35 protein-coding genes and 1 pseudogene are annotated in these 43,837 nt (G+C 71.5%); 10 read left to right on the top strand and 26 right to left on the bottom strand.

From position 1 onward, the window contains the following. Positions 1-215 precede the first annotated feature (215 nt). The 16 genes from ABZV94_RS21160 to ABZV94_RS21085 form a co-directional block, all read right to left on the bottom strand. Positions 216-485: an acyl carrier protein gene (locus tag ABZV94_RS21160; protein WP_356342312.1), complete on the bottom strand. Its 270-nt coding sequence runs from the start codon at positions 483-485 to the stop codon at positions 216-218. A 69-nt stretch (positions 486-554) separates the two neighbouring features. Further along, positions 555-1,769, bottom strand: a complete 1,215-nt coding sequence (locus tag ABZV94_RS21155) for a ketosynthase chain-length factor (protein ID WP_356342311.1) — start codon at positions 1,767-1,769, stop codon at positions 555-557. After that, positions 1,766-3,037 (bottom strand): beta-ketoacyl-[acyl-carrier-protein] synthase family protein, encoded by a 1,272-nt coding sequence (locus ABZV94_RS21150; RefSeq protein WP_356342309.1) that lies wholly within the window; start codon positions 3,035-3,037, stop codon positions 1,766-1,768. The genes ABZV94_RS21155 and ABZV94_RS21150 overlap by 4 nt, the downstream gene beginning before the upstream one ends. Next, positions 3,034-3,363 carry a TcmI family type II polyketide cyclase gene (locus ABZV94_RS21145; protein WP_356342306.1) on the bottom strand — a complete coding sequence of 110 codons (330 nt, stop codon included), beginning with the start codon at positions 3,361-3,363 and terminating at the stop codon, positions 3,034-3,036. The genes ABZV94_RS21150 and ABZV94_RS21145 overlap by 4 nt, the downstream gene beginning before the upstream one ends. A 45-nt stretch (positions 3,364-3,408) precedes the next feature. Beyond that, positions 3,409-4,899 carry an FAD-dependent monooxygenase gene (locus tag ABZV94_RS21140; protein ID WP_356342304.1) on the bottom strand — a complete coding sequence of 497 codons (1,491 nt, stop codon included), beginning with the start codon at positions 4,897-4,899 and terminating at the stop codon, positions 3,409-3,411. 375 nt (positions 4,900-5,274) lie between these two features. After that, positions 5,275-5,979 carry a class I SAM-dependent methyltransferase gene (locus tag ABZV94_RS21135; protein WP_356342302.1) on the bottom strand — a complete coding sequence of 235 codons (705 nt, stop codon included), beginning with the start codon at positions 5,977-5,979 and terminating at the stop codon, positions 5,275-5,277. Beyond that, positions 5,976-7,871 carry a hypothetical protein gene (locus ABZV94_RS21130; RefSeq protein WP_356342300.1) on the bottom strand — a complete coding sequence of 632 codons (1,896 nt, stop codon included), beginning with the start codon at positions 7,869-7,871 and terminating at the stop codon, positions 5,976-5,978. Before ABZV94_RS21130 ends, ABZV94_RS21135 begins: the two co-directional genes overlap by 4 nt. A gap of 339 nt (positions 7,872-8,210) precedes the next feature. Then, on the bottom strand, positions 8,211-8,870 hold the full coding sequence (locus tag ABZV94_RS21125) for an antibiotic biosynthesis monooxygenase (protein WP_356342297.1): 660 nt from the start codon (positions 8,868-8,870) through the stop codon (positions 8,211-8,213). Between the two features lie 53 nt (positions 8,871-8,923). Continuing rightward, positions 8,924-10,507, bottom strand: a complete 1,584-nt coding sequence (locus ABZV94_RS21120; protein ID WP_356342295.1) for an MFS transporter — start codon at positions 10,505-10,507, stop codon at positions 8,924-8,926. A 51-nt stretch (positions 10,508-10,558) separates the two neighbouring features. Next, positions 10,559-11,551 carry a DUF6081 family protein gene (locus tag ABZV94_RS21115; RefSeq protein ID WP_356342293.1) on the bottom strand — a complete coding sequence of 331 codons (993 nt, stop codon included), beginning with the start codon at positions 11,549-11,551 and terminating at the stop codon, positions 10,559-10,561. Between the two features lie 16 nt (positions 11,552-11,567). Next, positions 11,568-12,707 (bottom strand): acyl-CoA dehydrogenase family protein, encoded by a 1,140-nt coding sequence (locus tag ABZV94_RS21110; RefSeq protein ID WP_356342291.1) that lies wholly within the window; start codon positions 12,705-12,707, stop codon positions 11,568-11,570. An 85-nt stretch (positions 12,708-12,792) separates the two neighbouring features. After that, positions 12,793-13,377, bottom strand: a complete 585-nt coding sequence (locus tag ABZV94_RS21105) for an NAD(P)H-dependent oxidoreductase (protein WP_356342289.1) — start codon at positions 13,375-13,377, stop codon at positions 12,793-12,795. Positions 13,378-13,572: 195 nt separating this feature from the next. Next, complete coding sequence (locus ABZV94_RS21100) at positions 13,573-14,037, bottom strand: nuclear transport factor 2 family protein (RefSeq protein ID WP_356342288.1); 465 nt, start codon at positions 14,035-14,037, stop codon at positions 13,573-13,575. Positions 14,038-14,076: 39 nt separating this feature from the next. Beyond that, positions 14,077-14,814 carry an SDR family oxidoreductase gene (locus tag ABZV94_RS21095; protein WP_356342286.1) on the bottom strand — a complete coding sequence of 246 codons (738 nt, stop codon included), beginning with the start codon at positions 14,812-14,814 and terminating at the stop codon, positions 14,077-14,079. 64 nt (positions 14,815-14,878) lie between these two features. Next, the gene (locus ABZV94_RS21090) at positions 14,879-15,640 is read right to left on the bottom strand and encodes an SDR family oxidoreductase (protein ID WP_356342283.1); all 762 of its coding nucleotides are present in this window, start codon (positions 15,638-15,640) and stop codon (positions 14,879-14,881) included. A gap of 130 nt (positions 15,641-15,770) precedes the next feature. Further along, positions 15,771-16,427 (bottom strand): response regulator transcription factor, encoded by a 657-nt coding sequence (locus tag ABZV94_RS21085; protein ID WP_356342281.1) that lies wholly within the window; start codon positions 16,425-16,427, stop codon positions 15,771-15,773. A gap of 432 nt (positions 16,428-16,859) precedes the next feature. Between ABZV94_RS21085 and ABZV94_RS21080 the strand changes: the two genes are divergently transcribed. Further along, positions 16,860-17,426 carry a TetR family transcriptional regulator gene (locus ABZV94_RS21080; RefSeq protein WP_356342279.1) on the top strand — a complete coding sequence of 189 codons (567 nt, stop codon included), beginning with the start codon at positions 16,860-16,862 and terminating at the stop codon, positions 17,424-17,426. A 300-nt stretch (positions 17,427-17,726) separates the two neighbouring features. On the opposite strand, the gene ABZV94_RS21075 is transcribed toward ABZV94_RS21080, so the two are convergent. Beyond that, positions 17,727-18,407: a ScbR family autoregulator-binding transcription factor gene (locus ABZV94_RS21075; protein ID WP_356342278.1), complete on the bottom strand. Its 681-nt coding sequence runs from the start codon at positions 18,405-18,407 to the stop codon at positions 17,727-17,729. A 111-nt stretch (positions 18,408-18,518) separates the two neighbouring features. On the opposite strand from ABZV94_RS21075, the gene ABZV94_RS21070 reads away from it, so the two are divergent. The 4 genes from ABZV94_RS21070 to ABZV94_RS21055 all read left to right on the top strand — a co-directional run bounded on the left by ABZV94_RS21070 (position 18,519) and on the right by ABZV94_RS21055 (position 24,162). Further along, positions 18,519-19,559: a ScbA/BarX family gamma-butyrolactone biosynthesis protein gene (locus tag ABZV94_RS21070; protein WP_356342277.1), complete on the top strand. Its 1,041-nt coding sequence runs from the start codon at positions 18,519-18,521 to the stop codon at positions 19,557-19,559. 415 nt (positions 19,560-19,974) lie between these two features. Then, the gene (locus tag ABZV94_RS21065) at positions 19,975-20,952 is read left to right on the top strand and encodes an NAD(P)-dependent oxidoreductase (protein ID WP_356342275.1); all 978 of its coding nucleotides are present in this window, start codon (positions 19,975-19,977) and stop codon (positions 20,950-20,952) included. Between the two features lie 223 nt (positions 20,953-21,175). Further along, positions 21,176-22,450 carry a cytochrome P450 gene (locus ABZV94_RS21060; RefSeq protein WP_356342272.1) on the top strand — a complete coding sequence of 425 codons (1,275 nt, stop codon included), beginning with the start codon at positions 21,176-21,178 and terminating at the stop codon, positions 22,448-22,450. A gap of 164 nt (positions 22,451-22,614) precedes the next feature. Then, positions 22,615-24,162, top strand: coding sequence for a DUF1996 domain-containing protein (locus tag ABZV94_RS21055; protein WP_356342270.1), 1,548 nt, complete (start codon positions 22,615-22,617; stop codon positions 24,160-24,162). A gap of 79 nt (positions 24,163-24,241) precedes the next feature. On the opposite strand, the gene ABZV94_RS21050 is transcribed toward ABZV94_RS21055, so the two are convergent. After that, a complete protein-coding gene (locus tag ABZV94_RS21050) occupies positions 24,242-24,634 on the bottom strand; it encodes a hypothetical protein (RefSeq protein ID WP_356342269.1) in 393 nt (130 codons plus the stop codon). 114 nt (positions 24,635-24,748) lie between these two features. Between ABZV94_RS21050 and ABZV94_RS21045 the strand changes: the two genes are divergently transcribed. From ABZV94_RS21045 to ABZV94_RS21035, 3 genes are read left to right on the top strand one after another with little or no spacing between them, the layout of a single operon-like run. Continuing rightward, complete coding sequence (locus tag ABZV94_RS21045; RefSeq protein WP_356342267.1) at positions 24,749-25,249, top strand: tetratricopeptide repeat protein; 501 nt, start codon at positions 24,749-24,751, stop codon at positions 25,247-25,249. Positions 25,250-25,298: 49 nt separating this feature from the next. Further along, the gene (locus ABZV94_RS21040; RefSeq protein WP_356342265.1) at positions 25,299-27,218 is read left to right on the top strand and encodes a hypothetical protein; all 1,920 of its coding nucleotides are present in this window, start codon (positions 25,299-25,301) and stop codon (positions 27,216-27,218) included. 44 nt (positions 27,219-27,262) lie between these two features. After that, a complete protein-coding gene (locus ABZV94_RS21035; RefSeq protein ID WP_356342264.1) occupies positions 27,263-27,952 on the top strand; it encodes a TetR/AcrR family transcriptional regulator in 690 nt (229 codons plus the stop codon). 1 nt (position 27,953) lies between these two features. On the opposite strand, the gene ABZV94_RS21030 is transcribed toward ABZV94_RS21035, so the two are convergent. The 7 genes from ABZV94_RS21030 to ABZV94_RS21000 form a co-directional block, all read right to left on the bottom strand. Next, positions 27,954-28,307 (bottom strand): isomerase, encoded by a 354-nt coding sequence (locus tag ABZV94_RS21030; RefSeq protein WP_356342262.1) that lies wholly within the window; start codon positions 28,305-28,307, stop codon positions 27,954-27,956. 32 nt (positions 28,308-28,339) lie between these two features. Further along, positions 28,340-33,739 (bottom strand): pullulanase-type alpha-1,6-glucosidase, encoded by a 5,400-nt coding sequence (gene pulA, locus ABZV94_RS21025; protein ID WP_356342260.1) that lies wholly within the window; start codon positions 33,737-33,739, stop codon positions 28,340-28,342. Between the two features lie 91 nt (positions 33,740-33,830). After that, the gene (locus tag ABZV94_RS21020; protein WP_356342258.1) at positions 33,831-35,207 is read right to left on the bottom strand and encodes an alpha-amylase family protein; all 1,377 of its coding nucleotides are present in this window, start codon (positions 35,205-35,207) and stop codon (positions 33,831-33,833) included. Positions 35,208-35,384: 177 nt separating this feature from the next. Then, on the bottom strand, positions 35,385-37,052 hold the full coding sequence (locus ABZV94_RS21015) for an alpha-amylase family glycosyl hydrolase (protein WP_356342313.1): 1,668 nt from the start codon (positions 37,050-37,052) through the stop codon (positions 35,385-35,387). A gap of 116 nt (positions 37,053-37,168) precedes the next feature. Continuing rightward, entirely contained in the window at positions 37,169-38,074 is a 906-nt protein-coding gene (locus ABZV94_RS21010; protein WP_356342256.1) for an ABC transporter permease subunit, read from the bottom strand. 19 nt (positions 38,075-38,093) lie between these two features. Further along, entirely contained in the window at positions 38,094-39,098 is a 1,005-nt protein-coding gene (locus ABZV94_RS21005) for a sugar ABC transporter permease (RefSeq protein WP_356342254.1), read from the bottom strand. Positions 39,099-39,201: 103 nt separating this feature from the next. Continuing rightward, positions 39,202-40,476 (bottom strand): extracellular solute-binding protein, encoded by a 1,275-nt coding sequence (locus tag ABZV94_RS21000; protein ID WP_356342252.1) that lies wholly within the window; start codon positions 40,474-40,476, stop codon positions 39,202-39,204. A gap of 377 nt (positions 40,477-40,853) precedes the next feature. Here ABZV94_RS21000 and ABZV94_RS20995 point away from each other — a divergent pair, with 377 nt between their 5' ends. Continuing rightward, positions 40,854-41,888: a LacI family DNA-binding transcriptional regulator gene (locus tag ABZV94_RS20995; protein WP_356342251.1), complete on the top strand. Its 1,035-nt coding sequence runs from the start codon at positions 40,854-40,856 to the stop codon at positions 41,886-41,888. Positions 41,889-41,957: 69 nt separating this feature from the next. Next, positions 41,958-42,815, top strand: a complete 858-nt coding sequence (locus ABZV94_RS20990; RefSeq protein ID WP_356342249.1) for a phosphatase PAP2 family protein — start codon at positions 41,958-41,960, stop codon at positions 42,813-42,815. Here ABZV94_RS20990 and ABZV94_RS20985 read toward each other — a convergent pair. Next, a pseudogene (locus ABZV94_RS20985) lies at positions 42,797-43,837 on the bottom strand (bifunctional glutamine-synthetase adenylyltransferase/deadenyltransferase); the annotation flags it as partial. The gene ABZV94_RS20990 and the pseudogene ABZV94_RS20985 sit on opposite strands and share 19 nt — an antisense overlap.

The following is a 43,837-nucleotide window of genomic DNA, read 5'->3' as shown; positions in this document are numbered from 1 at the left end:
CGGCGGCGTCGCGCGGGGGGGGCGCGGGTTTCTGGGCCGCCCGGGGGTTATCGCGGTTTTTGGTGGGCCCCATGGGGCAAAATGGGGGGGGGGGGGGGTTGGGGGGGGGGGGGGCGCCGGCACGCGGCCCCGCGGCGGGCCGGTCCGGAGGGGGTTCCGGCCCGGCCCGCCCGGCGTCGGCCCGTCGGGGGTCGGGCCGGTCCGGCGGAGTCGGGTCAGGCGGCGGCGTCGACCGGGAGCAGCCCGTTGACGGCGGCGACGAGGGCGCGCGGGGTGCTGATGTCGGTGAGGTCGACGTCGTCGAGGCTGACGCCGAACTCGCGCTCGATGCGCCCGCCGGCCTCCAGCAGCGCCAGCGACTCGTAACCCAGCGCCTCGAACTCGGTGTCGTCGATGTCGCCGTAGAGGTCGATGCCCTCCTCGGCGCCGGCGCTCTCCAGCAGGATGCGGCGCAGGTCGTCCAGGGTGAACGGCTTGTGGGACATGGGTTTTCTCCGTTGCTGAGGGTGTGTGGGGTCGGGTCGGGGTCGGTCAGGCCGGCGAGCCGGTGCGGGTCAGTCGACGGCGCGGACGACGGCGGCCGAGTTGAAGCCGCCGTGGCCGCGGGCGACGACCAGCGCGGCCCGTACCGGGGCCGGGCGTGCGGTGCCGGTCACGAGGTCCAGCTGGTATTCGGCGGCGGCTTCGACGTGGGTCGTGGGCGGGATGACCCCGTCCTGGATCGCCAGCAGGGCGGCGGCCACGTCCAAGGGGGCGGCGCCCGAGTAGAGGCGCCCGGTCATCGTCTTCGGTGCCGTCACCGGCACCCCGCGCGGCCCGAACACCTCGGTGAGCGCGTCGGCCTCCACCCGGTCCAGCTCCGGCACGGCCGCCGCGTCGGCGAACACCACGTCGATGTCGCCGGGTTCGAGGCCGGCGTCGGCGAGGGCGGCGCGGATCGCCTGGCGCAGGCCGGGCTCCCGGCCGCTGCCCGGCCGCGGGTCGAAGGTGGCGCCGTAGCCCGCGATCTCACCGTAGACCCGGGCGTTCCGGGCGCGGGCCGCGGCCAGGTCCTCCAGGATCAGGATCGCGCCGCCCTCGCCGGGCACGTGCCCGGCCGCGCGCGGGTCGAAGGGCAGGTACGCCGACTCCGCGTCGTCCCGCGTGCTGAGCCGGCCGCCGGCCAGCTGGGCCACCCAGCCCCAGGGGCAGATCGAGGCGTCGACGGCACCGGAGACGATGAGCTGCGTGCCCTTGCGGATCTGCCGGCGGGCCTGCGCGAGGGCGTCCAGGCCGCCCGCCTGGTCGCTCACGACGACTCCGCTCGGGCCCTTCATGCCGTTGCGGATGGAGATCTGGCCGGTGTTGACGGCGTAGAACCAGGCGAACGACTGGTAGGCGCTGACGTACTGGCCGCCCTTGCTCCACAGCTTCTGCAGCTCGTTCTGACCGAACTCGAAGCCGCCGGAGGAGCTGGCGGTGACCACGCCCATGCCGTAGGCGGGCAGTTCCTTCGGGTCGACCCCGGCGTCCTCGAGCGCCCAGTCCGTCGCGACCAGCGCCAGCCGGGTCATGTGGTCGGTCTGGGGCAGCAGCCGGCCGGGCAGGTGGTCCTCGGCGACGAAGCCGGGCACCTCGCCCGCCAGACGCGCGGGGTACTGGTCCGGGACGAAGCGGGTCACCGGGCCGATGCCGCTCTCGCCCTGGACGGCCGCCGTCCAGAAGTCCTTCGTGCCCAGGCCGTTGGGAGCGGCGACGCCCAGGCCCGTGACCACTACCGGGGTCGTCATGCGATGCTCCTGTCGGGTCGGGCCAGCACCATGGCGCTCTGGAAACCGCCGAAGCCGCTGCCGACGGTCAGGACCGTGTCGGTGCGCCACTCACGGGCCGTGAGCGGCACGTAGTCGAGGTCGCACTCCGGGTCCGGGGTGTGCAGGTTGGCGGTGGGCGGGACGACGCCGTGCTCCATGGCGAGGGCGGAGGCGGCGATCTCGATGGAGCCGATCGCGCCCAGGGAGTGGCCCACCATCGACTTGATGGAGCTGACGGGGGTCCGGTAGGCGTGCTCGCCGAGGCTGCGCTTGAACGCCGCGGTCTCGTGCCGGTCGTTCTGCTTGGTGCCGGAGCCGTGCGCGTTGACGTAGTCGACGGACTCAGGGTTGGTCCGGGCCTCGTTCAGGGCGACCGAGATCGCCTCGGCCATCTCGGCGCCGTCGGGGCGCAGGCCCGTCATGTGGAAGGCGTTGCAGCGGGAGGCGTAGCCGGCGATCTCCGCGTAGATGTGCGCTCCGCGGCTGCGGGCGCGCTCCAGCTCCTCCAGGACGAACACCGCCGCGCCCTCGCCCAGGACGAAACCGTTGCGGGTGCCGTCGAAGGGCCGGGAGGCGTGCTCGGGGTCGTCGTTGCGGGGCGTGGTCGCCTTGATCGCGTCGAAGCAGGCGACCGTGATCGGGGAGATCGGCGCGTCCGAGCTGCCGGCGATCATCACGTCGGCGCTGCCCTCGCGGATGACGTCCACGGCGTGGCCGACCGAGTCGATGCCGGACGTGCAGCCGGTGGACACGACCGTGGAGGGGCCCTCGGCACCCACCGCCCAGGCGACCTCGGCGGCGAACGAGCTGGGGACGAAGTAGTTGTACAGGTGCGGCACCGCGTACTCGTGGTCGACCAGGCCGAGCCGGCCGCCGTCGCTGACCACGCGGTACTCCTGGTCGAGACCGGTCGTGGCGCCGACCGCGCTGCCGATGGTGACACCGGTGCGGTACGGGTCGAGCCGCGTGAGGTCGATGCCGCTGTCGGCGACGGCCTCGCGGGTCGCCACGACCGCGAGCTGCGCGGCCCGGTCCATCCGGCGGATCTCCTGCGGGCTCAGCCCGTGCTCCTCGGGATCGAAGTCGATCTCGGCGGCGACCCGGGAGCGGAACGGCGACGGGTCGAAGAAGGTGATGCGCCGCGTCGACGTCCGCCCGTCGCTGAGCAGGCTCCAGAAGTTCTTGGCGCCGATCCCGCCCGGCGCGAGCACTCCGATGCCGGTGATGGCGACTCGACGGCCGGTCACTTGGCCGCTTCCCAGCGGTAGAAGGACTTGGCCATGGCGTCCGCGGGCGAGCGCCAGGTGGCCGGGTCGTAGGCCTCGATGTACGGCTTGAGGTCCTCGCTGATCTTCACGAAACGCGGGTCGGTCTTCGCCTCCTCGATGAGCTCGCCACCATTGTCCGTGTCGAATTCCTGGAGGTGGAAGTAAAGGCCCTTGTAGAGGAACAGCTCGCGCCGCCGAGTGCCCATGATGTGCGGCATTTCGGTTTCGTCGAACTGCTGGAAAAACCGGGCGACGTCATAGCGCGCACCGGGTTCCATCCGGGCGACGATCAGGGTGCTGTGCATGGTTTTCCTACTTCTCCTTTTCGTCAGGACAGCCGGTTCGCCGCGTCAGGACAGCCGGCCCGCGCGGGACGGGCCGAACCAGCGCTCCAGCGCCATGGGAAGGTCGTGGTGACTGCCCGGGGCGGCCCAGGCGACATAGCCGTCGGGGCGGACCAGCAGCGCGGCCGTGCCCGCCAGCGGGCTGTCCGCGCCGATACCGGTGGGGCGGGCCGTGACGATGTCGACGCGGTCGGCCCACGGCTCGGCGCGCCGCCGCAGCACGGCGGTGTCCGCCAGGTCGAGCAGCACTCCGCGGCCCGGGGTGAGCAGGTCGAAGCCGGTGGTGGGCCGGCTGGTGGCGGGCAGCGCCAGCTCCAGCCGCGGCAGCCGCCGGCCCAGCAGCGGGTGCGTGCCGGTGCCGACGTCGTAGTGGATCTCCAGCCCGCTGACCATGCCGGCCAGGTGGCGGGAGACCTCCGGGTAGCGGATCAGCTCGGTGAGCACGTCCCGGACCGGCTGGACCTCCTCGCCGCTGAGGAAGAGCAGCCCCTGGGCCCGGGTGTTCATCAGCAGGCGCCGGCCCACCGGGTGGCGTTCGTCGTGGTAGGTGTCCAGCAGCGGTTCCGGGGCGCGGCCCCGGACCACGGCCGCCAGCTTCCAGCCGAGGTTGACGGCGTCCTGGATGCTGGTGTTCATGCCCTGGCCGCCGGCCGGCAGGTGGATGTGCGCGGAGTCCCCGGCGAGCAGGATCCGGCCGCGGCGGTACTCGGTGACCTGGCGGGTGGCGTCGCCGAAGGCGCTGACCCACACCGGCTCGCCGTGGCTGATGTCGACGCCGGTCAGCCGCTTCCAGGCCGCCGCCACCTCCTGGTACGTCGGCGGCTCGGTACGCCGCTTGGGGGGCGTGCCGCGCTCGCAGACGATCAGGCGGGTGATGCCGCCGGGCAGCGGGCCGACCATGACCATGCCGCCGGGCAGCGTCTCGCCGATCATGCGCGGCTCCAGATCGAGGCCGCGCACGTCCGCGAGGTACATCTCCAGCGTGGCGGCGGTGCCGGGGAAGTCGAAGCCGGCCGCCTTGCGGACCTTGCTGCGCCCGCCGTCGCAGCCGACCAGGTACTGCGTGCGCAGCCGGGTGACGCCCTCGGGGCCGCGCACCTCCACCAGCACGCTGTCCCCGTCGTCCTTGACGGAGAGCACCTCGTGTCGGCGGCGGACGTCCGTGCCGAGGTCGGTGACCCACTGCTCCAGCACGGCCTCGGTGTGGGACTGCGGGACGGTCTTCGCGGCCTGGTGGGCCCCGTCGAGGATGCTGAAGTCGACGGGCAGTCCGCCGAAGTGCCCCTGGTCGCTGACCTCGATCTCCCCGAACCGGGAGAGCAGGCCGCGCTGGGCGAAGACCTCCATCGTCCGGGCGGTGAAGCCCAGTCCGCGGGACTCGCCGGTGCGTTCGGCGAGCTTTTCGAGCAGGATCACGTCGACCCCGGCGAGCCGCAGTTCGCCGGCCAGCATGAGTCCCGCCGGACCGGCTCCGACGACTATGACTTCGGCGTCCATGCCACTCTCCTCGGCCGTCTTCAGGGAATTCTGGAAAAGCACTGTGCGTGCAGCTGTATGCGGAAAAACGCGTGCAGCCGTATGCGGAAACGAATGGCCATCGGATGCGGCGGTGCGCTGTTCTCTGCCTCCGGATGCCGACTTCATACTTCGCTGCGCGGGCATCCCCGGACAAGGGCGTCCAGGGGTGACAGCGTGAGGTCTGTGCGAAGTTGTGTCAGGTTTATGTGAGGTGATTCCGGGAAGAGCCGACGGGGCTGCGGAATGGTTTCCTCTGATGAATTGCGTGTAAACATGCGGCGGGCCGGAGACGCCACCGGCCGCGCCCGGGGCGCGGCCGGTGGCGGGGAAGGCGTCGGGAACGTGCCGTGGGGCTCAGCCCGGCCAGCGGGTGACCTCCAGGCCGCAGTCGTCGACCGGGAGGGTGGTGGTCGCGACGGCACCCCGGTCCGTGACGAACGCGGCGTAGTCGCGCAGGTCCCAGGCGAAGACCGGGTGGCAGACGTCGTGGGCGATCACCAGCGCGCCCGGTGCGAGATGCGGCAGCCAGCGCTCCAGCAGCCGGGCGTAGCCGGACTTGCGGGCGCCGGGTACGTCGATGTCGATGAGCAGCAGGTCCCAGGTGGCGCCCGCGCTCAGTCCGGCGGCGTCGAAGGCGTCCGCCACGACCGCCCGGGCACCCGGCGCGAACCCCGCGCGCCGCAGGTTGCCGGAGGCCAGGCGCACCGCGTCGGCGTCGACGTCGACTCCCAGGGCGCGCTCCCCCGGGTAGCGGGGGCCGGGGCCGAAGCCCGGCCCGGTGACCCAGGCCATGAGGTTGCCCGCGAAGCAGCCCAGGGTCGCGACGGCGGCCGGGCGGTGGGCCGCCGCCAGGCCGTACAGCACCCGGGCCGCGAGGGGGGTCAGGGTGGTGGTGGGGACGTGGAAGCCGGCCCGGAGGCGGTCCCGCAGCGCGTGGAAGCCGGTCCAGGGGGCGGCGGGAGCGTCGGGTGCCAGCACGCCCGTGGTCCGGCAGTGGTCGAGGAAGCGGTCGGCCATCGCGTCGGCCTGACGTGGGGTCAGCCGGGGCAGCGCGGTCATCGGGACGCCACCAGGGTGCCCGGGTTCTCCTGGGCCGTGATGCCGGCCAGGAACCGGTTCAGGTCCCGGCCCGGCCGCCCCTCCAGGTCCACGGCGGGCAGATAGGAGGGGAGCTTGGCGGACGGCGGGGCGACCCGCGCACCGGCCCGGGTGAGGGCCTCGGTCAGCTCGGCGCGGTCCGCGCCCCGGTCGTGGGCGCCGGCGGCCTGCGGGTACCAGATGCGGGCCGCCGCCAGGGTGTGCCCGTCCCAGCGGGTGTCGCCGAGGGTGAGCGCCCACAGCAGCCCGGCCAGGTCCTGGGCAAAGGCCTCCTCGTCGCACAGGCGGCGCGCGGTGCGGGCGGCGTCGCGGTAGTGGCGGGCGGCCCCGGCGTGGTCACCGCGGCGCAGATCCGTGTACGCCGCCGCGGCGAGCAGCTTCTCCACGTGGAAGGAGTCGCGCAGCGCCCCGGCGACGCGGACGGCCGCGGCGAAGGTGGCCGCGGCCTGCTCGTGGCTGCCGCGGCGCAGCTGGAGCACGGCGATCGCGTAGTGGTGCAGGACGAAGAAGTCCTGCCGGCCGGTGCTGAGCATCGTCGACGACACCGAGCGCAGGAACTCCTCGGCCTGCTGGTGCCGGCCGGTGATCTGGAGCAGGAAGGCCAGGTTGTGGCTGAGGTTGTAGCGCAGGTAGAAGGCGCTGTCCCCGGGCAGGTCGCGGACCAGCCGGAACGCGGCGAACTCCAGGTCGAACGCCTCTTGGAACAGTGCCTCGCGCCGCTCGGCGTGCTCGGTCTCCCGGGCGTCGATGGCCGCCGCCAGCGCCAGCCCGTTGAGGATCCAGGCCCGTTCGGCCGGGGCGTCGGCGCCGGGGGCGTCCAGACACTCCAGGCCGCGCCGGTAGTGGGTACGCGCCGCCTCGGTGTCGTCCTTGCGCTTGGTGACCAGCAGGGCGAGGAGGTAGTTCAGGTGCGCCCTGAGCTCTGGCCGTTCGGCCAGCGTCAGGGACTGCTCCAGCCTGGCGATCGCCGTGTCGATCCGCCCGGTCTGCGCGGCCGAGATGGCCTGGAGGCGGACGAGGTCGGCCTCGTCGTCGGGCCGGTCCCCCGCCGCCCGTACGGCCCGCAGATGGGCGGCGATCAGCAGATCGGCCCGCTCGAAGTTCTGCAGCGCGATGGCGTCGCCGATGGCCCGCAGGGGACTGCGCGCACCGCCCGGCCGCCACACCCCGGCCGCCGGCCCGGCTGTCTCGGGCGCGGCCTCCGCGGCCGGCGGGAGCTGCCCGCACACCCGGACGGCCCGCTGCTCGGCGAGGCGTTCCAGGAACAGGGTGCCGCCGCCCCGCAGCAGGCCGCGTACGGTCACGGGCCGGCCCTGCTGGTCCGCGATCAGCACGGCCCGGTAGAGGATCCGGAGCGAGAGCCGGTCCCAGCGGTCGACGGCGTGGGCGACGAGGAGCCGCCGGTCCTCGCCGAGGGCGGGCAGGGCGTCGGCGAGGAAGCGGGCCGCCCGGTCGATCCACCCGGCCGTCGTGTGCGACTCCCGGCTGATCCGCCGGGTCGTGCCGAGCGCGGCGGTCTCGGAGACGGGCACGAACCGCCCGTACCCGCCCTCGTCCGCCTCCTCCCGCCGGGTGAGCAGCGCGAGGACCTCGGCGTGCCGTTCCAGCGCCTCGGGCCGGGCGGCGCGTACGGCGGGCAGCAGGAGGTCGAGCAGGGGCCGCAGCCCGCACAGGTGGTCGTAGCCGGGTGCGGGCGGGCTGATGTCGACGGCCCGGGGCACGGCTTCGGGTCCCAGGCAGTCGGTGTGGTCGTGGGGCCGGGCGCAGAGCACGACTCCGCGGGCGGCGGGCCGCCAGGCGAGGGTCGGTTCCTGCGGCCAGGCGGGGCGGGGTGCCAGGGCACCAGAGGTCACGGCGCGCTCCTCACGTTCCGGTCGGGTCAAGAGGCCGGCCCCCGCTGCGGGGCAGCGAGGGCCGGGGGGAAGGGGAACCGGGCGGTTACCAGGTCTCGTTGCCCAGGGCGAGCTCGAACTCGCTCTCCGTCAGCTCGTTCTCGGCCGAGAACGAGGCGAGAACCTCCTCCAGGGCGGCGTTCAGCGCGGCGTCGGTCATGGATGTCACCTCCCAACGGGGTGCGGTGCGGGCGGTTCACTCCCGTGTGCGTCCGGCACACCGCCCGGGGAGCGGTGGCGGGACACCCGCGGAAGGGTCTGCGGGCGCGCCTCCGACGGCCCTGCGCCGTCGGAGCCGCGTCAGATCTGCGTCGTCTCCGTGATGTAGGCGATCTTCAGCGTGTACTCGCGTACGTCGACGCCGTCCGGCAGCGCGGGCTGCCCGCCCTGCGCCTCGCGGTCGGCGCGGAAGGCCCGGTAGGCCTCCTCGCTCTGCCACTGCGAGTAGCTGACGACGGCCTCGCCCTCGAAGTCCCGGTGCACGCTGTGCGATATGTAGCCCGGTGTCGCGTCGAGCGCCGCGTCGGGTCCGGTCACCGCGTCGAGCAGCGCCTGCTGCTGCGCGCGGGAGCGGGTGCGGGCGACCTCGACGACGGTGAAGACGTCCTGGTCCTCGGCGAGTTCGACGGTGGGCTCACCGAGCGCGGGGTTGCGCTGGGTGTAGACCACCTCGCAGTGGATGCTGTCGAACGTCGCGAAGGTCATGACCTCCTTGAACCGCTCCTGGCGGCCCGGGTCCCCGAGGATGCCCTCCCAGGAGGCCTTGTCCCGCCACTGGATGTAGCTGATGACGCAGTGGCCGTCATGGCTGAGGTGGGCGTTGACCGACACGAGCCCGGTGCGCTCGTCGGCGGGGCCGAGGCTCTGCCAGATGTCGATCAGCCGGTGCTGGTGCTCGGGCGTGGTCTCGAAGATGTTGACCAGCGTGTAGTACTGGTCCTTGACACTGATTCTGGTCACGGTGACCCCCTGTCGTCGTTGCCGGAACCGTCGGGTGCGGGCTGGGCGCGCCGTCAGGCGGCCGGGACCGTCTCGCCGTCGGCGGCGCCGGCGTGCTCCGGCTCCGGCTGACCGGCGGCCGGAGCCGGCAGGCTCTTGCGCAGCAGCACGGCGACCAGGGCGGCCATGGTGAGCAGCACGCCGATGGAGACGTACGAGGCGATCGCCATGCCGTGGGCGAAGGCGTCGTGGGCGACGGCGTCGAGCCGCGCGCCGACCCGGGCCGGCAGCCCGCCGGTGACCGCGGCGGCCTCGGCGAGGCCGTTGCGGGCGGCCTCGTGCACCGGGCCGGGCACCCCGGAGGGCAGCTTGTCGTCGAGGGTGGAGCCGTAGACGGCGGTGGCGAGGCTGCCGACCAGGGCGATGCCGACCGCGCCGCCGAGCTCGTTGGTGGTGGACGCCAGCGCCGACGCGGCACCGGCGCGCTCCACGGGGGCGGCCGAGACGATCGTGCCGATGCCGAGGGCCATCACCGGCGCCAGGCCGATGAACATGACCGCGGACGAGACGACGACCATGGCCGTGCCGGAGTCGCCGTCGAGCTGGGTGAGGATGCCGAAGCCGACGGAGCCGATGACCAGGCCGCCGATCAGGACCGGCGGCGCCCCGTGCTTGCCGGCGAGGCCGGTGGCCACGACGGCGGCGACCATGCCCGGGATGATGACCGGAAGCTGCCACAGGCCCGCCTCGGCCGGCGACATGCCCAGCACGATCTGCATGTAGGTGGCCAGCAGGTACTGGATGCCCATCATCAGGCCGGTGGTCAGCAGCAGGGTGCCGACGGACACCGAGAACGCGGCCCGCCGGAACAGGGAGAGGTCCATCAGCGGAGCGGCCAGGCCGCGCTGGCGCAGCACGAAGACCACACCGAAGACCACTCCGGCCGCGAGGCTCACCGCGGGCAGCGCCTCGAAACCGTTGCGGGCCAGCTCCTTGACGCCGTACATGGCCGGCAGGATCGCCGCCAGCGACAGCCCCACGCTCAGCAGGTCCAGCTTGGCACCGGAGGGGTCCTTGTACTCGGGCAGCAGGATGGGGCCGGTCACCAGCAGCAGCACCATCACCGGGACGGCCATCAGGAAGGGCGCGCCCCACCAGAAGTGGTCCAGCAGCAGACCGCCGGCGATCGGGCCGACGACCCCGCCGACCATGAAGGACGTCGTCCAGATGGTGACGGCGGTCGTGCTCTCCTTCGGGTCCCGGAACATGCTGCGCAGCAGCGACAGCGTGGACGGGGCCAGCGTGGCCGCCGAGACGCCGAGCAGCGCGCGGGCGGCGATCAGCATCTCCGGGCTGTTGGCCTCGGCCGTGAGCACCGAGGCGACACCGAAGAACACGGCGCCGATCAGCAGCAGCCGGCGCCGGCCGATGCGCTCGCCGAGCGTGCCCATGGTGATCAGGAAGCCGGCGATGAGGAAGCCGTAGATGTCGCTGCTCCACAGCAGCTGGGTGCTGCTGGGGTGGAGGTCGGCCGTCAGTTTGGGGACGGCCATGAACAGCAGGGTGAGGTCCATGGTGGTGAGCAGCGCGGGCAGGCACAGGACGGCCAGACCGAACCACTCACGCCGGCCCGCCTTGGCGGGCGTTACTGCGTTCACAACGAGTTCCTTCTCTACAGGAGGGGGATGGCGGAGCGTGGTGCCGGGCGGTCAGCGCCCGGTGCCGGTGGCGGTGACCCGGACGTCCCGCACGGTCAGCCCGACGCCCTGGCCCCACAGCCGGTGGGCCGCGGTGCTCCGTTCGTCGAGGAACGTCTGCGGCCAGGGCGCGCCGGAGCGTGGATGGACGTAGTGGGCGGGTGCCGAGTCGATGCGCACCAGCGCGGTGCCGTCGGCGTCCAGGGCGCCGTCCAGCAGCGTGAACATGCCGAGGCCGGGGACGAGTTGGCGCGGGGAGAGGTCCTCCGGCTCGCCGGCGTGGTCCAGCAGCAGGTGCCGGCGGTCCAGGACCGGGTGCCCGACGCGGTCCACGACGAGCACCTCGCGTCCGCCGACCGTCCAGCGGGCCGTGCCGCGGGACCGGTCGAGCGTGACGCCCAGCGTGACGAGGTCCCCGGGGGAGCGGTCGGCCACCGGGACGGCGTACGTGTAGGCCGCGTACCCGGTGCCGGGCAGCCGCAGCCGCTCGTAGTTGGCGTACACCCGGGTGGCGGTGACGAAGAAACCGAAGATCGAGGCGGTCTCCACGTCGGCGGCGATCAGCGCGCCGCAGCCCAGCCGGGGGTCGGCCCGGGGGTCGGTGACCGCGGCGCCGAAGGGGTGGTCCTCGGTGCCGTAGGTGCTCACCGCGAGGGTCGCGCCGCACTCGAGCGCGCCGTCGTCGGGCACGTCGAAGCCGGGGAAGCCGGTGCACGCGGTGCGGTGGGCGAACGCCGTCCACTTGACGTGGTCCCGGGTGCCCTCGCCGCCGTCGGCCTGCTGGCCGGTCGTGGACACGAACGCGGGCGCGCCGGTGCGGGGGTTGACGCCGGTGGGTATGACCGAGAGGCCGAAGGCGCTGGTCCGGGCGATGCCGTCACCGCCCGGTACACCGGCGACGTCCTGGGTGTGCCAGCCGGCGGCGGGGCCGGTGGTGGTGAAGCCGTCCTGGAAGGTGTCGTGGAACAGCAGCCCGTCCTCGACGGCGGGTGGCGTGGTCGTCATGGGGTTCCGTCCCGGCTCAGTCGGTGGTCAGCGTGCCGCGCGCGAAGGCCAGCGCCGCGGGCTCGAACTGCAGCACCATGTGGCTGGCGGCGGAGTTGGCGTCCCGCCAGACGCGCTGGAGGGGGTCGCCGGCCGACTGGCTGCGGGTGCCGCCGGCCCGGAAGAGGGCGTCCACGGCACCGGTCAGCAGCCGGGTGGCCAGGGCGCAGTCCCGGCGGTTGCGGACGACGACGGCCTCGTCGGCCACCGCCGCGTCCACGGCCGCCGCGGCCCGGGCCAGCAGCAGACCGGCCGCGTCGATCTCACCGGCCGCGCGGGCGTGCCCGATCAGCTGGGTCTCGCTCGGCTCGGTGCCGCGGGCCGACCGGCCGGCCGCCGCGCGGGCCGACAGCCCCAGTGCGCCGCGGGCGGCGCCGAGGACCGGCCCGGCGAAGGTGAGGCCGTTGACCGCGAACAGCGGCTGGGCGTGCCGCGGTTCGTCCGAGCCGGCGTTCCGGCCGGCGAACACGTCGTCCATGAGGAAGGTCCGGCGCGCGGGGACGAACGTCTCCTCGACGACCAGGGTGTGGCTCCCGGTCGCCCGCATCCCGACGCTGTCCCACGTCTCCTCGATCCGGTACGCGGACCGCGGTACGGCGAAGAAGCGCGCCTCCTGCTGTCCGTCCGCGTTTGCCGCCGGGGCCATCACCAGCGCCCAGTCGGAGAACTCCACCCCGCTGGCGTAGGTCCAGGCGCCCGCCAGCCGCCAGCCGCCGTCGGCGGGCGTGGCCGTGGCGGACGGTGAGACCAGGGAGCTGACCAGCCGGGTGTCGGGCCCGTCCGCCCAGATCTCGGCCTGGCCCTCGGCGGGCAGGTAGGCGGCGAACCGCGCGGTGTAGGCCAGCAGTGAGCCGGTCCAGGCGGCGGAGGCGCAGCCCTCGCCGACCGTGGCGACCGCCTCGGTGAGGGTGGCGAAGTCCGTGGTCTCGCCCCCGTGGCGGGCCGGGACGAGCGCCCGGGCGAAGCCGGCCTCGACGAGCGCGTCCACCACCTCTCCGGAGAGCCGTCGGTCACGGTCTGCCCGGGCCGCGTCACGGCCCGCGAGCGCACGGGCGGCCCGTGCGGCGGACACGAGGGTGTCCGGGGTGGTGCGGGGAGCGAGAAGCATCCCGGTCATGGCTGTACTCATTTCGTGAACGGAACGGAGAGGCGGGGGCCGGCGAGGGGCGGGCGCGGTCCGGCCGCGCCCGGCCCCGGGCGGCTCAGGCCCGGTACGGCCGCTTGGCGCGACCCTCGCGCAGGGCGGTGCCCCACCACACGAGCTGGTCGAGCATGGTCTTGGCGGCGGCGGAGCAGCCGGTCGGGTCCTTGGGGTTGCCGTCGGCGTCGAACGTGGCGGCGGCACCGTGGAAGCTGACCGTGTCGCGCAGCGTGACGGCGTGCATCTCGGCGTAGACCTGGCGCAGCTGCTCCACGGCCCGCAGACCGCCGGACAGGCCGCCGTAGGAGACGAAGCCGATGGGCTTGGCCTGCCACTGGGTGTAGTTCCAGTCGATCGCGACCTTCAGCGGCGCCGGGAAGCTGTGGTTGTACTCGGGCGTGAGGACGACGAAGGCCTCGGCCGCGTCCAGCCGGTTGCTCAGGGCCGCGGCGGTGGCCGCGTCCGCGGGCTCCGGGGTGTCGGTGACGGCCACCGGCAGCGGGAAGTCGGCGAGGTCGACGACGTCCAGCGCGATGTCCTCGTTCTGCCCGGCCTGCTCGGCGAACCAGCGGGCGATGGTGGGGCCGAAGCGCGTGGCGCGGGTGCTGCCGATCACCAGGGCGACCCGGAGAGGTGCATCAGACATGGGGTTCCTCCGAAGGGGGGAAGTGGTCCGGGGAAGGGTGCGCACCCGGCCGAGTGGGCCGGCGGGGTGTCAGCGGGGTGCGGTGCGGTACGGCGGGCCGTCCCCACGTCCGCCGCACCGCACCGGCACCCGGTTCCGGTACGGCCGTGGCGTCCGCTGGCGCACACGGGCGTACCGGGGTCCGGTCCGGGCGGGTCAGACGACCTCGCGCCGGGAGCCGTCGGCGTTGCGGGGCGACCACCACAGCGCGGTGGTCTCGGCCCCGGCGCCCAGCACGCTCCAGCGGCCCTCCACGATGCGGCCGTTCTCCCAGCGCAGCAGGTGCAGGGCGTCGATGTCGAAGCGGTCGTAGGGGGAGGTGCTGTCCTCGGCGGCCCCGGCGCGCACCGCCGAGACCCGGTTGACGTCGACGGAGAAGCCGGCCTCGGCGTCGACCAGGACGGTGATGTTCTGGCCGCGCATGGTGCCGCCGGAGAGCCGGCCCATGTTCCCGAAGAATCCGAGGAAGGCGTCCAGGCCCTCGTACCAGCCGGAGTAGGCGTGCAGGCCGGGCACCTCGAAGCGCAGGTTCTCGTCCCAGTACTGGGCGATCTGCGCGCGGTCCCCGGTGCCGAGGGAGGCCCAGGCGGCGCCGACGCGCTCGGCGGTGAGATCGGACATGGCGGTGGTTCCTTTCGCAGGCTGTGAGGAGGGCGGCCGTCAGCGGCCGAGGAGCGCGCCACCGGTCGCGTCGACCGAGGTGCCGGTGATCCAGCGGGCGTCTTCGGAGGCGAGGAAGGCGACCACGTCGGCGACGTCCTGCGGCCGGCCGGCCCGGCCGAGGGCGGAGGCGCGGGAGAAGACCGCGGAGGCCTGCCCGCCGCTGCCCGGGACGACGCTGTTGACGGTGATGCCGCGCGGGCCGAGCAGCTGGGCCAGGTGCAGGGTGAGCTGCTCCAGCGCGCCTTTGCTCATGGCGTAGACGATCTCGTCGGGGTTGGCCGAACGGGTCAGCGCCGACGTGATGTTGACGATGCGGGCACCGTCGGGGATGTGCGGCAGCAGTCGCTGCAGAATGAACAGGGGAGCCTTCGCGTTCACCGCGGTCACCCGGTGGAAGACGTCCTGTGAGGTCCGGTCGAAGGCCGTGCCGCCGGTGATCCCCGCGTTGTTCACCAGAATGTCGATCTCGGCCCGGCCCGAATGTTCCTTGAGCGCCGGGAGAAGTCCCGCGCTCAGCTCCTCGGAGGCGCTCGGCATGGCCAGTTCGGCCCGTACCGCGAAGGCCTGCCCGCCGGATTCCCGGATCGACGTGACGACACCGCGGGCCGCCGCCGCGTCATGGCCGTAATGCACGGCCACCAGCGCACCTTCACGGCCGAGCCGTTCGGCGACCGCCCGCCCGATACCCCGGCTCGCACCCGTCACAAGTGCGTTCTTGTTCGCGAGACTCCCCACGGGACTTCCTTCCTCATGAATGGGTGAACTTCCGCCGTCGGAAAGACGGTTCAGACCGCTTCGCTCAGCCGAGCAAAGTGCCGCCCGTTGCGTCGAGAATCGAGCCCGTCACCCAGCGGGCCTCTTCCGAAGCGAGAAACGTCACGACATCGGCCACGTCCGCCGGCCGGCCGACCCGGCCGAACGCGTTCAGCGCTTCGAGGACCTTGACGGTCTCCGGGTTCTTGAAGACCGGCCCGCCGTTGTCGGTGAACCCGGGCCGCACACTGTTCACGGTGATGCCGCGCGGGCCCAGCAACTGCGCCAGATGCAGCGTGAGCTGCTCCAACGCCCCCTTGCTCATGGCGTGCACCAGCTGGTTGGGCTGGGCGATCCGGGTGAGGGGTGAGGAGATGTTGAGGATGCGGCCGCCGTCGGGAATGTGCGGGAGGAGCCGCTGCGTGAGGAACACCGGCGCCTTCGCGTTGACGGCGTAGACGTCCTTGAAATCCTGGTTGCTGATGCGGCCCAGCGGGGCGGTGTCCATCACTCCGGCGTTGTTCACCAGAATGTCGAGCTCCACCTTGCCGTGCAGGTTCGTCAATTGCGGTGCGAGGTTCCGGTACAGCTCGTCCGCCGCCGTGGGCCAGCCGAGTTCGGCCTGCACGGCGAAGGCCCGGCCACCCGCCGACCGGATCGACTCCACCACCTCATGGGCGGCCGCGGCGCTGTGCCCGTAATGCACGGCCACCAACGCGCCTTCCCGGCCCAGCCGTTCGGCGATCGCCCGCCCGATGCCACGGCTCGCACCCGTGACAAGCGCACTCTTGTTCGCGAGAATCCCCACGAAAACCCTCCCAGAAGGCAGACGGAAACCTCTCCGCGGAACGCGGAGAACTCGCCGACGATGAGCAGATGAAAGACACCGGGTGAGCACGGCACCCCGGCAGGAGCAGCAACGAAGAAAGATCAGGGAATCAGCGGACGTCGTCCGGTTCGAAGCAGAAGCCGACCCCCCGGACCGTGGTGATCCACTCGTCGGGGCCGAGTTTGCGGCGCAGGCTCGCCACATGGGTGTCGATGGTGCGGCTGGGCGGCGACCAGTGGTCTCCCCACACCTGGCTCATCACCCGGCGCCGCGACACCACCCGTCCGGGCTGCGAGGCGAGCAGCAACAGCAGGTCGAACTCCTTGCGCGTGCACTCCACGCGCTCATCGCGCAGGGTCACCTCCCGCAGTTTCACATCGATGCGCAGCGGCCCCCACTCCATGACGTCCAGCGCCCCGGCCTGCCGCAGACTGCGGCGCATCACCGCGCCGATCCGGGCGGTCAGTTCCCGCAGGTCGTACGGCTTCATCAGGCAGTCGTCGGCCCCCGCCTCCAGGACCAGCACCTGGTCCAGGTTGCTGCGCCGGCGGGTGAACGCGATGATCGGTGTGTCCCCCGCCGCGCGGATCGCGGCGCACACGTCGAGTCCGTCCAGATCCGCCAACTCCAGGTCGAGCAGGACCAGATCGGCGCATTCGAACATGGACAGCGCCTTGCCGCCGCTGTCCACGCTGACCACGTCGCAGCCCTGGCGCCGCAGGCGCTGGGCGATCCCGCGTGCGGCGTGGGCGTCGCTCTCCACCACGAGCACACGCCATGGCGTGCGGCCCGGGATCTCCGCCGACAGGTTCCGCTGGGTACCGGAAGCCCTATGTCGGTGATGTACATCGTGTGTGGTGTGCCGGAGCACACTCGGCTGTCTCATTCGACACCCCCCGTTCCCGCGTGAAGGCCACGCCGAAAGCCGATCGAACGCTTGCGAGCCTACAAACCGACACGCATGAATGTCAACGCGCTTCGGTACGCCCTCCTCGTGCGCCAAGTTGGCGCAATCGCTTGCCAAAGATGCGGACAAATGGGGTGTACCCGCGAGTAACAGCTGGCAGGTGGGCCGGTTTCGGGGTTCAGAAGCAGCATAAGGGAGTTCCAGATACCGACACGTTTGTTAGATTCGCCTCCAGACGCCTGCATGGGACGCCGACGTCGCACATCACTCGCACGCATGTGAGGAGTCGCCATGAGAGAGAAGGCGGCCAGGACCCGTTCCCTGCTGATCGGCTCGGCCGCGGCGGTCTTCGACCAGGAGGGCTACGAGAGAGCCAAGTTGGCCACCATCGCCGCCGACGTGGGCGTCAGCCGCGGCGCCCTCTACTTCCACTTCCCCAGCAAGGAAGCGCTTGCGGAAGCGGTGGAGGACGCGGCGGCCGAGAGGTTCGCGCAGGTCACGGCCGGTGGCCCGGCGGCCGGGGGGCAGCGGTTGACCGATTCGGTGCAGAGCCTCGCGGAGCTGTACCGCACGGACGTCACCTTCCGGGCCGGGGTGCTCCTGGGGTGCGACCGGGACCGCAAGTCCACCGTGAACCTGATCGAGCAATGGGAGCTGTACGTCCGTGACGCGGTCCTCGCCGCGGAGAAGGGCAACCCCTTCGCCCGGGCCGGCTCGGCCAGGTCGGCGGCCCGGGCGATCGTCGCGGTGACGGTGGGGCTGGCGTTTCTGTACCGGTGGAACGACCAGTGGCTCACCGAAACGACCGTCAGGGATGTATGGAACCTGCTCCCGGCGGCCATCGGCCGGATGGGCTAGCCGGAATCCGGAGCGCCGAGGTCCGGCAGGCGGAGGGTGTGACCCAGCCGCGGATCCGTTGTGAGGTCCGGCATCCGGATGACGCTGGTCCGGATGACCTCGGCTGATCGATATCCGGATGATTCAGGTCCGGATCGGCCGGGGGTGACCGATATCCGGACGGCATGGCTCCGGATGCGGCCCGGCCGATCGTTCATCCGGATGCTCTGGGTCCGCATCCGGTGGGCAGCACCTGGACAGCTCGCGGGCAGCACAAGGAGCCCACTCCGAGGAGCGGGCTCCGGTGGTACGAGGAGGGGCTCAGTCGGCGCTCTTCGCTTCGTCCGCGCGGTCCTCCTCGGCCGCCGCGAGAGCGGCCAGTTCCGCGCCGACCTTGGTCCCGCGGTCCTCGCTCAGGTCGAGCTGCACCAGGATCGCGGGCTCCGCGATGTTGGGCAGGACGTTGCGCAGCAGCGCCCGCACCCGCTCCTCCAGGTCCTTCCAACCGCTCATGACCTGCGAGAACATCTGTACGCCGGTGAATCCCGCGCACAGCAGTTCGGCCGTCTCCTGCACGTCCACGTGCGGCCGCAGCTCGCCCCGCTCCTTGGCTTCCCGCAGGATCAGCAGGTTGCGGTCGACCCAGCTCTGGAACGGCAGCCGACGGTCGAGGCCCACGGAGTCCAGTTCCAGCGACAGCCGGACGCTGCCCTGGAGGACGGGGTCACGTGTCAATTGACACGCGAAAACGAGGCCCAGGTCGATGAGCTCCTGGAGTTTGATGTGCCGGTCCACGGTGCGGATGTCCGCCTGACTGGCGAGGACGGTCCTGGCCAGCTCCTCCTTGGAGGAGAAGTGGAAGTAGACCGCTCCGCGTGTGAGGTTCAGCCGGTTGAGGACGTCGGCGACCGTCGCGGCGCTGTACCCGCGTTCGGCGAAGACGGAGCCGGCCGCTTCCAGGATCATTCGTCGGGTCGCGAGTCCGCGTTCGTGCGTCGCCATGGTTGTACCTCCGGGCGCCTGACCTGTCGTTCCGTGCAGTGAGCCAGCCGTAACAGCCTGTTTATCTCACTATGTGAGACAATCGGTTGAGCAACATACTGGCCTACACGTATGTTACGTCCGCTCGGTGCAGAACCAGAGCACGAATTCCGCATACCTAGGGGGGAAGGCATGCAGGTGACAGTCACGGCTGCCCGAAAAGGGCTGAGACCTGCAACCACAAGACCGGACATATCGCAGGATGAGGGTGATTGTCCGGTCGCAAAAGAGCTCGTACACCGCTCGAAACTGCCGGACGTTCTGCCGGTCGCCTGGCGGACTCTGACCGAAAACCGCTATCTGATCAGCGTGGACTGGCCTCAAGACCACCCTTTCTACACAGGGGAGGCCGGTAAGGGAGCGGCGACACTGCTGGCCGAGACCATCCGGCAGTGCGGTCTGCTCCTCGCCCACGCGGCCTACGGGGTACCGCTCGGCCACCACTTCATCATGTGGGACATGGAGTACAGCAGACCGCGTCCCGCCGCGCCGGCCGGGGAACCACGGCGCGTGGAGGTCGAGGCCGTCTGCTCGGACTTCCGCCACCGGGGCCGGCTGCTCGGCGGCATGACCTGCCGGATGACAGTGCGCCGCGACGGCGTCGTCGTGGGCGAGGGCGGCGGCCGGTTCGACATCATCAGCCCTGCCGCATACCGAAGACTGCGCGGCGACCGCCTTCGGGCGGATCCGCCTCCCGTCCAACCGGATCCCGTACCGCCCGGCCGGGTCGGCCGCGCCAGACCGATGGACGTGCTCCTCGCCCCGGCCCCGCAGCCGGCGTCCACGACGGGCGGCATCGCGGGACGGTGGCAACTGCGGGCCGACTTCGGCCATCCGACCCTGTTCGACCACCGCAACGACCACTTCCCGGGCATGGTGCTGCTGGAGGCGGCGCTCCAGGCCGCCAACGCCACCGTGGCCCCGGCCGTCTACCACCACACCTCGGCCAAGGTGTGCTTCCTCGGCTACGTCGAGTACGACGCCCCGTGCTGGATCGAGTCCCGCACCAGGCCCTCCGACGGGGCCCAGCGGCCGGCGATGGAGATCACCGCCCGCCAGAACGGCCGTCTGGTGTTCGCGGCACTGCTCGACGGCACCGCCGTACCAGCCTGACCGCCCGCACCGTACTCCGCGTTTTCTCACGGGCAGCCGAGCGCGTTCCCGACCTCGTCGACCGCTGCCTGTCCCGTCCCGCGGTTCGTCCGCACGCCCGTGTGCCGACGTCACCCGTCCGGGGGCGTCGGCCTCCGGCACACACCGCCGACACCCGCCGGCGCAGCGCACCGCAACGTCCACGATCACGATTCCCCTTCCGCAAAGGAACCGATTCCGTGACGTACTTCCTCACGGCCGACGGCATCGGCCGACCGGCACAGCATCCGCCTGATCCCTGTTCGCGCCCCTCCCCTTCACGCCGAGCAGGTGCTGACAGTCTATGCAACAACCAAGCAGTGTCCGGCCGTCGGGTCACAGACTGTCTTGTCTCTTTCGCAAACCGGCGCGATCGGTTCCTCCCCGCGAGGCGCCGATGACCGACGTCCCTCCCACCATCCTGGTCACCGGCGCGACCGGCTTCGTCGGGCACCGGGTCGTCCACCGTCTGCGCGACCACCCGGCGCGCCCGCGGCTGCGCCTGCTGGCGCACCGCACCGACGTGCCGCGGTGCTGCGCCGCCCGGTCCGAGACCGTCCGCGGCAGTGTCACCGACCCCGTCGTCCTGCGCGCCGCCTGCACCGGTGTGGAAACGGTTCTGCACCTGGCCTCGGCGATCACGGAGGACTCGGTGACCGCGCAGGCCGTCAACGCCACGGGCACCGCGTCGCTGGTCGCCGCGGCCCGGCACAGCGGCGTCCGGCGCATCGTCCGGCTCGGTACCGCGGCCGTCTACGGCCTGGGCCCGCACCGCGGCGAGGCACGGCCACCGGTGCGCCCGCTCTCGGTCCTCAGCGCCTCCCGCCAGGCGGGCGACCGCAGCGTCCTCACCGCGGGCGGTGTCGTCCTGCGCCCCCACCTCGTGTACGGCGCCGGCGACCGCTGGTTCGTCCCCGCCGTGGTCCGCCTGATCACGCGGCTGCCGCACTGGATCAACGGCGGCCGGGCCAGGCTGTCGCTGATCTCCGTCGACGACCTGGCGCGCGTCACGGCGGCCCTGGCCACCCGGCCGGACCCGCTCCCCGCCTCCGCCGTCCTGCACCCGGCCCACCCCGCCCCGGTCAGCCTGCGCGATCTCGTCACCGTGCTGTGCCGGCACCTGGACCTTCCCCTGCCGCGGGGCGACATGGCCCCGTCCGCCGCCCTGGAGCAGCTCACCGCCGCCGGCGAGGCACCGCTGGCACGCAGGCTCGCCCAGCTGGGGGTGGACCAGTGGTTCGACAGCGCCCCGCTCTGGAAGCTCGCCGGCGTCACACCGGGCCCGGCGATGACGGAGCACTTCGCGGCCTGCGCACCGTGGTACCGCCGGCACCTGATCGACACCGACGTGCTCTCGCCGACGGCTACGGCATGAGGTCGCGGCCGAAGTAGCCCAAGAGGGCAGCCTTTCGCCCGCTGACAGGGCTGCTTCGGCCCGTGGCCGGGGCGTCCCGGCCGGGGTCGGGTCGTCCCCGGCTCTCTCACGCCCCTGCGCCCCCCCTCCTCACGTTCTCCGCCTTCGCGTTCGCCGCCTTCGCGTTCTTCGTCCTCACGGCCTTCGCCTTCAGGACGCTCCTCCTCGAGAAACGGACACACCCATGCAGCCCACGCACGCCCACACCGCCCCACAGCAGCCCGCCGGCTGCCCGTTCGCGATCGACCCCACCGGCAGCGACATCCAGGGCGAGATCCGCCACCTGCGCGCCCGCGGTCCGGTGACCCGGGTGGAACTCCCCGGCGGCGTACCCGCCTGGTCCGTCACCAGCGCCGACCTGATCCGGCGACTCCTGCTCGACCCGCGCGTCTCCAAGGACGCCTACCGGCACTGGCCGGCCTGGACCGACGGCGAGGTCACCGCCGACTGGCCGTTGTCGATCTGGGTCTCCGTACAGAACATGGTCACCGCCTACGGCCCCGAGCACACCCGCCTGCGCCGCCCCGTGGCCGGCGCGTTCGGCATCCGCCGTGTGCACGCCCTGCGCCCCCGTATCGAGAAGATCGTCGGCGAGCTCCTGGACCGCCTGGCCGACCGCCTCACCGCCGGCCCGCCGGGGACCTTTGTGGACCTCCGGGAGCACTTCGCCCACCCGCTGCCCAGCAGCGTCGTCTCGGAACTCTTCGGCGTGCCCGAGACCGCCCGGGGGGAACTGCTCCACATCATCAAGGGCTTCTTCGCCACCACCTCGTCCAAGGAGGAGGCACTGGGCAACATCACCCGCCTCTACACGGCCATGAACGACCTCGTGGCCCTCAAGCGGCGGTCCCCCGGCGACGACCTGACCACCGACCTGGTCGCATCCCGCGACGACCAGGGCGGCCCGATGAGCGAGAAGGAACTCGCCGACAACCTCATCCTGTTGCTGACCGCCGGATACGAGACCACGGTCAACCTCCTCGACAACGCCGTCACCCGGCTCCTCACCCACCCCGGCCAACTCGGCCTCGTCCGCTCCGGACGGGCTACCTGGGACGACGTCGTCGACGAATCCCTGCGTCTGGACGCCCCCGGCGCACACTCCGTGCTCCGGTACGCGGTGGACGACCTGGAGATCGGCGGGGTCACCATCCCCCGCGGTGACGCGATCATGATCTCCTACGCCGCCGCCGGCCGGGACCCCGACGTCCACGGCTCGGACGCCGACCGCTTCGACGTCACCCGGGCCACCCGGAGCGAGCATCTCTCCTTCGGCCACGGCGTGCACTACTGCCTGGGCGCCCAGCTCGCCCGCCTGGAGGCGACCATCGCCCTCTCCGCCCTCTTCGAACGCTTCCCCACCCTCCGGCTCGCCGTCCCCGCCGACGAACTGCGCCCACTGGAGTCGTTCATCTCCAACGGACACCAGGAGGTGCCCGTGCGCCTCGGCCGTGACTAGCCGCCGAAAACCGCGGGGTACGCGGCGACCTGCCAACTCCCGTGTTCCTGCGAGGAATTTGTGAGACCGGTGAACACCTCTGGGACGGCGTCCGTATGTAGGGGCGCCGCTTCACTCCTGTCGGGCGCCTCGATGCTGCCCCGCAAGGAAGTCAGAGGAGTTCCATGGGACGCAACACACGAAAACGCCGTACGCCGCTGGCCACCAAGGCCATAGCCGCATCGGCGGCCCTAGCGCTCGGTGGGGGCGGGCTGATCTGGGCGAACTTCTACGCCTCGGCTCACGAGTCGGACAACCAGTCGTGGGGAGGCAACCAGACGAAGGCCGCGACGGCGCAGGTCGCGACCATCTCCTGCCCGGACGTGGGCCAGAAGCTCACCAACGTGCCGGCGCAGGCCCGCACCGAGGTCGCCGGGGAACTGGCCAACCTCGACCGCCAGATCACCGACGCCTACCAGCGTCTGGCGACCACGCGCGACGCGCAGGCCAGGGACGCGAGTTTCGTGCAGAACTCCATCCTGCAGCCGCTCCAGGACCGACGGAAGGCGATCCTCGACCGGATCAGGCTGGAGATCACCCGCGTCGGCGGCACCGCTCCCAGCAGCCTGGACACCCTGGCCACCTGCACGGCGCAGAACGCCAACCAGACCACCGCCGGTGGCCAGCAGCAGAACGGCGGCCAGCAGCAGGGCGGTCAGCAGCAGAACGGCGGCCAGCAGCAGGGCGGTCAGCAGCAGAACGGGGGCCAGCAGCAGGGGCAGAACGGCCAGCAGGGCAACATCGGCGGGCAGGCCGGCAACGGCCCGGTCGCGGCCGACTTCGTGGACATCACCAAGGTCCAGCCGAACGTCAAGGCCAAGCCGCGCGCCGGCCGCAACGCCTCGACCGGCACCTTCACCACGCGCTGCGGTGTGAACGCCAACAAGAACCACAACACCGACAACGTGATCGTGGCGCCCGGTGTGGCCAACGGCGCGCACCACCTGCACGACTACGTCGGCAACCAGAAGGTCAACGCCTTCTCCAGCAACCAGACGTTCCTCCAGGCCGGCACCAGCTGCCAGAACCAGAGCGACCTGTCGTCGTACTACTGGCCGGTCGTCCGCGTCCAGGACGGCACCCAGGACTTCGACCAGAACGCAGACGGCGGTGGCAAGGAGGGCAACGTCGGCCGCATCCTGACCCCGGTGCAGGCGCAGATCAAGTACGTGGGCAGCCCGCGGAGCAAGGTCGTGGCGATGCCGCAGTTCCTGCGGATCATCACCGGTGACGCCAAGACCACCACCAACGGTCTGGCCAACGCCAACGCGCACTGGAGCTGCACCGGCTTCGAGAACAAGGTCCAGCTGACCACGCAGTACCCGATCTGCCCGCAGGGCAGCAAGGTGGTGCGCACGTTCGCCTTCCAGAGCTGCTGGGACGGCCAGAACGTCGACAGCGCCAACCACCGCACGCACGTCGCGTTCGCCGACGCCAACGGCAACTGCCAGAACGGCTTCAAGGCGATCCCGCAGCTGACGATGCGCCTGGTGTACAACATCACGCCGCCCACCGTCCAGAACGGCCAGGTGAAGAACGCCTACGCGGTGGACGGGTTCCCGGAGCAGCTGCACAAGGCGGCCACGGACCACGACGACTTCATCAGCGTCACGAAGAACGGTCTGGCCAACAAGATCGCCAACTGCATCAACCGCGGGCAGAACTGCTCGTGATCCCGTAACGGGCACATGACAGAAGGCCGGTGACGAACCCCCCTCCCGTCACCGGCCTTCGTCGTGCCCGGCCGCGCCGTCAGCCGCTGTGCGCGTGATGGTCGGCGCCGTCCTCCAGGTCGCCGCCGAGCGTGCCGCGCAGCGCCTTGACCACCCCGTCGTCGCCGACGGCGACCCATTTGCGGCCGACCAGGTAGTGGCCGCCGTAGTCCTTCGCGTCGTTGATCCACTCGCGCTGCCCGCGGTCGGTGGCGAAGGTGGCGAGGATGAATTTGCCCTTGCCGGTGCGGCAGATGGCCTGGCGGATCTCGTCCGCGTCGGTCTGCATGTTCGGCTCGCACTTCACCTCGGCGGCCAGATGCTCCAGGCTGCCGGTCGCGGTGGGCGGCACGGACTCCGTCTTGTCGCCCGAGCCGCAGCCCGCCAGCGTCAGCACGGCCGCGGCGCCGAGCAGCAGTCCTGTCAACCTCATCTGTTCCTCCGGTCTGGTGTGCCAAGCATGCCCCAGCGCCTTCGGATACGGCTCCCGCGGGCGCTGCGCTCAAATCCCGTGACCGGGCACGCACGGGTGTGCGAAGGTGACGCGGTGAACCAGAACTGGGAAGACCGCGTGGCCGCCGCCTGGGCCGCCTTCGATGAGTACCCGGAGGAGCGCGCGCACGAGTTCCGCGCGCTGATCGACGCCCTCGTCGCCGAACTGCCGGACGACAGCCCGCTGGGGCCCTTCGAGCAGGCCTGCGCCTGGGACTCCACGGGCCACTCCGACAAGGCGGTGCCGCTGTACCGGGAGGCGCTGGCCCGCGGGCTCAGCGGCTACAAGGGCCGCCGGGCCAGGATCCAGCTGTCGAGTTCGCTGCGCAACATCGGTCAGGCGGAGGAGGGCGTCAAGCTGCTCACACCCGAACTGGACGCGCCGTCCGACGAGTTGGACGACGCGGTACGGGCCACCCTCGCCCTGTGCCTGTCCAGTCTCGGCCGCGACCGCGAGGGCCTGTCCCTGGTGCTCGGCGCGCTCGCCCGGCATCTGCCACGCTACCAGCGGTCGATGGCGAACTACGCGCGGGCCCTGGTCGAACCCCCGGTGTGAACCACTCGTCCGGCGGTGACCAACCGCCGGCTCGCTCGTTCTCCCGGACGTGCAGTCACAGGATGTATCCCAGCGTCACGCACCCTCCCCCGCCGGGAGCACCGGCCCGGTCGACGTCGAACGGGCCGAGGCCGCGCTCGTCGAGCACTACCCCCGGCTGGTCCGGCTCGCCTACCTGGTGCTGCCGCCGGGCCTCGGCCGCAGCCGCCGGGTCCTGACCGCACACGCCCTCGCCCAGCGCGCCCTGCCCCAAAGGCGCACAGAGCCGTCCGTGATCCCGGCCCAGGCCTCCGGCCGGGAGGGCGACCCCGGGTACGCCTACCTGCGCGAGCGGGTCCTGCGCACGGCCCTGGAGGCGGCGCGCCCCCGCAAGGTCCTGCCCCGGTTCGGCCAGCTGCCGCCGCTGCTCCCCCAGGTGTGGGGCCTCAGACTGTTCCCGCGCACCGGCGGTGCCGACGAACTCGCCCTGGACCAGCGGCTGTCCGCCCTGTCCGGCCCGGCCCGCGCCGCCTACGTCCTGCGCGGCCTGGAGAAGCTCCCCGACCCGGACATCCGCGACCTCCTCGACGCGGCCGGGGTGACCGACCCGGGCGGCGCGCTGGCCGCGGCGAACAGCGTGCCCATGCAGCCGGGGCTGCTCTCCTCCGCCGAGTTCGACCCGTGCTCGCTCCAGGCGCGGCCCACCGATCTGGTGCGGCGCCGCCAGCACACCAAGGCCGCCCTCGCCGCGGCGGCGGCGCTCGCGGTGTGCGGCGCGCTGGTCGCCCTGCCCGGCGGCGGCTGGGGCCCGGACGGCGCCGCCGCTCCCTCCTACGCCGAGAACCCGGCCGCCGAGGCCGCCCTCGACCCCGGCAAACTGACCCGGATCTCCCCCGCCGCCTGGCGGACCTCGGCCCGCACCGACTTCTCCGTGTGGCCCGCGCGCGGCCCGCTCACCGGCGACAAGGCGCTGCTGCGCCGCGCCCTCGCCGTCTGGGCCCGCCCCGGGGAGACGGTCCGCGTCTCGGCGACCCCGGGCACCCAGACCGGTGGCCCGGCCGGTCCGCCCCAGCTGCTGTACGCGGGCGAGGTCGACGCCGCCCGGGTGGTGATCCTCTACGACGGCCTGCGCATCGCCCGCTACGCCGAGCCGAGGAACGGCACGCAGGGCGCGGCGCTGGACTTCGCCCGGGTCGACGGCGCGACGGGCGCCGGGGCGAGCGCGCTGGTGCTGGGCCGCTCGGACGGCAACGTCCGCTATCTGACCGCCCCGTGGGTGACGAAGGCGGCCCAGCGGGACCTGACGAAGCCGGACGCGGACGCGACGCCGCTCACCCTCACCGACGGCGTCACCGCGCCGCTGGCCAGCCCCGCCGTGCGGACCGGCAGGTGCACCTCGTGGACCGTGCTCCAGCTGACCGACGCCTCCGGCACCCGGCTCACCACCGACCTCGGCGAGCTGGTCCCGGCCCACCTCACGGCGGGGCGGCCCGGCGAGGCCGGGGAGGCGTCCGGTGCGCGCGGCCTGCGCACCTGGGCGCCGTTCGCCTGCTCCCTGGCGGCCGAGCGCTCGTCGGGCATCCGGAGCGTCAACGCCTGGGCGTACGCCGAGCAGCCACTGCCCGAAGGCAGCGGATCCGGAGCCTGGGTGTGCACCCGGGCGGAGACCTGGCGCGGTGACGGCACGGCCGCGCTGGCCCAGTTCCGCACGCCGGGCGGAGCGGCCGGGGCGGTCGTCGCCAAGGGCACGGATGTGCCGGCCTGCGGGCCGCGCGATCCCCATGTGCTGGCCGGGGTGCTGTGGAAGTCGGCGGCGGGGACCTGGTACCTGCTGGCGGCGGGCAGCGAGGGCACGTCGTCGGTCTCCGCGACGGGCGGGGTGACGGCGTCCGGGCAGGGGCCGCTGCTGGCCGTCCGGGCGGAGCGAGGGGCGCGGGCGGACCTGAAGGGGACGCTGACGGACGGGCGGGAGATCACCGGCCTGCGCTAGACATGTGATCACGTGCGGCCGGAACCGATCGGTAAAGTGTTCGCATGAGTACCGGGGTTCGCCGCAGGATGGGCGTCGAGGAACGTCGTCAGCAACTGATCGGCGTCGCCCTCGACCTGTTCAGCCGACGCTCGCCCGACGAGGTCTCCATCGACGAGATAGCCTCGGCGGCGGGCATCTCACGGCCGCTCGTCTACCACTACTTCCCGGGCAAACTCAGCCTGTACGAGGCGGCGTTGAGGCGCGCCTCGGAGGATCTCGCGAGCCGCTTCACCGAGCCCCGCGAAGGTCCGCTGGGCGCCCGGCTGCTGCGCGTGATGGGCCGTTTCTTCGACTTCGTGGACGAGCACGGCCCCGGTTTCTCGGCCCTGATGCGCGGCGGGCCGGCCGTCGGCTCCACGACGACCAACGCGCTGATCGACTCCGTCCGGCAGGCCGCGTACGACCAGATCCTGTCGCACCTGGGCGTGGCCGAGGCCTCCCCGCGCCTGGAGCTGGTCGTCCGCTCCTGGATCTCGCTCGTCGAGTCCACGGCGCTGATCTGGCTGGACGGCCGGCGCATCCCGCGCGCCGAGCTGGAGAAGCAGCTCGTGCACGACTTCGCCGCGCTGGCCGCCGTCGGCGCCGCCCACGACGAGGACATGGCCGTCCTGCTGCGGACCATGGTGAAGGACGAGCCGGCCGACGGCCCCGTCGCGGAGCTGGTCGGCCGGCTGCTGTCCCTGGCGCCCTGACCTACCGGTCGAACTTCCGGTACGACGGGTCGAGGTCGCGGATCTCGGCGGAGGCGTGCAGGGTGAACGCCGCGTCCGCCACATGCGCGCGGAGCAGCTCCAGGACCGTCTCCGTCAGCCTCGCCTTGGTCTCCTCGCCGCGTCCGGCGAGGAGCCCGATCGTCACGTGCACGACGGCGTGCCCGCGCGCCTCGTACCCGAACACCGTGTACGCGCTCGGCCGGAACTGCGTCTTGCAGGCCTCCGGCTTCGCCGCCGCGATCTCCACGGTCGCCTCGTGCAGTGCCCGCGCGAAGCCCGCGCGGTCGAAGGCGCCCTCCATGGTGGCGGAGTAGTCGATGGTGATCTGCGGCATGCGCACTCCTGTTCTACGGCAACGGCCTCAGCCTAGTTCCCCGCCCGGGTGAACACCGCGACGGTCCGCGCGGGCACCGTGAACGTGCCCGAGCCGGCCGCGTAGGAGGCGGTCCTCACCACCTCGTCGGCGCCCGCCGCCTGCACCGGGTGCAGCCGGTACGGCGTCCCGGCGAGGGCGCCGATCGTCTGCTCCTGCCGCTGTGGGGTGGCGTTGAAGACGACGACCAGGTCACCGAGGCGCATGGTGATCACGCCCGGCGTCTCGTCCTTCCCGGACAGCGGGAACGACAGCTGTTCCTGCACCCGCGCGGCCGTCCCCAGCGAGAACGCCTTCTCGGTCGTACGGATCCTCAGCAGGTCCCGGTAGGCGGCCGAGGCGCCCGTGATCTGCTCGCAGCCGACCTTGACCGTGCTCAGCAGCGGCCTCGCGCGGTCCCACTTGGACTGGTTGTCGGCCGCCGGGGGCAGTCCGCGCCCGAAGCCGTTGCCGTCGGCGCAGTTCCAGTGGATGGCGTTGAACCAGTCCCCGCTGTCGAAGGAGTTGCGGTCCAGCGACTTCGAGCGCAGCAGGTCGGTGCCCGCCTGGGAGAGCGCGGGTCCCTGGGAGAGGGCGGCCGTGGCCATGGCGAGGACCTGCATCCGGGCCCGGTCGGACGCGGACGTGTCCTTCGGCAGCTTGTAGGTCAGCGCGTCGAACAGGGACTCGTTGTCGTGCGCGTCCACGTAGGCGAGGGCGTCGCCGGGCGCGTCCGCGTACCCGGCGGGCGCGCCGTTGTAGTCGACCCCGGCGCCGGTCACCTCCTTGCCGTCGGTGTCCGTGAACCGGTACCGGGCCAGGTTGCCGGTCAGGCCGACCTTGATCAGGTCCTGGTAGTGCAGCAGGCGTGCCTTCTGCTCCTCCTTCGTGCCGTTGGCCGTGGAGGCGTTGGGGTCGGTGTACAGCCCGGACGCGAAGCCCTGGACGCCGGGGTCCTCGTCGAAGGGGCCGCCGCCGCGCACCGCGTCACGGGCGCGGTCGGAGAAGGTGGCGATGCCGGTGCCGGCCATGTTGGCCTGCGTGGCCTGCACGAACCGGGCGTCGTTCGCGACCTCGCCGAAGTTCCAGCCCTCGCCGTACAGGATGATCTTCTTGCCGTCGACGCCGTCCTTCTGAAGGGTCAGCGCGTCCAGGGCCTTGCGGACGGCCAGGATGTTGGCCTTCGGGTGGTGGCCCATGAGGTCGAAGCGGAACCCGTCGACCTTGTACTGCCTGGCCCAGGTGACGATCGAGTCCACCACCAGCTTGCCCATCATCGCGTTCTCCGGCGCGGTGTTGGCGCAGCAGGTGCTGGTGGCCACCGAGCCGTCGGCGAGGAGCCGCTGGTAGTAGCCGGGCACGATCCGGTCGAGGACGCTGGTCACCGCCTGGCCGCTTGCCGCGGTGTGGTTGTAGACGACGTCCATGACGACCCTGAGCCCGTCCTGGTTGAGCGCCTGCACCATCTTCCGGAACTGGACGGTACGGGCCGTGCCGTCCGGGTCGGTGGCGTACGAACCCTCGGGGACCGTGTAGTGGTACGGGTCGTAGCCCCAGTTGTAGGCGTCCTTGGCGGCGGTCCTCGCCACGCACTCCTGCTGCTTGTCGGAGTCGGCCGGATAGGAGGCCAGGTCGCAGTCCGGGGTCGCCTGGTCGGCCTTCTTCTCGGGGATCGTGGCGATGTCGAAGGCGGGCAGCAGGTGGACGTACGACGTCCCGGCCCGGGCGAGCGCCCGGAGGTGCTTCGAACCGTCGCTGCTCTTGTCGGTGAAGGCCAGGTAGGTGCCCGGGTGCCGCGCGGTGCGGTCCTCGACGGAGAAGTCCCGGATGTGCAGCTCCTGGATCTGCGCGTCCTTCAGCGGAACGGCCCTGGGCTTGCGCAGGGCCGACCAGCCGGCCGGGGCGAGGGACGGGTCGTTCAGGTCCACGACCAGGCTGCGCTCGGAGTTCGCGGTGAGCGCGACCGAGTACGGGTCGGTGACCTTGTTGGTGACCCGCTTGCGGACGCTGGGCGCCCACACCGTGACGGCGTACCGGTAGGGCTTGCCCTTCCAGGAGGCGGGGCCGGTGACGGACCAGACGCCGGTGGTGTCGTTCCGGTGCATCGGCACGGCCTTGCCGTCCAGGTCGAGCCGCACGGACTGGGCCGTCGGCGCCCAGACGGAGAGCGTGGGCCTGCCGTCGTGGAAGACCGGGCCCAGCTTCGCCTTGGTGGCGCCGGGGTAGAGGTCGTCCAGCACGCCGGCGATCTGCACGCCGGTCGCCGCGAGCACGGCGCCGTTGGCGGCGCGCTGCGAGGCGACGAGCTGACCCCTGACGGCCTCGCGGACCCGGTCGCGGTCGCGCGGGTCGACGGACCAGGCGGTGTAGTCCTTCAGGTGGGGGAACCTCGCCTTCTGGGCGTCGGTCAGCGCGGTCTTCTCCAGCCGGATCCAGCGCTCGTCGTCACTGGTCAGCGTGCCGTCCTTGACGGCGATCGAGCCGTCGCGGGAGTACAGCAGCTGGGTGGAGGCGGCGCCGTCGACGCCGTTCCAGGCGAGGGTGTTCCGGTCGATCCAGATCGCCTTGGAGGTGGTCAGGTCCAGCGCGGCGGCACTGCCGGCCGGCTGGGGCAGCAGGTACCGCTCCTGGCCGTTCACCAGCCACACCTCGTTGCCTGCTGCCTTGAGGTCCAGGGACTGGTCGGCCGGGAGATCCTTCTCGTCGCCCTTGTGGATGATGTAGCTGAGGCTGGTGGCACCCTCGGTGAGCGGCACCTCGAAGACCGCGCCATAGGCATCAGTCTTCACCGGCTGCAGCGGGCTCGACCAGTCGGTGGGATGCGCGGCACCCGTCCAGACGTGCAGGCCCCAGCCGGCGTAGTCCCCGTCGGCGCGGTGGTAGTGCAGGACGGCCTTGGTCTTGTCCTGGGCGGGGTAGTCGGGCCGTTCGGTCCGTACCTCGGCCTTGCCCTGCTCGATCCACACCTCACCCGCCCGGGTGACGTCGATGGACCGGTCGGCGGAGACGTCCTTGGTGCCGTCCTTGTCGATGACCAGGAAGCCGACGGTGGAGGCGCCGGGCTTGAGCTTGACGTAGGCGAAGGCGCCGTAGGCGTCCCGGCCCACGAAGGGGTGGCTGGCGGGCCAGTTCGTGGCCTCGCCGTCGGCGAGGTCGCCCCAGGCGTACAGGCCCCAGTCGGCGTAGTCGCCGTCCGCGCGCTTGTAGTGGACGATCGCGTAGTCCCGGGAGGAGGCCGTGGGGACCTCGGGCGCGGGCGGGGTGCCGGTGGTGCTGCCGGCCGTGGCGCTCGCGGTGCGCCCGGCGGAGTCGACGACGACGGCCTTGTAGCGCAGGGCGGTGCCGGCGGGCACGTCCGTGCCGAGGGTCTGGGTGACCTTGTAGGGGGCGTGGTCGGCGGAGCCGAGCGTGCGCCACCTGCCGTCGCCCACCTGGGCGGCGAAGACGACGCGGTTGAGCTGTCCGCCGGTGACGTCCGCGCTCACTTCCACGGTGCCGGTGGCGCCGGGAGCGGGGGCGGTCAGGGTGAGGGACGGCTTGGCGGCGGGGGCGGCGAGCTTCCCGGCCGCCTTGTAGACGACGGCGGCGCCGGCCGGGACGGTGACGGTGACTTTCCTGTCGGCGTCGGACGTCACCGAGCCGGTGGCGCTGTAGACGCCCCGGTACGACATGTCCGCGGATCCGGTGGCGAACGTCGCCGTCTTCTCGGAGCCGGCGTTGTTGAAGGCGACGACGTACTCCTGGCCCGTCCGGGCGTCGGTGCGCGTGAAGGCGTAGACACCGGGTCCGTCGGCCGCGTACCGCTCGGTCTGCACTCCGTCGGTCAGGGCCGGGTTGGCCTTGCGGAGCTTCGCAAGCGCGGCGATCTGCCGGTACAGCGGGGCCTTCGGGTCGTAGGCGGCGCTCGCGTGGGTGCGGTCGGTGCCGATCTCGTCGTCGTCCAGGTAGTCGGCGACCTTGGAGGCGAACATGGTCTGGCGGGCGTCCTTGTCGCCGCCGGAGCCGGTGAAGCCCTGCTCGTCGCCGTAGTAGACGACCGGGTTGCCCCGGCTGAGGAACATCAGCTCGTTGGCGAGCCGGTCCTTCTTCAGGATCTCGGCGTCGGTCGCCCTCGGGTTGTCCTGCTTCAGGAAGTACCCGATGCGGCCCATGTCGTGGTTGCCGAGGAAGGTGACCTGCTCGTAGGCGTTGGCCTTGTCGGTCGTGTACGTGTAGTCGTCACCGAAGACGCCCGCGAGCCTGCGCGCGCTGCCGCCCTGGGAGGCGTAGGCGCGGGCCGCGTCCTGGAAGGGGAAGTCGAGGGTGGCGTCCAGCCGGCCCTGGGTGACGTACGGGGAGGTGACGGCGGTGTCGGCGGAGTAGACCTCGCCGAACATGAAGAAGTTCTTCCGCCCGCGTTCGGCCGCGTACCGGTCCAGCGCGGTGGCCCACTGGGTCCAGAACTCCATGTTCACGTGCTTGACGGTGTCGATCCGGAAGCCGTCGACGGCGAAGTCCCGCACCCACCGCTCGTAGATCTTCTCCATTCCGTGGACGACCTCGGGACGCTCGGTCCACAGGTCGTCCAGGCCGGAGAAGTCGCCGTAGGTGGTGGACTCGCCGGAGTACGTGGAGTCGCCCCGGTTGTGGTACATCGCCGGGTCGTTGAGCCAGGCCGGGACCTTGCTGCCGCTGGTGGCCCTCGGGGTGTACGGGAAGGAGCCGGTGCCGACGTGCGGGAACGTGCGGTGGCCGTCGGCGTAGTCGGCGTCGTCGAAGGGCCTGCCGTCCTTCGTCAGGTACGGGAAGGCGCCCTTGGACAGGTAGCCGTAGGACTTCTCGTCGTAGTCCACGACGTCGGCTGTGTGGTTGGTGATGACGTCGAAGAAGACCTTCATGCCCTTGGCGTGGGCCTTGGAGATGAGGGACTTGAGGTCGTCGTTGGTGCCGAAGTGCGGGTCGACCTGGGTGAAGTCGGTGATCCAGTACCCGTGGTAGCCGGCCGAGGCGTTGCTGCCGCTGCCCTGCACCGGGCGGTTCTTGAAGATGGGCGCCAGCCAGATGGCGGTGGTGCCGAGCCCCTTGATGTAGTCCAGCCGCCTGGTCAGGCCCTTGAGGTCGCCGCCCTGGTAGAAGCCCTTGTCGGTGGGGTCGTACCCGGTGGACAGGCGGGAGCCGGTCAGGCCGCCCCTGTCGTTGGAGGTGTCCCCGTTGGCGAAGCGGTCCGGCAGGACGAAGTAGAACTGCTCGCGGGTGTCGTCGTGCCGGGCGGGCACGGCGGCGAGCTTCGCGTCCGAGGGGGGCGCGGGCGGGGTGGCCGCGCGGGCGGCCGACGGCTGGAGCAGCGCGGCGGCGAGGGCGACGGCGGTGACGGCCGCGGCCCGTCCGCGGTGCGGGGTGCGGCGCCTGCGCGGCGCCGGCCATCTCGGTATCACAGGGGGTGACTCCTTGCGAGGGCGGATGAGGGTTTGCAGCAAGGTGCGTGAAACCTCCCGTAAGAGGTTTCACGCTCCGTCAGGCGTCCGGTCAGCAGCTCGACTTGCCGGCGTAGAGCGCCAGGGCCGTGTTCGAGCCGAGGGTGGCGGTGAACTGTCCGCTGGAGTTCACGGTCACCGGGGTGTTGTTCTGCACGTTGCAGTACGTCCCGGCCGGCAGGGACGTCTGGTAGGTGCGGGTCAGGGACGAGGACTCGTGGTTGATCGCCACGTAGCCCTTGCTCCCCCGGCCGAACGCGATGGCGTTGTTGCCGTTGTCCCACCAGTTGGTGACCGCCTGGCCGCGGGTCGCGTTGCGGAAGGCGACCATGGACCTGATCTCCGGCCAGGCGTGCTGGCACTTCCACCCGTCCTGCCAGCAGGCGTTCACCTGGCCGCCGTTGGGCGGGCCGGCGTCGGCGTCCGACCACTCGTAGCCGGAGTTGATGTCCGGGGCGCCGTACGGCCAGGCGAGCATGAAGACGTTGGCCAGGGTGTAGTCGGCGCCGCTCTTGTAGTTCAGCGTGCTGCCGTTGCGCTCGGTGTCGTGGTTGTCGACGAAGACGCCCGCGACCGAACTGCTCAAGTAGCCCCAGCCCTCCCCGTAGTTGTTCAGGTAGGCCAGCTTCTCGCTGGTGAAGACGCGCTTGAGGTCATAGGCGTAGCGGAACTCCTGGACGTCTCCGTTGCCGGTGTACTCGGAGGGCTGGACGGCCTCGCCCGCGCCGTAGATGACCTCCTGCTTCCAGTAGGCGGACGGGTTGGTCAGGCGGCTCTTGATGTTCGCCAGGTCCCCGGCCGGGATGTGCTTGGCCGCGTCGATGCGGAAGCCGTCGACACCGAGGCCGAGCAGGTCGTTCATGTACCCGGCGATCGTCTTGCGGACGTACTCCTCGCCGGTGTCCAGGTCGGCGAGCCCGACGAGTTCGCAGTGCTGGACGTTCCAGCGGTCGGAGTAGTTCGACACCTGGGAGGTGCAGTCGTCGAAGTCGTAGACCGAGTACAGGCCGGGGTAGTCGTACTTCGTGTACGACGAGCCGCCGGTGCCGGTGCCGCTGCCCGCCGACATGTGGTTGACCACGGTGTCGACGACGACCTTCACACCGGCCGCGTGGCAGGTGTTCACCATGTTCTGGAACGCCGCGCGGTTGCCGAGGCGGCCCGCGATCTTGTACGAGACGGGCTGGTACGACGTCCACCACTGCGCCCCCTGTATGTGCTCGGCGGGCGGGGAGACCTGGACGTATCCGTAGCCGGCGGGGCCGAGGGCGGTGGTGCACTCCTTGGCCACCGAGGCGTAGTTCCACTCGAACAGGACGGCGGTGACGTCCTTGGTGCCGGGCGGGGAGGCCTCGGCGGCCGTCGGGGTCATGCCAACCAGAGCCGCGGCCGTGAGGGCGACCGCCGTGGGGAGGGTTCTGCGTGCCATGTGGGGTTCCTTCGACGTTGAAGGCAACTGGACCGCTGAAGGGGCTTGCTGAAATCTTTCAGCAAACTTGCGGTGACGCAGATGTTAAAGGCCCGCTGGCCGAAAGGCAGCGGGCCGTTGTGAACTTGATGCAAGAACTTTCAGACGGGGCCTCAGACCCGGCCCCGCGTCCGGCTGTCAGTCCGCCGTCGTCCACCAGACCGTGGTGTCGGCGGGCACCTTCGTCTCGCCGTCCGCCTCGGTCACCTCACCGCTGGTGAGCAGGACACGGCCGTACGAGGGGGTCGTCACCGACTCGCCCGTGGTGTTCGCCACGCACACGAAGTCCCCGCGCCGGAAGGCCAGGACGCCCTCGGGCGCCCGCAGCCACTCCACCGCCTCCCCCGCGCCGAGGTCCGGATGGGCGCGGCGCGCGCGCAGCGCGGCCCGGTACAGCTCCAGCGTGGAGCCGGGGTCGCCGGTCTGCGCCGCCACGCTCAGCCCGGCCCAGTCGGCGGGCTGCGGGAGCCAGCTGCCGCCGCTGCCGAAGCCGTAGGAGGAGCCCTCGCGGGTCCACGGGATCGGGACCCGGCAGCCGTCGCGGAAGCCGTCCTGGCCGGCGCCCCGGAAGTACGCCGGGTCCTGGCGCACCTCGTCGGGCAGGTCCACGACGTCCGGGAGGCCCAGTTCCTCGCCCTGGTAGATGTACGCCGAGCCGGGCAGGGCGAGCATCAGGAGGGTGGCCGCGCGGGCGCGGCGCAGGCCCAGCTCCCGGTCCCCCGCCGTGCGGATCTGGGTGCCGAGGCCGGGCGGGTTGGCGAAGCGGGTGGCGTGCCGGGTGACGTCGTGGTTGGACAGCACCCAGGTGGCGGGTGCGCCGACCGGGCGCATGGCCTCCAGGGTGCGGTCGATGACGGTCCGCAGCTCCGCCGCGTCCCACTCCGCGCTCAGGTACTGGAAGTTGAAGGCCTGGTGCAGTTCGTCGGGGCGGACGTAGTTGGCGGTGCGCTCGACGGTCGGGGTCCAGGCCTCGGCGACGAAGATCCTCTCCCCCGCGTACTCGTCGAGGATCTTTCGCCACTGGCGGTAGATCTCGTGCACGCCGTCCTGGTCGAAGAACGGCATGACATCGTTGCCCAGCAGCTTCAGCTGGTCGTGCGCGCCGAGGTCGGGCAGGCCGTCGGCCTTGACCAGGCCGTGGGCCACGTCGATGCGGAAGCCGTCCACGCCCATGTCCAGCCAGAACCGCAGGATGGAGCGGAACTCGTCGCCGACGGCCGGGTGGTTCCAGTTGAAGTCCGGCTGCTCGGGGGCGAAGAGGTGCAGGTACCACTCCCCGTCGGCCACGCGCGTCCAGGCCGGGCCGCCGAAGATGGACTCCCAGTCGTTGGGCGGCAGTTCGCCGTTCGTCCCCTTGCCGGGGCGGAAGTGGTAGCGCTCGCGCAGCGGGGAGCCGGGGCCTTCGGCGAGGGCGCGCTTGAACCACTCGTGCTGGTCGGAGGAGTGGTTCGGGACCAGGTCCACGATGATGCGCAGGCCGTGCGCGTGGGCGTCGCGGATCAGCGCGTCGGCGTCCAGCAGGGTGCCGAACATGGGGTCCACGGCACGGTAGTCGGCGACGTCGTAGCCGGCGTCGGCCTGCGGGGAGGCGTAGAAGGGGCTGAGCCACACGGCGTCGACACCCAGGTCACGCAGATAGGGCAGGCGGGAGCGTACGCCCTCCAGGTCGCCCATGCCGTCGCCGTTGCTGTCGGCGAAGCTGCGCGGATAGACCTGGTAGATGACCGCGTCCCGCCACCAGTCGCGGCGGTCGGCGACGGTGGCGGTGGAGTGGCGGGCCGGTGCGGCGGAGTGCTGCTGGCTCATGGCGTCCTTGATACGTAACTGGGGCATGGTGGGCAGTCGGTGGGTGCGGCGGCGAGGCGGGCCGCGGTGTCAGCGGGGTCTGGGGACGCAGCGGCCCGCCTGGTCGGTCGTGGGCGTCAGCCCTTGGTGCCGCCGGCGGTGAGGCCGGTGACGAGGTTCTTCTGCACGAGGTAGAAGAACACGGTCACGGGTATCGCGATCAGCACCGCGGTGGCGGCCATGTAGTTCCACTGGGCGTCGTGCTCGCTGACGAAGGTCTGGAGGCCGACGGCGAAGGTGTACTTGGAGTCGTCCAGCAGGAAGGTGGTCGCGAAGGCGACCTCGCCGACGGCGGTGATGAAGTTGTAGAACGCGGCCACGGCCAGGCCCGGGCGGGCCAGCGGCAGGATGAGCCGGAAGAAGGTGCCGAAGGGGCTGAGCCCGTCCACGCGCCCGGCCTCGTCGATCTCGAAGGGGATGGTGTCGAAGTACCCCTTGAGCAGCCAGGCGCTGTACGGGACGGCGGTGGTGCAGTTGATGAGGATCAGCGCCCAGTAGGTGTCGATGAGACCGAGCTCGCTGAAGATCTCGTACATCGGCACGATGAGGACGGCGATCGGGAAGGCCTGGGTGAGCAGCAGGACCCACATCAGCTGCTTGTAGCCGGGGAAGCGCATCCGGGAGACCGCGTAGCCGGTGGTGGCGGCGACGAGGACACCGATGAAGGTCGTGCCGAGGGCGACGATCATCGTCGACTTGAACCAGTCGAGGAAGCCGGTGTGCTCCAGCACGAAGCTGTAGTTCGAGAAGGTCAGCTTGCTCGCGATCCCGCCCGGGTGCAGGTAGTCCTCCTTGTCCGGGCCGAGGGACAGGTAGAACAGCCAGGCCACCGGTGCCAGGGCGATCAGGCTCGCCACGGCGAGGCCGCCGTGCAGCAGGGCAGCGCCGGCCGGGCCGCGCTCGCCGCGCCGGCGCACGCGGCGCCGGGGCGCGGGTGCGGGGGCCGGGGCGGTCTCGGTCGTGTCCAGGGTCGTGGTGCTCATGGCGGCGGCTCCTGCGGCGTCAGACGGCGAGCTGGTCATTGCGCTTCAGCCAGCGGAAGTAGAAGGAGGTGAAGACGGTCAGGATCGACAGCAGCAGCACGCCGTAGGCGGCGGACTGGGCGAAGTCGCGCGGCTGCTGGCCGAAGCCCAGCTGGTAGGCCCAGGTGACGAGGATCTGGGCGTCCGGGGCGGAGTTCTTGCCGAACAGCAGGAAGATGATGACGAACTGGTTGAAGGTCCAGATGATGCCGAGCAGCACGACGGTGGAGCTGACCGAGCGCAGGCCGGGCAGGGTGACGTGCCGGAACCGCTGCCAGGCACTGGCGCCGTCCATCTCGGCGGCCTCGTAGAGGGAGGAGTCGATGGACTGCAGGCCGCCGAGCAGGGACAGCATCATGAACGGCACACCGCACCAGGTGTTGACCATGATCGCCGCGAACCGCTGCCAGAAGGTGTCCTCCAGCCACTCCGGCTGGGGCAGGTGGAGGGCGCCGAGGATCTGGTTGAGCACGCCGGAGTCGGCCAGCATGATCCGCCAGGAGAAGACGGTGACGAAGGTCGGCACGGCCCAGGGCAGGACGAGCAGCAGCCGGTAGACGGTACGGCCGCGCAGCTTCTGGTTGAGCATGAGCGCGAGGCCGAGGCCGATGCCGTAGTGCAGGGCGACGCACGCCACCGTCCAGAACACGGTCCACAGGAAGTGCGACCAGAACCGGTCGTACGCCGTCGGGCCGAACAGGATGTCCCGGTAGTTGTCCAGGCCGATGAACTTGTAGGTGGCGTCGATGTGGTTGACGCCGATCGTGCGCGCCGAGTTCAGGCTGTTGGCGTCGGTGAGGGTGAGGTAGAAGCCCCGCACCAGCGGATAGCCCACGAGGACACCGAGCACGACGACCACCGGGGCGATCATCGCGTAGGCGTACCAGTACCTCTGGAAACCGTTTCTGACGCGCTGCCCCAGCCCGGGCCGAGGCGCGCGGTCACCGCGGCGCTTGCCGGTCGCGCGGTCGATGGCGACTGTCATGGTTCGACACCTTCAAAGATCAAGGGTTTGGGCCGGGCACAGGGCGGTGGCCGTCGGATCCCTCCCCCCGTTCTCGCAGGAGGGATCCGACGGCCACGCGGGCTCACTTGCTGAAGCCGCTCACCAGCTTGGAGATGGCCAGCTCGGCGTTGCCCAGACCCTTGTCGAGCGACTCCTTGCCGCTGGCGATCTTGGGCAGCTCGGTGTCGAGCGGACCCCACAGGGAGCTGTACTCGGGCAGCGCCGGACGGGGCTGGGCGGCGGCGAGGACGCCCTGGTAGCCGGCGATGCCCGGGTCGGCCTTGACCTTGTCGGTGTAGGCGTCGGAGCGGGTGGGCAGGGTGGAGTTCTTCAGGGCGATGGTCTCTTGGGACTGCGCCGAGGTCATGAACTTGACGAACTTCAGTGCCGCCTCCTGGTGGGCCTTGTCCGAGCCGGCGTAGACCGAGAGGTTGTGGCCGCCGGTCGGGGCGCCCGCCTTGCCGGTGGAGCCGGCCGGGACGGTGGCGATGCCGAGGTTGGACTTGTCCTTGAAGGCGCTGCCCTTGTAGAAGTTCGTGATCTCCCAGGGGCCCTGGATGATCGCGGCGACCTTGCCGTTGACGAAGGCGTCCTGGATGTGGGCGTAGGCGTCGGCGGTGGCGTCGGCCTTGTGCAGGCCCTTGCCGGAGAACAGGCTCAGCCAGGTGCCGTAGGCCTTCTTGGCGGCGGGCGAGTCCACCGTGATCTTCTTGGCGGCGGCGTCGACGGTGTCGGTGCCCTCGCCGTAGAGGAAGGTCTGGGCGTAGTAGGCCTGGGTGGAGCCCCAGTAGCCGTCGACCTTCGCCTTGTCCTTGATCTTGGCGGCGTCGGCCTTCAGCTCGTCCCAGGTCTTGGGGGCCTCGGTGATGCCGGCCTTCTTGAACAGGGCCTTGTTGTACACCAGCGCGAGGGTGTCGGTGACCAGCGGCACGCCGTAGGTCTTGCCCTCGTACTGGGCCTGCTTGATCAGGTTCGGCTCGAACTTGCCCTGGTCGGCGAGGGCCTCGGTGCCGTCGAGGGGCAGGAAGAAGCCCTTCTTGGCGAAGGCGGGGGTCCAGCCGACCTCGGAGCGCAGCACGTCCGGGGCGCCCTTGGCGCCGGCGGCGGTGTCGAACTTGTTCTGCGCCTGGTCGAAGGGGACGTTGACGTACTTGACCTTGATGTCCTTGTTGGCAGCCTCGAACTGCTGGACCAGGGCCTTGTACGTCGGCGCCTCATTGGTGGCGTTGGAGGTGTCCCACCAGGTGATGGTGACCGGGCCGTCCGACTTTCCGCTGTCGCCGTCGCTCCCGCCGCACGCCGTCGCCGTCAGGGCGAGGGACGCCACCAGCGCGGAGGCCGCTATGCCACGCCGCATGAGTTCTCCTTGAGGGTTAAGCCCGAGTGGTACAGAGGACGGTCCCGTCCGTCCCTGCGACTTGCCGACTGCGCCGTTGCCGCGGCCGGGCGACTGGGAACGTAACAGCGATGTAAGCGTTGCGAAAGACCTTGCAGAAAAAAAGTGCAAGGGGACACGATGGTTACCCCGTCGTGACCAGCCGTCGACCGCGGCGCAACCCGGTGGCGCGGGCGCTGAGCGGCGAAGACGACAGTTGTGCAAGACTTGCAAGCTCTTGCCACCGACAATCCCGAGGGAGCGCGATGACGCAGCAACCCACGGCAGGCCGTGCGCCCGCCCGCGCCCGGCGTCCGGCCGGTGTGCAAGGGGAGATACGACCGGTACAGTCCGGTCCCGTGACCACACGGCTTGCCGACATCGCTGCGCAGGCGGGGGTGAGCGAAGCGACCGTCAGCCGGGTCCTCAACGGCAAACCGGGAGTCGCCGCCACCACCCGCCAGTCCGTGCTCGCCGCGCTGGACGTGCTGGGCTACGAGCGCCCGGTCCGGCTGCGGCAGCGCAGCGAGGGCCTGGTGGGCCTGATCACGCCGGAGCTGGAGAACCCGATATTCCCGGCCCTGGCCCAGGTCATCGGCCAGGCGCTGACCCGCCAGGGCTACACCCCGGTGCTCGCCACGCAGACGCCGGGCGGGTCGACCGAGGACGAGCTGACCGAGATGCTGGTGGACCGCGGGGTCGCCGGGATCATCTACGTCTCCGGGCTGCACGCGGACACCACCGCCGACATGCAGCGCTACGAGCGGCTGCGCGCGCAGGGCGTGCCGTACGTGCTGGTGGACGGGTTCTCGCCGAAGGTGCAGGCGCCGTTCATCTCCCCCGACGACCGGGCGGCCATGACGCTGGCGGTGACGCACCTGGTGTCGCTGGGGCACACCCGGATCGGGCTGGCGCTCGGGCCGAAGCGGTTCGTGCCCGTGCAGCGCAAGATCGAGGGCTTCGTCCGCGCCGTGCAGGACCAGCTGGGGCTGGCCGCCCAGACCGTCGAGACCGAGTTGATCCAGCACTCGCTGTACACGCTGGAGGGCGGTCAGGCGGCGGCGACGGCCCTGATCGACCGGGACTGCACGGCGGTGGTCTGCGCCAGCGACATGATGGCGCTGGGCGCGATACGGGCGGCCCGCCAACGGGGCCTGGAGGTGCCCCGGGACGTGTCGGTGGTCGGGTTCGACGACTCCCCGCTGATCGCCTTCACCGACCCGCCGCTGACCACGATCCGCAAGCCGGTCCCGGCGATGGGGCAGGCGGCGGTGCGCACGCTGCTGGAGGAGATCGGGGGGACACCGGCGCCGCACAGCGAGTTCGTGTTCATGCCGGAACTGGTGGTGCGCGGTTCCACCGCTTCGGCCCCGAATGTCCTCCGTACGTCGTAGAAGGTGCGCTGCGGACCCGACCTTGGGATGATCGGCCGAGGGAAGGCTTGTCTGGCAGACTCTGTGCCTATGAGTGACTCCACCGTGACAGAGCCGGGAGGTCGCGAGGACGCGGCCGTTCCGCGGGCCGTCACGGGCGAGGTCCCACGCGGTTTGCTGGGCCGGCTGCGGCGGCCCAGGCGGCCCCGGCTGTGGTTCGAGATCCTTTTGATCGCGGTGAGTTACTGGACGTACTCACTCATCCGCAACGCCGTGCCGGAGCAGCGGGCCGCGGCGCTGCGCAACGCGGACTGGATCTGGCGCACCGAGCACGGCCTGGGCATCGCCGTCGAGCAGTCGGTCAACCACGCGGTGAACTCGGTGACTTGGCTCATCATCGGGATGAACTACTACTACGCCACCCTGCACTTCGTCATCACCATCGGGGTGCTGGTGTGGCTCTACCGGTGGCATCCGGGCCGCTACGCGGCGACCCGGCTGGTGCTGTTCGCGACCACGGGTGTGGCCCTGGTCGGTTACTACCTGTTCCCGCTCGCCCCGCCCCGGCTGATGGGCGGCGGGCACTTCGTGGACACCGTGTCGGTGCACCACACCTGGGGCTCCATGGCCTCCGGCGACCTCAAGCACATGTCGAACCAGTACGCGGCGATGCCGTCGATGCACATCGGCTGGTCGCTGTGGTGCGGGCTGACGGTCTTCGCGCTGGCGTCGGTGCCGTGGGTGCGGGTGCTGGGCCTGCTGTACCCGGCGGCCACCCTGCTGGTGATCGTCGCCACCGCCAACCACTTCTGGCTGGACGCGGTGGGCGGTGTGCTCTGCCTGACCTTCGGCTTCGCGGTGGCCCGGGTGTGGTACGGCAGCCTCCCGCACGCGCTGCCCCGGCTGGTCCCGGCCCGCGCCGCGCCGGCTCAGGCCCTGTCGCCGTAGAACAGCTCCTCCACCACCGTGCGCGCCCGGCGGGTGGTACGGCGGTAGGCGTCCAGCATGTCCCCGGCGTGCCCGGCGCCGTAGCCCAGGTAGCGGCCGACGGCGGCCAGCTCGCGCGGCTCGGTCGGGAAGGTGTCCCCGGCCCGGCCGCGGACCAGCATCACCGCGTTGCGCACCCGGGTGGCCAGCACCCACGCCTCGTCCAGGATCTCCGCGTCCTCGGCCGACAGCAGCCCGGCCTCGCGGGCCGCGGCCAGGGCCTGCCGGGTACGGGTGGTGCGCAGGCCCGCCTCGCGGTGGCCGTGGCGCATCTGCAGCAGCTGGACCGTCCACTCCACGTCGGACAGGCCGCCGGGGCCGAGCTTGGTGTGCAGCTTGGGGTCGGCGCCGCGCGGCAGCCGCTCGGACTCCATGCGCGCCTTCAGCCGCCTAATCTCGCGCACCGCGTCCTCGGTGAGGCCCTCGGCCGGATAGCGCAGCGGGTCGATCAGCTCGACGAACCGCCGGCCCAGCTCCGCGTCGCCGGCGACCGGCTCGGCCCGCAGCAACGCCTGCGACTCCCAGACCAGCGACCAGCGGCGGTAGTACGCCTCGTACGACTTCAGGGTGCGCACCAGCGGGCCCGACTTGCCCTCCGGGCGCAGGTCCGCGTCGATGAGCAGCGGCGGGTCGGCGCTGGGCAGCTGGAGCAGGCGGCGCATCTCGGCGACCACCTTGTTCGCGGCGGCGGACGCCTCGTGCTCGTCCACGCCGTCCTGCGGCTCGTGCACGAACAGTACGTCCGCGTCGGAGCCGTAGCCCAGCTCGTGCCCGCCGAAGCGGCCCATCCCGATGATCGCGAACCGGGTGGGCAGGGTGTCGCCCCAGCTCTCCCAGACCACCGCGCGCAGGGTGCCGGCGAGGGTGGCCGCGGTCAGGTCGGAGACGGCCGCGCCGACCCGGTCCACCAGGGCGCCCTGGTCGGCCTCGGCGGCGCTGGCCTCGGTGCCGTAGGAGCCGACGATGTCGGCGGCGGCGGTGCG

The sequence above is a fragment of the Streptomyces sp. NPDC004658 genome, from assembly GCF_040609555.1.
Lineage (GTDB): Bacteria > Actinomycetota > Actinomycetes > Streptomycetales > Streptomycetaceae > Streptomyces.
This window is presented reverse-complemented; position numbering and strand designations above follow the sequence as displayed.

Bases quoted from the DNA above. Each gene is read 5' to 3' on its own strand.
- ABZV94_RS21100 (WP_356342288.1), bottom strand. From the start codon at position 14,037: ATGTCCGATCTCACCGCCGAGCGCGTCGGCGCCGCCTGGGCCTCCCTC.
- ABZV94_RS21065 (WP_356342275.1), top strand. From the start codon at position 19,975: ATGACCGACGTCCCTCCCACCATCCTGGTCACCGGCGCGACCGGCTTC.
- ABZV94_RS21145 (WP_356342306.1), bottom strand. From the start codon at position 3,363: ATGCACAGCACCCTGATCGTCGCCCGGATGGAACCCGGTGCGCGCTAT.
- ABZV94_RS21060 (WP_356342272.1), top strand. From the start codon at position 21,176: ATGCAGCCCACGCACGCCCACACCGCCCCACAGCAGCCCGCCGGCTGC.
- ABZV94_RS21105 (WP_356342289.1), bottom strand. From the start codon at position 13,377: ATGTCTGATGCACCTCTCCGGGTCGCCCTGGTGATCGGCAGCACCCGC.
- ABZV94_RS21115 (WP_356342293.1), bottom strand. From the start codon at position 11,551: ATGACGACCACGCCACCCGCCGTCGAGGACGGGCTGCTGTTCCACGAC.
- ABZV94_RS21135 (WP_356342302.1), bottom strand. From the start codon at position 5,979: ATGACCGCGCTGCCCCGGCTGACCCCACGTCAGGCCGACGCGATGGCC.
- ABZV94_RS21005 (WP_356342254.1), bottom strand. From the start codon at position 39,098: ATGACAGTCGCCATCGACCGCGCGACCGGCAAGCGCCGCGGTGACCGC.
- ABZV94_RS21055 (WP_356342270.1), top strand. From the start codon at position 22,615: ATGGGACGCAACACACGAAAACGCCGTACGCCGCTGGCCACCAAGGCC.
- ABZV94_RS21050 (WP_356342269.1), bottom strand. From the start codon at position 24,634: ATGAGGTTGACAGGACTGCTGCTCGGCGCCGCGGCCGTGCTGACGCTG.
- ABZV94_RS21010 (WP_356342256.1), bottom strand. From the start codon at position 38,074: ATGAGCACCACGACCCTGGACACGACCGAGACCGCCCCGGCCCCCGCA.
- ABZV94_RS21110 (WP_356342291.1), bottom strand. From the start codon at position 12,707: ATGACCGGGATGCTTCTCGCTCCCCGCACCACCCCGGACACCCTCGTG.
- ABZV94_RS20990 (WP_356342249.1), top strand. From the start codon at position 41,958: ATGAGTGACTCCACCGTGACAGAGCCGGGAGGTCGCGAGGACGCGGCC.
- ABZV94_RS21160 (WP_356342312.1), bottom strand. From the start codon at position 485: ATGTCCCACAAGCCGTTCACCCTGGACGACCTGCGCCGCATCCTGCTG.
- ABZV94_RS21015 (WP_356342313.1), bottom strand. From the start codon at position 37,052: ATGAGCCAGCAGCACTCCGCCGCACCGGCCCGCCACTCCACCGCCACC.
- ABZV94_RS21140 (WP_356342304.1), bottom strand. From the start codon at position 4,899: ATGGACGCCGAAGTCATAGTCGTCGGAGCCGGTCCGGCGGGACTCATG.
- ABZV94_RS21155 (WP_356342311.1), bottom strand. From the start codon at position 1,769: ATGACGACCCCGGTAGTGGTCACGGGCCTGGGCGTCGCCGCTCCCAAC.
- ABZV94_RS21080 (WP_356342279.1), top strand. From the start codon at position 16,860: ATGAGAGAGAAGGCGGCCAGGACCCGTTCCCTGCTGATCGGCTCGGCC.
- ABZV94_RS21035 (WP_356342264.1), top strand. From the start codon at position 27,263: ATGAGTACCGGGGTTCGCCGCAGGATGGGCGTCGAGGAACGTCGTCAG.
- ABZV94_RS21000 (WP_356342252.1), bottom strand. From the start codon at position 40,476: ATGCGGCGTGGCATAGCGGCCTCCGCGCTGGTGGCGTCCCTCGCCCTG.
- ABZV94_RS21075 (WP_356342278.1), bottom strand. From the start codon at position 18,407: ATGGCGACGCACGAACGCGGACTCGCGACCCGACGAATGATCCTGGAA.
- ABZV94_RS21020 (WP_356342258.1), bottom strand. From the start codon at position 35,207: ATGGCACGCAGAACCCTCCCCACGGCGGTCGCCCTCACGGCCGCGGCT.
- ABZV94_RS21070 (WP_356342277.1), top strand. From the start codon at position 18,519: ATGTTACGTCCGCTCGGTGCAGAACCAGAGCACGAATTCCGCATACCT.
- ABZV94_RS21030 (WP_356342262.1), bottom strand. From the start codon at position 28,307: ATGCCGCAGATCACCATCGACTACTCCGCCACCATGGAGGGCGCCTTC.